The sequence below is a fragment of the Burkholderia sp. Cy-637 genome, assembly GCF_011753175.1.
Taxonomy (GTDB): Bacteria; Pseudomonadota; Gammaproteobacteria; order Burkholderiales; family Burkholderiaceae; genus Burkholderia; species Burkholderia gladioli.
Map to the genome: position 1 here is coordinate 1 of NZ_VWWC01000023.1, position 55,641 is coordinate 55,641.

Genomic DNA, 55,641 nt, shown 5'->3' on the forward strand with positions numbered 1-55,641 from the left:
TTTAAAGAGCGTTTCTGCGAAGTAACTTGGTTTCTTCAGCAGCGCTGCGTTTTCAGCAGCAGAGAAGCGAGATTATGATCAACATTTCGCAGCGCGTCAACTACTTTTTTCAGCGCCGCGATCAACACACTTCGTCGATCACTTCTCAGCTAAACGAATCAGCGGCCAACTGCTCAGGCGCTCGACTCATCCAACCTTGCTTCCTCTTTCGTGCCGCGTTTCCGTTAGCGCGAAAGAGGCGTGATTCTAAGCAGGCTTTAGCCAGCGCGCAAGGGGGAATCGAACATATTTTTTCGTCTCTCTCTCACCTCCCCCTCTCCTCGCTTCGCCAGCACGTACCGGAATTCTCGTAGCCGTCCGGACGACCCGCTGCTCCGCGCGGGAACCGACTAAAATGGCAGGTTCAAAGCACCCACCTCTAACTATCCAGATCTATGCGCCAGCGAACCGCCAAACGCCTCCCCCCCGATGCCGACAAACTGGTCGGCCTGTCGCTCGCGTTGTTCGCATCCGGCAGCCGTGTCGAGGACCGGTTCTGGGAAGCGAAGCTCGACGCGCTGCTCACGAAGGTGATCCGCAACGGCAATCAGACGACCCTCGACGCCGCGCTCGACCATCTGCAACAGAATCATCCCGATGCCTATGGCGCGCTCGCCGACATGGCGGAGACCCACAGCGAATCGCTGCTCGTCGAACACGAGGGGCAGACGCACGAAGCGCTGCTCGTCGCCGTGCCGATTCTCGCCTGGACGCGCTACATGATTCCGTCCGGGACGCTCAAGGCCGAGATCGCCGAGGTCCTGCGCACGCACCTGCAGGCACATGTGCTCGCGGAACAGACGCACGTCGCGCTCGCCCCCTTCCTCTACAGCATCGACCAATTGCCGCGCCATCACGTCGAGGCTTATCGCCTCACGCAGCAGCTCGCACAAGCCGCGCTCGGCGGCCAGGCGCCCCGCCTCAACTTCGGCGACCTGCCTGAAACCTCGCCGATCCTGGCCGACCCCCGCTTCCTGCTGGCCGTGGTCGCGACGCCGGCCGGCTCGCCGATGTTCCGCTGGCAGGAAGAAGAGCAAGGCGCGCGCATCGAACGCGGCCAGTGCCTCGAGCAATGGACCAGCCAGGGCGGCGGCAATCTGGCCAACGCGCTGCCGGGCTGCGAATTCGAATGCCTGCTGCCGGACGCCTATTACTCGGCATGCCGCGACGCCGACGAGCGCGTGCGCCCGCATACGGTTCGCACCGCCATCCGTTACCTGTTCGACACGATCGGCGCTGCCCCGCAGGAACTGCGGGCTGTCGTCGCAGGCTTCGGCGAGCGCCGCATCGACGAATACCGGATCGGCTTCACGCGACGCGGCAGCAACGACGTGATCTACGGCGTCGTGTGGCCGCTGTATGGACGCGAGAACGGCGACATCGCCGTGGAAGACACGATGGTCGATGCCGAGGCCCCGGTCGACGGCCCGATCGAGGAAATCGTCTCCCTGCTGAAGGATACGGGCGTGACCGACATCCGCCGTCACGCCGGCCGCTTCGAACCGGAATACTGCGACGATTGCGGCGTTCCGCTGTATGCCGACCCGCTCGGTGAAATCGTCCACGCCGAAATGCCGGAAGACGCCTCCCCCGCCCAGCCGCATTTCCATTGAGCCGGCACGCCGCCAGGCTGTTTCACAGCGACAAAGAGCCGCCCGCGAGGCGGCTCTTTTTTTTCACATACTTGCACCTCTTCCTATGACGTTCGGCTAGGCCGACGCGACGTAATCGTTTTGTCATCATGTTCGCGACGCTAATCGTCATCACGCTACAAACCAAACGAAGGAGGCAGCGATGAGATTCCTGGTGTTGAGTCCTGACGCGGAGCGCCGCGACGGCTTGAAGGCGTTGCTGCGGCAGATCGATCGGCACGGCGGCTACAACGATGCCAAGGATTGGCGGCAGGCCATGCGCGTCGTCAGGCAGCACAGCTTCGACATGATCATCGTCGACGCCCCGCACGGGCCTCGTCTCGGCGATCTGCGCGCGCTGTGCGAGGCCAGCGCGCCGACGCCCGTCGCGGTACTGGTCGACGATACGTCGGCCACGGCAGCCCAGGAACAGTTCGCGACCGGCGCGCAGGGCGTGGTTCCGCGCAGCATGGGCTCCCACCTCGTGATCCGGGCCTTCGAAATGGTGCTGCTGGGCGGTTACTACATACCGCCCGGTGCGCTCGATCTCATCGAGGCACGCCTGGCCGGCGATCGTTCAGTCCGTATCGCCAGGAAGATCCCCCTGCGCCGCCAACCGAGCACCGGCGTCCTCTCACCCAGGCAAGCGCAGATCATGCGTTTCGTGCACATGGGCAACACGAACAAAATGATTGCCCGCACGCTCGGCATCAGCGAAGGCACGGTCAAGATCCATCTCGCCAGCATTTTCCAGCAGCTCGGCGCGGCCAACCGTGCCGCCGCCGTGGCAATCTACAACGGCTGGCTGCCGCCGCATCTGGAGGTGCTCGCGACGGCCCGCCAGACCCAGTCGCGCCCCTTGTTCGGCTCACCAGGCTCGATTCCGCCATCCCCACGCGCAAGCCGCAGGAAATATCCGCTGGTTGCCTACGAGGGGCCGCAGATCCCGGTACCCATGGCGGCCGAGCCGGAGCCGACGACGCCGAAACGCAACACCTGAGTCGGCGCCGGGCGTCGAATCGGTTCCCATTTTTCAGCGTCAACGAGTAATATTCGAAGCATGGGCTTCCTCTACACGCCGCTTCCGCTCTGGGTCGCCGTCGGTGGCTGGATCGCCGCCGCGGCGGCGCTCGCGCTCGCGTCGTGGAAGCGTCCGTTCAGCCGCCTCAAGGATCCGACACTGCAGCACGTCTGGTGTGCGCTGATCGCCACGATCACCGTGCTCTGGGCTTCGAACGCCTGGCTCGACGACGGCCTCGTCATGCATCTGCTCGGCGCGACGCTGATCGCGACCCTGTTCGACTGGACGCTCGCCTTGATCGCGATGGGCGCCGTCACCGGCATCGCGGCCATCGTCTTCGATGCGAGCTGGCAGGGTGTCGGCCTGACCTATCTCGTCTACGGCGCCCTGCCGGTTGCCATTTCGACGCTGTTCCAGCGTGCCGCGGTTGCCTGGCTGCCCCACAACCTCCCGACCTTCATCGTCGGCCAGGGCTTCATCGCCCCAGCCGTCACCATCGGCGTCGTGGCCGCCGCAGCGGCAGGCGTGCAGATCGGCATCGCCGACGGCTCGGCCCTGGTGATTCCGGCCGGTTATGGCTTGAACACGCTGCTGCTCGCACTCGGCGAGGCCTGGTTCACCGGCATGGCCACCGCCCTGATCGCGATCTACCGGCCGGCCTGGGTGACCACCTTCGATGTGCGTCGCTACCGTCTCGGCGGCCCTCGCGCCTGAAAATATCCGCTGCGGCTCGGGCAATCGTGCCGGCTCGGTTCGCGAGCCGGCACTTTCGACCAGGCAAACAGCAGCATGTCAAAAAAATTGCGCTAAGATTGAACTCTTCGCCTTCGTCGGGCATCTTACGTGCCCGGCGACTCAATTCCGCACTCTCGAATCCTGATGGACAGCTTCCCCGCCCAGCGTCTATTCGGCGCGTTCGGCAAGCTGGCAGCCTGTGTCGCAGGCCTGTCGCTTGCGCTTTCCGCCCCCGCCTTCGCCGACCTGCTCGATCAGCGCACCGAACTGATCAACAAATACGTCACCGAAATGCATGCCGATCCGCTCGTCGCCGACTGCGCCGCGCACGGCAATTTCATTGCGAGCACATCGAGTGCATTCGATCACGTCGAATTCCCGCCCAGCGCATTCGACAGCGGCAATGCCACGATCACCCCCTGGAACGACTCGTTCGACGAGGGCAAGCAGCGCATCAAGGTCGACAGCATCGTGACGGTCGAAGGTCTCGGTATTTCGCAGAACGGTGGTGACCCGGCCAGCCTGAAATTCCGCTGCGGCTATGTCGGCAGCCAGATGCTCGCCTTCAGCTGGAACGACCCGGTCCCTCCCGCCAGGCCGCGCGCCGAGCGCAGCAGTTCGTCGAAGCGGCAATTGCACGGTGGTCATCGCGGCAAGGGCAAGGCCAAGGCGAGCGGCAAGAGCACTCGCAAATCGGCAACGGTGAAGAAATCGACGACGAGCAAGAAAGCCGTCAAGAAGAAGAGCACGGCGAAGAAATCCTGAGCTCCGGCGCCCTCGCGGCGCGTCACGATCGGCTTTTCATGCAAAAGGCCGGAATGCGTCGACATTCCGGCCTTTTGTTTTGCGCATTCAACGCCGAGGCATCGTCTCCTCAGGCAAAGCGCTGCAGATGGTTCAGGATCGGCAGCAGCATCGAGGCACCGAGCGCCGCGCTGCGCTCGCCGTTCCAGCCGACGCGCTCGTCCGGCAGGTTGGCGTTGTCCTTGAACGGCATTTCGAGCGTCAGCGACAGGCAGCCGAAGGCGTGGCCGATGTATTTCGAGGCCAGCTTGAGCGCATCCTCGCGATACTTGCTGGCCGCATAACCATGCTCGTCCTGGAAATCGGGGCTTGCCTGCTTGAACGCGGCGATGAACGCGTCCTGCTCCTCGCGCTGGCGATCGGTGAAGCCGGGCAGCATTTCCGAACCAGCCACGAACACGTAGGGCAGGTCCTCGTCGCCGTGGATGTCGAAGAACATGTCGCAGCCGATCGCGTGGATCGCATCGCGCACCACCAGCACTTCGGGGCTGCGCGCCGCGTCGGGTTCCATCCACTCGCGGTTCAGGTTGGCGCCGACCGCGTTGGTGCGCAGGTTGCCGTGCACGCTGCCGTCGGGATTCATGTTCGCGACGATATAGAAGGTCGCGTGATCGTAGAGCTTGCGCGCCACCGCGTCGCCCGCCCAGTCGCCCCAGCCCGCCAGACGCTTGACCAGCCCTTCCACGAACCATTCGGCCATCGATTCGCCGGGATGCTGGCGCGCGATGACCCATACCTTCTTCTTGCTGCCATCCTCGTCGGGCGTGCCGAGCACGAGCAGGGACATCGGCCGCCCCTCGACGGTGCGACCCAGCTCGACCACGTTGGCCTGCGGCATCTGCTGGATCGCGCCGAGGAATTCCGAATGACGCTCCTCGCCATAGGGCTCGAAGTAGGCGTAATAGATGCTGTCGAATTCCGGCGTGTGATCGATCGTCATCACCTTGCCGTCGAAATCGGTCGGCACGCGAAACCAGTTCACGCGGTCATAGCTCGCCGCTGCGCGATAACCGCGCCAGCCCGCCGGGTAGGCGCTCTCGTGCGCGTTCTCGAAACGCATCACGCAGCGCTCGCCGCGCGCGCCCGACAGGCGGAAATAGAACCATTGCGCGAACTCGGATTGATTGTCGCCGCGAATCCGCAGGCGGATCTCCTCGGGACGCTCGCAGGACACGACGTCGATCGCGCCGGCATCGAACTGGGTGGAAATCGAGAGAGTCATCTTGTCTCCAGGTAGCCGCGCCCTCTTGAGGCACGGGATCAGATCGGAACCTCGGGGACGGCGCGTGGATTACGCGCCGATCCGCCGACGGAACACATAGGTGGAATCGTTCGAGGCCTCGGCGTCGAAGGCATACCCTTCCTCGGCGAAGTCCTTCAAATTCTCGGCCGACGCGATGCGCCGGGTCACCGCGTAACGCGCCATCAGACCGCGCGCGCGCTTGGCGTGGAAGCTGATGATCTTGTAGCGGCCGCCCTTCCAGTCCTCGAACACCGGCGTGACGACCGGCGCGTCGAGCAGCTTCGGCTTCACCGACTTGAAGTACTCGGTCGAGGCGCAGTTCACGAGCACGCGTGCGTCGCCATCGCGCGAGGCCAGTTGCGTGTTCAAGGCCCGCGTGATGCGCTCGCCCCAGAAGGCATAGAGATCCTTGCCGCGCGGATTCTGGAAACGCGTGCCCATCTCGAGCCGATACGGCTGCAGCAGGTCCAGCGGGCGCAGCAGCCCGTAGAGGCCGGACAGCACGCGCACATGCTGCTGGGCATAGTCGAGGTCGGAGGCGGACAAGGTCCGCGCGTCGAACCCCTCGTAGACATCGCCATTGAAGGCGAGCACCGCCTGCTTGGCGTTGGCGGCCGTGAACTGGCGCGACCAATCCGCGTAACGCTGGAAGTTGAGACGGGCCAGCGGGTCCGAAATGTCCATCAGCGTGGAAATCTGCTGCGGCGACAGTTTCCGCAATCCCTCGATCAGCTCGGCCGCGTCTTCGATGAAGTCGGGCAGCGTGTGGGTCGGAATATGGGGCGGGGTCTCGTAATCGAGCGATTTCGCGGGAGAGAGAACGATTATCATAGAGGCTCGCCGGCACGCGGTGCGGTGCCGTCAGACGAAAACCACCGATTGTAACGAATGCCCAGCCCCAACGCTCCGCGAGACGGGCACCGCGTGGTGCTCGACTCGAACGTCTGGATCGACATCCTCGTGTTCGACGACCCCGCCGTGCGCCCGATCCGGGCCGCGCTCGAGAACGGCAGCCTGGTTGCCCTGATCGACGCGCGCTGCCTGAACGAACTCGAGCACGTGCTCGACTATCCGCAATTCGCCTCGCGCGCGCTCGACAAGGCCGCAGCGCTGGCCACCGTCGCCCGGCTCTCGCAAGCGGCCGACGGCTCGGCCCCGCTGCCCGAGGACGCGCCGCCGCTGCCGAAGTGCAAGGACCGCGACGACCAGAAATTCCTCGAACTCGCCCGGGCCGTCGATGCCGACTGGCTCGTGTCGAAAGACCGCGCGCTGCTGAAGCTCTCGCGCCGCACCGAACGCGACTTCCACTTCCGGATCGCGCAGCCGGCACCGTTCGTGAGCGCCTGCGGGCTCGAACCCGCCGAACCCACCGAGCCGACGCCGGCCTGAAGGCCGCAGCCCGCGCCGCGCTCGGCCCCGTCCACCCCATCGCATCCGCCCGACACACGATGAACGCACCGTCCGCCTCGCCCGTCACGCCCGCCATCGTTTCCCGCCTGCCGCAGGTCGGCACCACGATCTTCACGGTCATGAGCGCGCTCGCGGCCGAAAAGGGCGCGGTCAACCTGGGCCAGGGCTTCCCCGATTTCCATTGCGATCCGAGGATCATCGAGGCGGTCGCCGAGGCGATGCGCGACGGCCACAACCAATATCCGCCGATGACGGGCGCCGCGCCGCTGCGCGAGGCGATCGCCGACAAGATCGAACGGATCTACGGCCGCCGCTACGACGCGGCCAGCGAGATCACCGTCACGGCCGGCGCGACGCAGGCGCTGCTGACGGCGATCCTCTGCGCGGTCCACCCCGGCGACGAGGTGATCGTGGTCGAGCCGACCTACGACAGCTACCTGCCCTCGATCGAACTCGCCGGCGGCAAGCCGGTGTTCGTCACGCTGGAAGCGCCCGACTACGCGATCCCCTTCGACAAGCTGGCGGCCGCGATCACGCCGAAGACGCGGCTGATCCTGATCAACACGCCGCACAACCCGACCGGCACGGTCTGGCGCGAATCGGACATGCGCCAGCTCGAGGAGATCGTGCGCGGCACCGAGGTGCTGATCCTGTCGGACGAGGTCTACGAGCACATGGTCTACGACGGCGAGCGGCACGAGAGCGTGGCGCGCTACCCGGAACTCGCGGCGCGCAGTTTCATCGTCTCGAGCTTCGGCAAGACCTATCACGTGACGGGCTGGAAGGTCGGCTACGTCGCCGCGCCGGCAGCGCTGACGGCCGAATTCCGCAAGGTCCACCAGTTCAACGTGTTCACCGTCAACACGCCGATGCAGGCCGGGCTCGCCAGCTACCTGCGCGATCCCGAGCCCTACCTGACGCTGCCGGCGTTCTACCAGAAGAAGCGCGACCTGTTCCGCGCCGGGCTCGCCTCGACGCGCTTCAAGCTGCTGCCCTGCGCCGGCACCTACTTCCAGTGCGTCGATTATTCGGCGATCAGCGACCTGCCCGAGGCGGAATTCGCCAAGTGGCTGACCGCCGAGATCGGGGTTGCCGCGATCCCCGTGTCGGCCTTCTATCACGAGCCGCACGAATCGGGCGTGGTGCGCTTCTGCTTCGCCAAGCGCGAAGACACGCTCGCGACCGCGCTGGAGCGCCTCTCGCGGCTCTAAGCGGGCCGCGCGGCGCCGGCAGCTTCCCGAGTTCGCGCCGCGGCTGCCCTGGCCCCAGCCCGCGCAGCCGCCCTGGCCTAGCGCCTGGCGCCGTTCGCCTCGAGATAAGCCTTGCGATCGGCCGTCACGCGCTGCGCGGCGGGACGCTCGCCCACCAGCTTCGAATACGCCTTCCAGTCGATTCCCGCCTCGACCACCAGATCGCGGCCATACACGGCCTTGGTCGCGAGCCCCACGATCGGCAGGTGGATATAGGCGGCCACGTCGGCCATCCCGTAGGTCTCGCCGAGCACGTAGGGCGCGAAGCGCGTCATCTTGCGAAACGCGGCCAGCGCGCCGACCAGGCGCTTCTCGACGCGCCGCTGCGTCTCCTCGCTGGCCGTGCCGCCGAAAAATGCCAGCCCGTACAGGCTGCGCGCGACCCATTCGAGATACAGTTCGACGAAGACGGTGATCTCCCGCACCTTGGCCGCCTCGAACGGATCGGCCGGGAACAGGCCCTTCTCCGGATAACGCGCGGCAAGGTACTCGACGATCGCCTGCGATTCCGACAGCGAGCCGTGCTCGGTGCGCAGGAACGGCACCTTGCCGAACGGCGAGGCGTCGAGCGCCTCGTCACCGCTCAGCGGCAGCGTATGAATCTGCTCCTCGAAATCGATCTCGTGATCGAGCAGCACCAGCTTCACCTTGTTGTAGTAGTTCGATAAGGGCAAACCACAGAGCTGCAGCATCATCGTTCTCCTGTCCTGACGGGTTCGAGGCGCGAGCCCTGCTCGTGAAATCCGCGGCTCGTCGCGACATGCCGAATAGCACGTTCGTGCTAGTCTAAAGCACTTCGCAGCCCCGACCACCGGACGCGCGTTCATGCATTCGCCGCGCCGGCCAAAAGACCGACATCCTGGAGACATCCGCATGAGCGCCGAACTGCTCGCGTCCCGCCCCGCCGAAAGCGAATCGACCCTGGTCTTGACGCTATCGAATCCGGGCGCGCGCAACGCCCTGCATCCCGACATGTACGCGGCCGGCCTCGAGGCGATGAACACCGCCGAGCGCGATCCCTCGATCCGCAGCGTGGTGCTGACCGGCGCGGATCGCTTCTTCTGCGCCGGCGGCAACCTGAACCGGCTGCTCGAGAATCGCGCCAGGGATCCCGCGGTGCAGGCCGCCAGCATCGACCTGCTAGGCGAATGGATCACCGCGATCCGGACCGTCACCAAGCCGGTGATCGCGGCGGTCGAAGGCGCGGCCGCCGGGGCCGGTTTCTCGCTGGCGCTGGCCTGCGACCTGGTCGTCGCCGCCGAGGACGCGAAATTCGTGATGTCCTACGCGCGCGTCGGACTCACGCCGGACGGCGGCGGCTCCTGGTTCCTGGCCCGTGCACTGCCGCGCGCGCTGGCCACTGAAATCCTGATCGAGGGCAAACCAATCGTGGCCCAACGCCTGCATGATCTCGGCGTCGTCAATCGCCTCGCGCGTGCCGGCTCGGTGCTCGGCGAAACGCTGGCCTGGGCCGACGAGCTCGGCCGCATCTCGCCGAACGCCGTCACGCGCGTGAAGGCCTTGCTCGCCGACGCGCCCGAGCAGCCGCTCGCGGCGCACCTGGTGGCCGAGCGCGATCATTTCGTCGCCTCGCTCCATCATGCCGACGGGCTCGAAGGCATCACCGCCTTCCTAGAGAAACGGCCGCCCGTCTATTCCCGATGATCCCAGGATGACCACTATCTATACCCTGCCGACTCGCCGCCGCATCTACCTGATGCGACATGGCGACGTCACCTATTTCGATGCCCGGCAACAGGCGATCGACCCGGACGCGGTACCGCTCAACGAACTCGGCCGGGCCCAGGCCCGCGCGGCCGGCCGCGCCTTCGCCGCGCAATCGATCCGCTTCGACCGCGTGATCACCAGCGGCCTGAATCGCACCATCGAAACGGCCTCGCTCGTGCTCGCGGAAACCGGGCAGGCGATCGACGTCGAGATCGAACCGGCATGGCGCGAAATCCGCGGCGGCCATCTTGCCGACCTGCCGCCGGAGGATGTCGAGGCGGCCTTTATCGGCGCCTTCCACGGCATCGTCCCCGAACACGTGCCCTTCCTCGGCGGCGAAACCATCGGCGAGCTGATCGATCGCGTGCTGCCGCCGCTCGCGGCGCTGCGCGCCGATCCCGGCTGGGACACCGCGCTGCTGGTGCTGCACGGCGGCGTCAACTGCGCGCTGCTGTCCCATGCCACGCTGCCCGAGCAGCGGCTGTTCATCGGACGCTTCGCGCAATCGACCGCCTGCATCAACGTGCTCGACGTCGGCCAGCATGCGCACGACTGGGTGATCCGGCAACTCAACTACACGCCGCCCGATGCGCTGCATCGCGACGCTCGCAACACCGTCATGGAAGTGCTCTATCACCAGTTCGTTCAGGCCAACGCGGGAAGCTGAACCCGCGCGGCGCCCCGGAGGCAAGGATGAGGCAAGCGCAGCAAGGAGCGGCAAAGCCGGACGATTATTCGGCCTTCGAGGGCACAGCGCCGGTCAGCGCGGCCCAGCACATCGACACCGCGGCGCTCGACACCTGGCTCGCCGCCCATGTGAGTGGGTATGCGGGCCCGCTCTCGATCGAGCAGTTCCGCGGCGGGCAGTCGAACCCGACCTTCAAGCTCGTCACGCCGACGCGCCGCTATGTGCTGCGCGCCAAGCCGGCGCCGGTCGCCAAACTGCTGCCCTCGGCCCACGCGATCGAGCGCGAGTACCGCGTGATGGCCGCGCTCGCCGATACCGACGTGCCGGTGCCGCGCATGCTCGCACTCTGCGAGGACGAATCGGTGATCGGCCGCGCCTTCTACGTGATGAGCTGCGTCGAGGGGCGGGTGCTGTGGGATCCTGCGCTGCCCGGCATGACGCAAGCCGAGCGCGCCGCCCACTACGACGAGATGAATCGCGTGATCGCCGCGCTGCACCGGCTCGACCCGCAGGCGCTCGGGCTCGGCGACTATGGCAAGCCCGGCAATTACTTCGCGCGCCAGATCGGGCGCTGGAGCAAGCAGTACGCCGCCTCGGAAACCGAGCCGATCGAGGCCATGCACCGGCTGATCGAATGGCTGCCGCAGCATATCCCGGCCGCCGACGCGGCCCGACAACGCAGCGCCATCGTCCACGGCGACTTCCGGCTCGACAACCTGATCTTCGCGCCCGACGCGCCGCGCGTGCTGGCCGTGCTCGACTGGGAACTCTCCACGCTCGGCGATCCGCTCGCCGATTTTTCCTATCACTGCATGACCTGGCACACCGAGCCGGGACGATTCCGCGGCATCGGCGGGCTCGACCTGGCCGCGCTCGGCATCCCCGACGAACGTCACCACATCGCCAGCTATGTCGAGCGCACCGGCTTCACGATCGAGGGCGACTGGCATTTTTATCTCGCCTACAACATGTTCCGGATCGCCGCGATCCTGCAAGGCATCATGAAGCGCGTGGCCGATGGCACCGCCTCCAGCGCGCGTGCGCTCGACGCCGGCCGGCAGGCACGGCCGATGGCGGAACTCGCCTGGCGCTACGCCCAGCAAGTGCGCTGAACACGGCGGGCTCGGCAGCACATCGAGCCCGGCCGATTCTTCGTTCCGGTTCTTCGTTCCGATTCCGATCGACGCCCTACTCCAGCGAGGTGGCAATGGAATTCGATTACTCCCCCAAGGCCGAGGTCCTGCGCGAGCGGCTGCTCGCCTTCTTCGACACCCACATCTATCCGAACGAGCGCGTGTTCCATGAGGAGATCGCGCGCAACCGGCGCGACGGCAACGCCTGGCGCGCGGTCGGCCTGCTCGACACGCTGAAGGACGAGGCGCGCGCGGCCGGGCTATGGAACCTGTTCCTGCCCGAATCCGATCGCGGCGCCGGCCTGTCGAACCTCGACTACGCGCCGCTCTGCGAAATCATGGGGCGCGTGCCCTGGGCGCCCGAGGTCTTCAACTGCAACGCGCCCGACACCGGCAACATGGAAACGCTCGAGCGCTACGCCAGCGACGATCAGAAACGCGAGTGGCTCGAGCCCCTGCTCGACGGCACGATCCGCTCGGCCTTCCTGATGACCGAGCCGGAAGTGGCTTCGTCGGATGCCACCAATATCCGCACGCGCATCGAGCGCGACGGCGACAGCTACCTGATCAACGGCCACAAATGGTGGTCCTCGGGTGCCGGCGATCCGCGCTGCAAGCTCTATATCGTGATGGGCAAGACCGATCCCGAGGCGCCGCGCCATGCGCAGCAGTCGATGATCCTGGTGCCGTCCAATGCGCCCGGCATCACCGTGCATCGGCCGTTGAACGTGTTCGGCTACGACGACGCCCCGCACGGCCATATGGAGATCACGCTGGAGAACGTCCGGGTGCCGGCCGACAACCTGCTGCTCGGCGAGGGGCGAGGGTTCGAGATCGCGCAGGGCCGTCTCGGCCCGGGGCGCATCCATCACTGCATGCGCCTGATCGGGCTCGCCGAGCGCGCGCTGGAGCTGATGTGCCGGCGCACGCTGCAGCGCGTCGCCTTCGGCAAGCCGATCGCGCAGCAGACCGTGACCCAGGAGCGGATCGCCGAGGCGCGCTGCCTGATCGACCAGGCGCGCCTGCTGACGCTCAACGCGGCCTGGAAGATGGACAAGGTCGGCAACAAGGAGGCGCGCCGCGAGATCGCGATGATCAAGGTGGTCGCGCCGAACATGGCCTGCCAGGTGATCGACTGGGCGATCCAGGCGCATGGCGGCGGCGGCGTCAGCGACGATTTTCCGCTGGCCTACGCCTATGCCTCGGCACGCACGCTGCGTTTTGCCGACGGCCCCGACGAAGTCCACCGCAACGCGATCGCCAAGCTCGAACTCGCGCGCTACTCGGCAGCCTAGATGCGCAACGGCGGGACGGCGCCTGCGCGCCGCCCCGCCGTTCGGGCATGCCTTGGGCGGCAGCCGCGCCGCCTGCCGCCCGGAACTTCAGAACAGGTGCAAGGTGACGAACTCGGCCGCGCAGGCCAGCGCCGGCTCGCCCGACGAGTCGACCTGCACCGCGACCGACCAGGTGCATTGCAGGCCGCCCTGCTTGCCGTCGATCGCCGTCTTCACCGCGAACAGCCCGCGCACCTTCGCGCCGACCGGCACCGGCCGCAGGAAGCGCACGCGGTTCAGCCCGTAGTTCACACCCATCTTCTGCTCGAATTCGATCGCATCGGTCATCAGCGCCGGGATCAGGGACAGCGTCAGGAAGCCGTGCGCGATCGGGCCGCCGAACGGCGATTCGCGCGAGGCCCGCTCGGGATCGACGTGGATCCATTGATGATCGTTGGTCGCGTCGGCGAACTGGTTGACGCGCGACTGCTCGATCACGATCCACTCGCTCGCGAAACCATCCGCGCCGACCAGCGCGCGCAGCGCCTCGATGGACGCGATGCGCGGCCGCTCGGGCCGCTGCCCAGGCTGCTTCTCCGTCGAATCGCCGCTCATGCGCCCGCCTGCGGATTGCGCAGCCCGAAAATCACCTTGGAGCGCACCGTGATCACGGTTTCGCCGCTCTCGTCGGTGCCGACCCACTCCGTCGTCACGATGCCGCGATCGGGACGGCTCGCCGACAGCCGCTTGTCGAGGATCCGCTGCTGCATCGTGATGGTCGCGCCGGCGCGCACCGGCTTGATCCAGCGGATCTCCTCGATGCCGGGCGAGCCCATGCTGGTCGAGTCGTGCAGCACGTTGCGCACCAGCATGCCCATGAACACCGAGCAGGTGTGCCAGCCGCTCGCCACCAATCCGCCGAACGGCGAGGCCTTGCCGGCCGCCTCGTCGAGATGGAACGGTTGCGGATCAAAGCGCTGCGCGAATTCGATGATCTCGTCCGGCGTGAACGTGTGTTTGCCGACCTCGGTCAGCCCGCCGACTTCCAGATCCTCATAGCCGATCGTCATACCCATCTCCTGTCAGTTTGCGTGCTCTCAGGCCGCATCGTATTCGAAAAAATCCGGCAGCGAGGCAAATCGCGCCGTGTGGTGATCGACATCGCCGAGCGTCAGGTCGATGATCGACAGTCGCTTGAACAGATGGGCCGCCGCGACCTCGTTGGTCATGCCCATCCCGCCATGCAGCTGGATCGCCTGCTGCCCGACGAAACGCGCGGCTTGCCCCACCCGCACTTTCGCGGCGGATACCGCGCGGCGCCGTTGATCGGCGTCGTCGTCGGCATAGCGCAGCGCCGCCAGATAAGCCAGCGAGCGAGCCTGCTCGGTGTGGATCAGCATGTCGACCATGCGGTGCTGCAGCACCTGGAAACGCGCGATCGGCGTGCCGAACTGCTCGCGCGTGCGGGTGTAGTCGAGCGTCGCGCGATTGAGCGCGTCCAGCGCGCCGATCGCCTCGGCACAGAGCAGCACGATACCGTAATCGGCGATCCGCTCCAGCGTTTCGGCACCGCGGCTGCCGTCGACGAGCCGGCGCGCGGGCGCGTTCGAGAAACGCAGCGTCGCCGCGCGCTGGCCGTCGATGGTTCGGTAATCCTCGACATCGGCACCGGCGGCACCGCGCTCGACCAGGAACAACGCGATCGCGCCATCGGGCTGCCGGGCCGGCACGATCCAGGCCTGCGCCTGGGCGCCGTGGCGAACCAGCGCCTTGCTGCCGCTGAGCCGGAAGCCGTCTCCGGCCGACTCCGCACGCGAATCGATGGCGAGCAGTTCGTAGCGCGCGCCGGGTTCGTCGAAGGCAACCGCCAGGCGCGCCTCGCCGCCGGCCACGCGCGCCAGCAGCGCTCGATCGGCTTGATGCTCGCTGGCCGCGAGCCGCAGCGCCTCGGCGCCGACCGCCGTCGCCCAATACGGCTCGACCACCAGCGCGGCGCCCAACGCCTGCATGGCCACCAGCATGTCGAGCGCGCCGCCGCCCAGGCCGCCGCTCGCCTCCGGTACCGGCAAGGCGGTCAGCCCCAGCTCCGCGAACGCCCGCCATTGCTCGTCGGATACGCCCTCGCGCGAGGCGACGATCGCCTGGCGCGTCTCGAAACCGTAGCGCTGGCCGAGATAACGGCGCAACGCGTCGGCGAATTGCTGCTGTTCTTCGCTGAAAGTGAAGTCCATGCGTCGCTCCTCAGAGGCCCAGGATCATCTGCGCGATGATGTTCTTCTGGATTTCGTTCGACCCGCCGTAGATCGAGGTCTTGCGGAAATTGAAGTAATAGGCGGCAAGCGGTGCCGCGTCGTCGTCGCCGCTCACCGCGCGATCGCGCTCTCCGTCGAGGAAGGCCGGATCGAACGGCGCGGCGAGCGGCCCGATCGCATCGACCATCAGCTCGGTCAGCGCCTGCTGGATCTCGGAGCCCTTGATCTTCAGCATCGAGGCCTCGGGGCCCGGCCCGCGCCCGCTCGCTTCCTGGCTGACCACGCGCAGCGCGGTCACCTCCAGCGCCATCAGGTCGATTTCCAGCGAGGCCACGCGGGCGGCGAACACCGGATCCTCCAGCAGGGAGCGGCCGTTGCGGCGCTGCCCGGCCGCGATGCGCTTGAGGAAGCGCAGTTCACGCTTCGAGGTGCCGACGCGCGCGATGCTGGTGCGCTCGTGGCCGAGCAGGTACTTGGCATAGGTCCAGCCGCGGTTCTCCTCGCCGACGAGGTTCTCGACCGGCACCAGCACGTCCTCGAAGAACACCTCGTTGACTTCGTGCTCCTCGTCGAGCGTGATGATCGGCCTCACCGTGATGCCCGGCGTCTTCATGTCGATCAGCAGGAAGGAAATGCCCTCCTGCTTCTTCACGGCCGTATCGGTGCGCACCAGGCAGAACATCATGTCGGCATATTGGCCGAGCGTGGTCCAGGTCTTCTGGCCGTTGACGAGATAGTGATCGCCGCGCCGTTCGGCGCGCGTGCGCAGCGAGGCGAGGTCGGAACCCGAGCCGGGCTCGGAGTAACCCTGACACCACCAGTCGCTGCCATCGAGGATGCGCGGCAGATAGTGGCGCTTCTGGGCCTCGTTGCCATATTTCATCAGCACCGGCCCGACCATCGACACGCCGAAGGTCAGCGGCGACGGCGTGCCCGCGCGGGCACACTCCTCGTCCCAGATGAAGCGCCGCGTCGCGTCCCAGCCCGGGCCGCCGTATTCGACGGGCCAGGCGGGCGCCGACCAGCCGCGCGTCGCGAGCCGGCGATGCCAGTCGAGATAATCCTCGCGGGACAGACGTTTGTGATTGAGTACCTTGTCGCGCAGCGTGCGAGGCAGGTTGGCCTCGAGCCAGGTGCGAACTTCGACGCGGAACGCGTCGTCGGCGGGGGAATGGTCCAGATCCATGCGCATGTCTCCTGGCCGCGAGCCGGAGCGGCCGGCTGGAGACGACGCGCCGATCAGGAGACGATCATTGCAGCGGCTCTTTCAGTGCGGCCGGCACCGGTAGCGGCATCACGTCGATGCCTTCCTCGACGAGGGCGCGCGCATCCTCGGCCGAGGTCACGCCGCGAATATTGCGCGCGGGCGCCTCGTTGTAATGGATGCGTCGCGCTTCCTCGGCGAAGCGCTCGCCCACGTTCTCGGTCTTGTCCAGTACCTCGCGCAAGGCGCGCATCAGCTGCGCCTGCATCCGCCGCGGATCGGTTGCCGGCGCCTGTTCCTTCGTCGCGCCTGACAGGTTCAGGCGCGGCGCCGACGGCATCCTGCTGATTTCGGTCGCCCCGCAAACCGGACATTCGACCAGCTTGCGGGACAGCTGCGATTCGAAATCATCGGAAGACGCAAACCAGCCTTCAAAGCGATGGCCGTGCGTGCACTGTAAATCGAGGACCTTCATGCTGAATCGGGGCGTCTCGGGAGTGTACGCCCAATCGGAAGATTTAAGAACGACCGTGCTAAATCACGATCGAAATTCTCCGGGACGAGCCCGGACTGGCTGGATTGTAACGTGCGGGGGAATTTGGCGCCGAAGGTGGGTTCGGCGATGCGCGGCGGCAAGCACGGCCTCGCATCGCCGGGAATCAGCCGCTGCGTTTTATCAGGCGTGCTCGGCCGCGCCGAGCGGCCAGCTTCCCGACAAGGCTTTCTCCAGCCACATGGTGCCGATGATGGTCTTCACGTCGCTGATCTGGCCGGTGCGGATCCATTCGAGCAGTTCGGGCACGGTGGCCGTGAAGGTCTCGAGGAATTCGCCCTCGTCGAGCTGGCGCTCGCCGGCCGTCAGGCCCTTCGCGAGATAGATGTCGATGAATTCGGTCGAGTAGGAAATGATCGGGTGAATGCGCGTCAGGTAGAAATACTCGCGCGCCGTATAACCGGTTTCCTCGCGCAGTTCGCGCACCGCGCAAGCCAGCGAGCCTTCCTGCGGATCGAGCTTGCCGGCCGGATACTCGGCCATCACCTTGCCGATCGGATAGCGGAACTGGCTTTCCATCAGCACGCGGCCATCGTCGAACAACGGGATCACCATCACGGCGCCCGGATGGCGGATGTATTCGCGCGTCGCGTGCTTGCCGTCGGGCAGGCGCACCGTATCGCGCTTCACTTTCAGGAAATGGCCGTCGAGAATGGATTCGCTTTCGACGCAGACTTCGGTCAGTTTGTCGTCGTGATTCGGTAATTCGGCCATCGTCGGCTCCAAGGTTGGACGCGACGGCCGAGCGCCGTCAGCGTCGTTTGACGAGATACTGGAACGTGAAGCCGGGGAACGCGAACACCACGAACAGGCTGAAGGTGATCGCATAGAACTGCCAGCCCTGTTCGAAGCGGTTGCCGGCGCGGGACTCGAGCCAGAAGCCGAGCACGCCGACCACGAAGTACAGCACGATCATCTCGGCGATCCGCCACCACCCGCTCTTGCGGGCAGCGGCGCCGACCGGGATGAAGGCGAAGGCCCGCTGATTCACGAACGGCAGGTTGGCGCCCAGCAGCGCCAACAACACGATGAACCAACCGGCTGCCGACATTTCAGAGCGGCAGCGTATGGCTGATGGCCTGCAGGCAGACCTCCATCAGCTGGCCCGGCATGATGCCGAGCACGAGCACGGCCAGGCCGTTGAGCAGCAGCACCGCGCGGTTCGCCGTGTCGCTCATGATCGGGTTCGTATCCTGCGGCGCATCGAAGTACATCAGCTTCACGATACGCAGATAGTAGAACGCGCCGAACAACGAACTGATGACACCGAGGATCGCGAGCCAGGTCAGGCCGGCGTTGATGGTGGCCTCGAGCACCGCGAGCTTGGCGTAGAAGCCCACCGTCGGCGGAATGCCGGCCAGCGAGAACATCATCAGCATCATCACGAAGGCGAACACCGGGCTGCGCTTGTTGAGGCCCTTGAAATCCTCGAGCGTTTCCGCCTCGAAATCGCGGCGCGCCAGCAGCATCACGATGCCGAAGGCGCCGAGCGTGGTGAGCAGGTAGACGATCGAGTAGAACATCGCCGAGCTGTAGGCGGTGGCCGTGAAGGCCGGGCTGCCCTTCACCACGCCCGAGAGCAGGCCGAGCAGCACGAAGCCCATGTTCGAGATCGCCGAGTAGGCCAGCATCCGCTTGACGTTGCGCTGGACGATACCGGTGATGTTGCCGACGATCAGCGACAGCGCCGCCAGGATCACCAGCATCTGCTGCCAGTCCGCCGCCAACGGCAGCAGGCCCATCACCAGGAAGCGCAGGCCCCAGGCGAAGGCCGCCACCTTCGGGCCGCCGCCGGTCATGAGCGACATCGCCGTGGGCGCGCCCTGGTAGACGTCGGGCACCCACATGTGGAACGGCACCGCGCCGAGCTTGAAGGCCACGCCGGCGATGATGAAGATCACGCCGAACAGCAGCACGATATTGTTGATGCGCCCCGAGGCGACGGCATTGAGCACGTCCTGCAGCTCGAGCGAGCCGGTGGCGCCATAGACCATCGAGATGCCGTACAGCACGAAGCCGGAAGCCAGCGCGCCGAGCACGTAGTACTTCATTGCCGCTTCACTCGACTGGGCACCGTCGCGGCGCAGCGCGATCAGCGCGTAGAGCGACAGCGACATCAGTTCGAGGCCGAGGTAGAGCGTCAGGAAGTTGTTGCCCGAGATCATCACCAACTGGCCGAGCAGCGAGAACATCCCGAGCAGGAACACGTCGCCGCGGAACAGGCCCCGGTCCGACAGGTAGCGCCGCGAGTAGATCATCGAGGCCGCGAAGCCGATCGACACGACCGCCTTCATCACGCTCGAGAAGGCGTCGACCACCACCATCCTCGAGAAGAAGTAGTACTGGTGCGGGTCGAGCGCCTGGAACGCGAACCACACACCGGCGACAACGGACGAGACGACCGCGATCAGGTACGTGAGACGGCGGCCGGACTCGCCGGAGAGGGTGTCGTTGATCCACGCCAGAATGATGGCGAGCATCACGAGCGCGTCGGGCAACAAGGCATTCATAGGTGCGTTTTGCATGGTCTTGGTTTCCTCCGCCCACACTTACTGCTGGGCCAGCGGCAGCTTGGATTGCGCAACGTGAGAGAGGAGATTTTCTACGGAAACGTGCATCACGTCGGTGAAGGGCTTGGGATACAGGCCCATCAGCAGCGTGAACGCGGCCAGCACGGCGAGCATCGAGAATTCGCGCGCGCCGATGTCCTTCAGCGTCGTTACCTTCTCGTTGACCACCTTGCCGAAATAGACGCGCTTGTACATCCACAGCGTGTAGCCCGCGCCGAGAATCAGCGTGAGGCCCGCGCCGAACGCGATCCAGAAATTGAACTTCACCGAGGCGAGGATCACCATGAACTCGCCGACGAAGCCCGAGGTGCCGGGCAGGCCGCAGTTCGCCATCGCGAACAGCAAGGCGAAGGTGGCGAACTTCGGCATCACGTTCACCACCCCGCCGTACTCGGCGATATTGCGCGTATGCAGGCGATCGTACAACACGCCGATGCAAAGGAACATCGCGCCGGACACGAAACCGTGCGAGATCATCTGCACGATCGCGCCCTCGATGCCGAGCTGGCTGAAGATGAAGAAGCCGAGCGTGACGAAGCCCATGTGGGCAATCGACGAATAGGCGACCAGCTTCTTCATGTCGGTCTGCACCATCGCGACCAGGCCGATGTAGATCACGGCAATCAGGGACAGCACGATCACGACCGGGGCCAGATAGTGCGCCGCATCGGGCGTGACGGGCAGGGAGAAGCGCAGGAAGCCGTAGGCGCCGAGCTTGAGCATGATCGCCGCCAGCACCACCGAGCCGCCGGTCGGCGCCTCGACGTGCGCGTCGGGCAGCCAGGTGTGGACCGGCCACATCGGCACCTTCACCGCGAAGGCGAGGAAGAACGCCCCGAACAGCAGCAACTGCGGCGTCATCGCCAGCTTGGCGCCCTGCCAGGCGGCGAGGTCGAAGGTATGCGTCTCGCGGTACAGGTAGATCAGCGCGATCAGCATCAGCAGCGAGCCGGCCAGCGTGTAGAGGAAGAACTTGAAGGCCGCGTAGACGCGGTTCGGGCCGCCCCAGACGCCGATGATGATGTACATCGGGATCAGCGTGGCCTCGAAGAACACGTAGAACAGCAGGCCGTCGGCCGCCGAGAACACCCCGATCATGATGCCCGAGAGCATCAGGAACGACGCCAGGTACTGCGAGACGTTATCGGTGATGACTTCCCAGCCGGCCACCACCACGATGACCGTGATCAGCGCCGTGAGCACGACGAACCACATCGAGATGCCGTCGACGCCGAGGTGATACGAAACATTGAAGCGGTCGATCCAGATCGCGTTCTCTTCGAACTGAAGAGCCGCGGTGCTCGGATCGAAACCGGTGATGAGCGGAATCGTGACTGCAAACCCGAGCAGCGAACCGATCAGCGCGACCCAGCGGGCCACGCCGGGCTTCCGGTCGGTGCCCACGGCCAGGATGAGCAGGCCAAACACGATCGGAAGCCAAATGGCGGTACTGAGAATCGGAAATGCGGGCATGAGTGGGTTCCTCTCCTTTTCTTATTTGCCGCCGAGCGTAACAAACAGGGTAAGGAGACCCAACATGCCAATGATCATCGCGAACGCGTAGTGATAGATGTAGCCGGACTGCAGGAAGCGGATCACGCCGGCGAACCAGCTGACGAATCGCGCGCTCCCGTTGACGATTCCATCGATCACCACGACGTCGCCCTCTTTCCACAGGCCCCGGCCGACCGCGACCGAGCCCCTGGCGAACACGACCTCGTTGATCTTGTCCATGTAGTATTTGTTGTCAAGCAGCGTATAGATCGGACCGGCCGCGCGGCGGATAGCCGCCGAAAGGTCCGGGCGCTTCAGATACAGGAACCAGGCAACGACCACGCCTGCGAGCGCGAGCCAGGCCGGCAGGCCCGACACCGAATGCAGGCCCATCGCGGCCCAGCCGTGGAATTCATCGGCCATCTCGGCGAGCGCCGGATGGTTCTGGCCGATGAAGATCACCTTGTCGAACGCCACGCCGTGCTGGAAGAAGTCGCCGAACAGCATCGGGCCGATCGCCACGCCGCCGATCAGCACGGACGGAATCGCGAGCAGCACCAGCGGCACCCAGACGACCCACGAGGTCTCGTGCGGTTCATGTGCGTGATCGTCGTGGCCGTGCGCGTCATGCCCATGCCCTTGCGCGGCGGCCTTGCCCATCGGCGAATCGGGATGCTTCGGCTTGCGGAAGCGCTCCTCGCCGTGGAACACCAGGAAATACATGCGGAACGAGTACAGCGCCGTCACGAACACGCTCGCGACCACCGCGAAGTACGCGAAACCCGAACCCGGCAGATGCGAGAGCTTGACCGCATCGATGATCGAGTCCTTCGAGTAGAAGCCCGAGAAGAACGGCGTGCCGATCAGCGCCAGCGAGCCGATCAGCGAGGTGATCCAGGTGATCGGCATGTACTTGCGCAGGCCGCCCATGTTGCGGATGTCCTGGTCGTGGTGCATGCCGATGATGACCGAGCCCGCCGCGAGGAACAGCAGCGCCTTGAAGAAGGCGTGCGTCATCAGGTGGAACACGGCGACCGGGTAGGCCGACACGCCCAGCGCGACCGTCATGTAGCCGAGCTGCGAGAGCGTCGAGTACGCGACCACGCGCTTGATGTCGTTCTGGATCACGCCGAGGAAGCCCATGAACAGCGCGGTGATGGCGCCGATCACGGTGATGAAGGAGAGCGCGGCGTCCGACAGCTCGAACAGCGGCGACATACGCGTGACCATGAACACGCCGGCCGTCACCATGGTGGCCGCGTGGATCAGCGCCGAGATCGGCGTCGGGCCTTCCATCGAATCGGGCAGCCAGACGTGCAGCGGGAACTGCGCCGACTTGCCCATCGCGCCGATGAACAGGCAGATGCAGGCCACCGTCAGCAGGCCCCAGTCGGTGCCCGGGAAGTGCATCGCGGCCAGCGCGTTGCTCTTGGCGAACACCTCGCCGTAGTTCATCGAGCCGCCGTAGGCCAGCAGCAGGCCGATGCCGAGCAGGAAGCCGAAATCGCCGACGCGGTTGACGATGAACGCCTTCATGTTGGCGTAGATCGCGCTTTCCCGCGTGTAGTAGAAACCGATCAGCAGGTAGGACACGAGGCCGACCGCCTCCCAGCCGAAGAACAGCTGGAGGAAGTTGTTGCTCATCACGAGCATCAGCATCGAGAACGTGAACAGCGAGATGTAGGAGAAGAAGCGCTGGTAGCCGTCCTCCTCTTCCATGTAGCCGATCGTGTAGATGTGCACCATCAGCGAGACGAAGGTGACCACCACCATCATCATCGCGGTCAGCGAATCGACGAGGAAGCCGATCTCGAGCTTGAGCGGCCCGACCTGCATCCATTCGTAGATGGTGGCATTGAAGCTCGCGCCGTCCATCACCTGCAGGAACACCAGGCAGGACAGGACGAAGGAGATCAGGACGCCGAGGATGGTCACGCGGTGCGCGCCCTTGCGGCCGACGGTATTGCCGAACAGGCCGGCGATGATCGAGCCGGCGAGCGGCGCCAGCGGGATCGCCAGCAGCGTGGTTTCGTTGAGTGTGGTCGACATAGCAGACTCGCCTGAAATTAGCCCTTGAGCTGGTCGAGATCCTCGACATTGATGGTGTCGAGTTTGCGGAACAGCGTCACCAGAATCGCGAGGCCGATTGCCGCTTCCGCCGCTGCAACCGTGAGCACGAAGAACACGAAGATCTGTCCGTGCACGTCCCCGAGATAATGCGAGAACGCGACGAAGTTCGTATTGACCGCGAGCAGCATCAGCTCGATCGCCATCAGGATCACGATGATGTTGCGGCGGTTCAGGAAGATGCCGACGATGCTGATCGCGAACAGGATCGCGCCGAGCACCAGGTAGTGGGCAAGAGTCAGGTTCAACATGGTTGGGTTCTCCTCCGCTCAGCTCTTGGTGGCCGCGGCGGGATCGGCCGCGGCGGGTGCCGCTTCCGGCGCGGGCGGCTTCTCGGCCGCCATCTTCACGAGACGCACGCGATCCTGGCGGCGCACGCTGACCTGGTCGGACACGCGCTGGCGCTTGCGCTCCTTGCCGCGGCCCGAGGTCAGCGAAACCGCCGCGATGATCGCGACCAGCAGCACCAGGCCGGCGATTTCGAAGGCGAAGATGTAGTCGGTGTAGATCACCTTGCCGATCAGTTGCGTGTTCGTCATGTTGGCGAGCGCGCCGGAGGCGATCTCGCGCACCGGCGAGGACGTCGCGCCGTAGCCGCGCCAGAGGATCAGCGCGGTCTCGACCACGATGATCGCGCCCACCACGGTGGCCATCGGCACGAAGCGGCGGAAGTCGCGGCGCAGCACGTCGGTGTTGATGTCGAGCATCATCACCACGAACAGGAACAGCACCATCACCGCGCCGACGTAGACGAGCACCAGCAGGATGGCGAGGAACTCGGCCTCGAGCAGCATCCAGATCGCGGCCGCGTTGAAGAACGCGAGGACGAGGAAGAGCGCGGAAGCCACGGGGTTGCGCGCGGTGATCACCTTCAGCCCCGAGATCACCAGCAGCAGCGAGAAGATGTAGAAGAGTACGGTCGTGAAGTCCATGGTTACCGGTTCATCGTTTAGGCCTTGGTCAGGCACGGTTCTCGGGCACTGCGACGTGCCGCGCACCGTTGCCGCGGCGGCTCGGGCCGGCCCCTGGGGCCGGCCGGTCCTGCATTAGCGATACGGCGCGTCGGCGGCCTTGGCGGCCGCGATGTCCTTCTCGTAGCGGTCGCCCACCGCGAGCAGCATTTCCTTGGTGAAATACAGGTCGCCGCGCTTTTCGCCGTGGTACTCGAGGATCTGCGTCTCGACGATCGAATCGACCGGGCAGCTTTCCTCGCAGAAGCCGCAGAAGATGCACTTGGTCAGGTCGATGTCGTAGCGCGTGGTGCGGCGCGTGTTGTCGGCGCGCACCTGCGATTCGATGGTGATCGCCATCGCCGGGCACACGGCCTCGCAGAGCTTGCAGGCGATGCAGCGCTCCTCGCCGTTTTCGTAGCGGCGCAGCGCGTGCAGCCCGCGAAAACGCGGCGAGATCGGCGTCTTCTCTTCCGGGAACTGCACCGTGATCTTCCGCTTGAACGTGTAGCGGCCCGTCATCGCGAGCCCCTTCACCAGTTCGGTCAGGAAGAAGGTCTTAAAGAATTGTTGGATTGCCGTCATGATGGGATCCGCCCTCTCAATTCCAGATATTCAGCGGCGACATCATCCAGAAGCCGACCACGACCACCCAGATCACGCAGATCGGCAGGAAGATCTTCCAGCCCAGGCGCATGATCTGGTCGTAACGGAAACGCGGGAACGTGGCGCGCACCCAGATGAAGACCGACAGCAGCATGAAGATCTTCAGCACCAGCCAGACCACGCCCGGAATGAAGTGCAGGAAGCTGAACGGCGCGTCCCAGCCGCCGAGGAACAGCGTCGCCGCCAGCGCCGAGATCACGATCATGTTGATGTACTCGGCGAGGAAGAACAGCGCGAAGCCCATCCCCGAGTAATCGATCATGTGACCGGCCACGATTTCCGATTCGCCTTCCACCACGTCGAACGGGTGGCGGTTCGTTTCCGCGATGCCCGAGATGAAGTAGATGACGAACACCGGCAGCAGCGGCAGCCAGTTCCAGGACATGAAGTTGATGCCGTGATGCGCGAAGTAGCCGTGCTGCTGCGAGACCACGATGTCCGAGAAATTCAGGCTGCCGGCCGTCATCAGCACCAGCACCAGGGCGAAGCCCATCGAGATTTCGTAGGACACCATCTGCGCGGCCGCGCGCATCGCGCCGAGGAACGCGTACTTCGAGTTGGAGGCCCAGCCGGCCAGGATCACCGCGTAGACGCCGATCGAGGAAATCGCCATCGCGTAGAGCAGGCCGGCGTTGATGTTGGCGAGCACCGCGCCGGCCTGGAACGGAATCACCGCCCAGATCGCGAAGGCCGGCACCACCGTCATGACCGGCGCGATCAGGTAGAGCCAGCGGCTGGCCGCGCTCGGCTGGATCACTTCCTTGAGCAGCAGCTTGAGCACGTCGGCGATCGGCTGCAGCAGGCCGCCGGGGCCGACCCGGTTCGGGCCGAGACGCACGTGCATCCAGCCGATCAGCTTGCGTTCCCAGAGAATCAGGTAGGCGACGCTGAGCAGGATCACCACGCAGACCACCAGGATCCGCACCAGCGCCCAGACGGTCGGCCATGCCGCGCCGAGCAGCTCGGTACCACCCGAATTGATCGTATCGAACAAGCTCATTTACGCCTTCTCCACCACGAGTTCACCGGACAGGCCGCCGAGTGCCGCACCGGCGGGCGTGGCAGCCGACACGCGGACCACCGTTTCGGCCAGGTTCGCGTCACGCACCGCCGGCAACTGCACCGAGCGGCCGCCCTGGCTGATGCGCACCGCATCGCCGTTGCTCAGGCCGAGGCGGTCGAACAGCGCGGCCGGCAGGCCCGCCGAATGCGCAGCCTTGGCCGCCACCGTCAGGTGCAGCACGCCGGCACGGCGCGAGAGCGGATCGGCGTGATAGATCGGCACGTCGGCCAGGCGCTCGAAACCGCCGCTGGCCGATGCCGCCTGGGTCGCGCGGGCCGGCTGCGCGACCGCAGCATTCGACAGGCGCGAAGCTCGGTCGCCGTCGCCGAGCGCGGCGAGCCGCACTTCGTCCGAGGTTTCGTATTCGAAGTTCGGCAGGCCCAGCAGGCTGCCCAGCACGCGCAGCACCTTCCAGCCCGGGCGCGTATCGCCGAGCGGGCGCACCACGCCGTTGAACGACTGGGCACGGCCTTCCGCGTTGACGTAGGTGCCGGCCGTCTCGGTGAAGGGCGCGATCGGCAGCAGCACGTCGGCGTACTCGGCATCGATCTTGAACGGCGACATCACCACCACCATCTCGGCCTGCTCGAGCGCGGCGCGCGCGGCGATCGGATCGGCCGTGTCGAACTCGGGTTCGACGTTGAGCAGCAGGTAGCCCTTGCGCGGCTGCGCGAACGCTTCGCGCGCGTTCAGGCCGCCCTCGCCCGGCAGCGCGCCGACCAGGTGCGCGCCGACCGTGTTGGCGGCTTCGGTCAGGAAACCGAGCGTGGCACCGCTGTGTTCGGCGATCCACTGCGCGACGGCATGAATCTGCGCGAACTGAGGATGCTGGACCACGCCGTTGCCGAGCAGCACCACGCGGCGTTCGCCGGTGGCAAGCGCCTTGGCCAGGCGCTGCGCCTCGGCCGAGGCCTCGACGCCTGCCAGCGATGCCGGCAGCTCAACGCCGCTCGCCTGGGCGACCGCGGCGGCGATGCCGGCCAGCGTGTCGAGCCAGGCCGACGGCGCGGCGACGATGCGCTTCGCGCTCGGGATCAGGGCGTCGTCGCCCGTGGCATGCAGCAGGTGGATTTGAGCGCCGGCCTTGGCGGCCTGGCGCAGGCGCGCGGCGAACAGCGGGTGATCGCGGCGCAGCGTCGAGCCGACCACGAAGGCGGTATCGACATTGGTCAATTCGGCGATCGGCATGCCCAGCCACGGCGCACCCGACATCGGCGCCGAGAAATCGGTCTGGCGCAGGCGGAAGTCGACGTTCGGCACCTTCAGCTCGTGGGCCAGTTGCTTGACCAGGAACAGTTCCTCGACCGTGCTGTGCGGGCTCGCAAGCGCGGCCAGCGCATTGGCGCCGTGATCGGCCGCGATGCCCTTGAGGCCCTTCGCGACGTATTCGAGCGCGGTCTGCCAATCGGTCTCGATCCACTCGCCGCCCTGCTTCAGCATCGGCTTGGTCAGGCGATCCTCGCTATTGAGGCCTTCGTAGGAGAAACGATCCTTGTCGGAGATCCAGCACTCGTTGACGGCTTCGTTCTCGAGCGGCAGCACGCGCATCACGCGGTTGTTCTTGACCTGCACCACCAGGTTCGCGCCCACCGAATCGTGCGGGCTGACCGACTTGCGGCGCGACAGCTCCCAGGTGCGGGCGCTGAAGCGGAACGGCTTGCTCGTCAGCGCACCGACCGGGCACAGATCGATCATGTTGCCGGACAGCTCGGAATCGACAGTCTTGCCGACGAAGGTGGTGATTTCCGAGTGCTCGCCGCGGCCCAGCATGCCGAACTCCATCACCCCGGCCACTTCCTCGCCGAAGCGCACGCAGCGCGTGCAGTGGATGCAGCGCGACATCTCTTCCATCGAGATCAGCGGGCCGACGTTCTTGTGGAACACCACGCGCTTCTCCTCGCGATAGCGCGAGGCCGACTTGCCGTAACCGACCGCCAGATCCTGCAGCTGGCACTCACCGCCCTGGTCGCAGATCGGGCAATCGAGCGGGTGGTTGATCAGCAGGAATTCCATCACGGCCTGCTGCGCCTTGACCGCCTTTTCCGAGTGCGTGCGCACGATCATCCCGGCCGACACCGGGGTCGCGCAGGCCGGCACGGCCTTCGGCATCTTCTCGACGTCAACAAGACACATGCGGCAGTTCGCCGCAACCGACAGTTTTTTGTGGTAGCAGAAGTGGGGAATATACTTGTCTGCCTTGTGTGCAGCCTGGATCACCATGCTGCCTTCGGGCACCTCGACCGTCTTCCCGTCTATCTCAAGTTCAACCATGATGATGTATGGTCCTTAGCCTTTAGCGCTCGCTCGCGCTCTCGCCCGTCGGGGCGCTGATGTTCCGCAATCGGGTTTCGCTTCAGGCCGCCGCGGCGACGCTGCCGTGCGAATGCTCGCCGACCATGCAATGCTTGTGCTCGACGTGATACGCGAACTCGTCCCAGTAGTGCTTCAGCATGCCGCGCACCGGCATGGCCGCCGCGTCGCCGAGCGCGCAGATGGTGCGGCCCATGATGTTCTCGGCCACCGAGTTCAGCAGGTCCAGGTCCTCGACGCGGCCCTCGCCGTTCTCGATGCGCTTCACCACGCGATAGAGCCAGCCCGTGCCTTCGCGGCATGGCGTGCACTGGCCGCACGACTCCTCATGGTAGAAGTACGACAGGCGCATCAGCGAGCGCACCATGCAGCGCGTCTCGTCCATCACGATCACCGCGCCCGAACCGAGCATCGATCCCGCCTTCGCGATCGAGTCGTAGTCCATGTCGGTCTGCATCATCATCTCGCCGGGGATCACCGGCGCCGACGAACCGCCCGGGATCACCGCCTTCAGCTTGCGACCGCCGCGCATCCCGCCGGCCAGCTCGAGCAGCGCCGCGAACGGCGTGCCCAGCGGCACCTCGTAGTTGCCGGGACGCTCGACGTCGCCCGACACCGAATAGATCTTGGTGCCGCCGTTGTTCGGCTTGCCGATCTCGAGGTAGGCCTGGGGGCCGACCGTCAGCAGGAACGGCACCGCCGCGAAGGTTTCCGCGTTGTTGATGGTGGTCGGCTTGCCGTACACGCCGAAGCTCGCCGGGAACGGCGGCTTGAAGCGCGGCTGCCCCTTCTTGCCCTCGAGCGATTCGAGCAGCGCGGTTTCCTCGCCGCACACATAGGCACCGTAACCATGGTGCGCATGCAGCTGGAACGAGAATTCCGAACCGAGGATGTTGTTGCCGAGATAACCGGCCGCGCGCGCCTCTTCCAGGGCTTCCTCGAAGCGTCGATAGACCTCGAAGATTTCACCGTGGATGTAGTTGTAGCCGGCGGTGATGCCCATCGCATAGGCGCCGATCGCCATGCCCTCGATCACCGAGTGCGGGTTCCAGCGCAGGATGTCGCGATCCTTGAAGGTGCCCGGCTCGCCCTCGTCCGAGTTGCAGACCAGGTACTTCTGGCCCGGGAACTGGCGCGGCATGAAGCTCCACTTCAGGCCGGTCGGGAAACCCGCGCCGCCGCGGCCGCGCAGGCCCGAGGCCTTGACGTCGGCAATCACCTGCTCGGGGGGGATCTTTTCTTCGATGATGCGGCGCAGTTGCTTGTAGCCACCGCGCGCGACGTAGTCTTCGAGACGCCAGTTCTCGCCGTTCAGGTTGGCGAGGATCAGCGGTTTGATGTGACGATCGTGGAGGGACGTCATTTCGAAAGCTCCTCAAGAAGCTGGTCGATCTTCTCTCGGCTCATGAAGCTGCACATCTTGTGATTGTTGAGCAGCAGCACCGGCGCGTCGCCGCACGCGCCGAAACATTCGCCTTCCTTCAGCGAGAACCTGCCGTCGGGCGTGGTCTCGCCGAAATCGATACCGAGCTTCTGCTTCAGATAGTCGGCCGTGGCCTCGGCGCCGCCATGCGGCCCGAGCTGGCACGGGAGATTCGTGCAGAGCGTGAGCTTGTGCTTCCCGACCGGCTTCAGTTCGTACATCGTGTAGAACGTCGCGACCTCCTGCACGGCGACGGCCGGCATGCCAAGATAATCCGCGACGAACTGCATCAGTTCGGGCGACAGCCAGCCGTGCTCGTCCTGAGCGACGGCCAGGGCCGACATCACGGCGGACTGTTTCTGATCGGCGGGATATTTCGCAATCACGCGATCGATTTCTTTCAGGCCTTCAGCTGAGATCATTTTCAGACACGACTCTTTCAATTCCTACCGAACGAACAACCTGCCGCGGGGATGCGGGACGGCAGACCTGGCGCTCACTATTGACTGCCCGCGAATACGCACCAGCACGGTGCGCAACGCGAAGCCTTACTGCTCGCCGCCCGCTCGACGCGGACGGCGTGACGATCAACGGTCGATTTCGCCGAACACGATGTCCTGCGTACCGATGATCGTGACCGCGTCGGCAATCATGTGGCCGCGCGCCATTTCGTTGAGCGCGGAGAGATGCGCGTAACCGGGCGCGCGAATCTTGAGCCGGTACGGCTTGTTCGCGCCGTCGGACACGAGGTAGATGCCGAATTCACCCTTCGGATGTTCCACCGCTGCGTAGGCTTCGCCTTCCGGCACATGAAAACCTTCGGTGAACAACTTGAAATGGTGAATCAGGTCCTCCATGTTCGACTTCATGTCGACACGTTTGGGCGGCGCAACCTTGTGATTGTCGGTCATCACCGGCCCCGGATTCTTCCGCAGCCACTCAATACACTGTTTCGCGATGCGGCAGGACTGGCGCATTTCCTCGACCCGAACCAGGTAACGGTCGTAGCAATCGCCGTTCACGCCGACCGGGATGTCGAAGTCGAGCCTGTCGTAGACCTCGTAGGGCTGCTTCTTGCGCAGGTCCCACTCGATGCCGGAGCCGCGCAGCATCGCGCCCGTCAGGCCGAGCTGCAACGCACGTTCCGGGCTCACCACGCCGATCCCGACCAGGCGTTGTTTCCAGATCCGGTTGTCGGTCAGCAGGGTTTCGTATTCGTCCACGCATTTCGGGAAACGCGTGAAGAAATCGTCGATGAAATCGAGCACCGAGCCCTGGCGGGCCTCGTTCATCTTCTCGAGGGCCTTGGCATTGCGGATCTTCGACGCCTTGTATTGCGGCATGACGTCAGGCAGATCCCGGTAGACGCCGCCCGGACGATAGTAGGCCGCGTGCATGCGCGCGCCCGACACCGCCTCGTAGACGTCCATCAGGTCCTCGCGCTCGCGGAACGCGTAGAGGAACACCGCCATCGCGCCGACGTCGAGGCCGTGCGAGCCGATCCACATCAGGTGGTTCAGCACGCGGGTGATTTCGTCGAACAGGACGCGGATGTACTTGGCGCGCTCCGGTACCTCGATACCGAGCAGTTTCTCGATCGCGAGCACGTAGCCGTGCTCGTTGACCATCATCGACACGTAGTCGAGGCGGTCCATGTAGGGCACCGACTGGATGAAGGTCTTGTTCTCGGCGAGCTTCTCGGTGGCCCGGTGCAGCAGGCCGATGTGCGGATCGGCGCGCTGGATCACCTCGCCGTCGAGCTCGAGCACGAGGCGCAGCACACCGTGCGCGGCCGGGTGCTGGGGACCGAAGTTGAGCGTGTAGTTCTTGATGTCAGCCATGCCGCCCTCTCAATGTTTCAGGCCGCCGTAGCGATCCTCGCGGATCACGCGCGGCGTGATTTCTCGGGGCTCGATCGTCACCGGCTGGTAGACGACGCGCTTTTCCTCCGGGTCGTAACGCATTTCGACGTAGCCCGAGAGCGGGAAGTCCTTGCGGAACGGATGGCCGATGAAGCCGTAGTCGGTGAGGATGCGGCGCAAGTCCGGATGGCCCTCGAAGACGATGCCGAACAGGTCGAAGGCCTCGCGCTCGTACCAGTCCGCCGAACTCCAGACCTCGACCATCGAGGCCAGGATCGGCAGGTCGTCGTCGGGTGCGAACACACGCAGGCGCAGGCGCCAGTTGTTGGTGATCGACAGCAGTTGCAGCACCGCCGCGAAGCGGGGGCCGTCGTAGGCGCCGTCGCCATAGGTTTGATAGTCGACGCCGCAGAGGTCGATCAGCTGTTCGAAGCCGAGCTTGCGGTCGTCGCGCAACTGGGTGGCCACCTCGACATAGTCGCGCGCACGTACGACCAGGGTCAGCTCGCCGATCGCTTCGGTCAGGCTGACCACGCGCTCGCCGAGCGCGGCCTCGAGGTTGGCTTTCAGGGTCTCGATTTTGCTTGCCATATTGTGGGTGCTCGGGACTTTATTGACGGGCGATGGTGCTGGTCCGGCGGATCTTCGCTTGCAGCTGGATCACGCCATAGACGAGCGCCTCGGCAGTCGGCGGACACCCTGGCACGTAGACGTCGACGGGCACGATACGATCGCAGCCGCGCACGACGGAATAGGAATAGTGATAGTAGCCGCCGCCATTGGCGCACGACCCCATCGAGATCACCCAGCGCGGCTCGGCCATCTGCTCGTAGACGCGGCGCAGCGCCGGTGCCATCTTGTTGCAGAGCGTGCCGGCGACGATCATCACGTCGGACTGGCGCGGACTCGGACGGAACACCACGCCGAACCGGTCGAGATCGTAGCGGGCCGCGCCCGCGTGCATCATCTCGACCGCGCAGCATGCGAGACCGAACGTCATCGGCCACAGCGAGCCGGTGCGCGTCCAGTTGATCAGTTTGTCAGCCGTGGTGGTGACAAACCCTTCCTTCAAGACCCCTTCGATACTCATTGCTTTCCACTCCTGACAGGCGGCGGAGAGTGGCCGCCTCACGCAAACCGGTGACAAATCCGCCCGTTACTCCCAGTCCAGGCCGCCCTTTCTCCAGATGTAGGCGAAGCCGAACAGGAATTCGAGCAGGAAGATCATCATGGCCATGAAGCCGGGCCAGCCGATGTCGCGGAAGGCGACACCCCATGGAAACAGGAAAGCGGTTTCGAGATCGAAGATGATGAACAGGATGGCGACGAGGTAGTAGCGCACGTCGAACTTCATGCGCGCGTCCTCGAAGGCCTCGAAACCGCACTCGTACGGTGAGTTCTTTTCGCTGTTGGGCTTGTTGGGACCGAGGACCTTGCCAATGCCGACCAATGCCACTCCCAAACCAACGCCCACGATGAGGAACAGCAAGACGGGGTAATAGGCAGCGAGGTTCAAGGCAATCCTCTATCGGTTAGTTCTGATCGTTCCGGAGCATATCACCTTCCGGACAAAGGGTCATTTCGGACTGCACGCTATCCGGGGACAACGCAAATCGGAGCCTGAAATGAAAAATGCCAGCCGCTTGGAAGCTGGCTGGCATTGCGGAATCTTGGTGCCGACGGCGAGACTCGAACTCGCACAGCTTTCGCCACTACCCCCTCAAGATAGCGTGTCTACCAATTTCACCACGTCGGCACTACGGCAACTCGGGAAGAACTGCTGATTCCCGCGAATCGCTTCAAGAATTAAATTCTAACCCGTTTTCTTCTAGCTGATCAACTAGTATCGAGCGCTTTCTTGAATTTTTATTTCGGGACGTCCTGGCCCGAACTCGACGCGGCCGAGGCGGCGGCGGGCACGGATGCCGAAGGCGCCGATGCGGCAGCAGCCTGCGAGCCCGCTGCGGCCGATGCCGGCGCCGTGGCCGCACCGAGCAGGCCGATCGACGGTGCCGACTTGTAGGAACCGAGATAGGTCAGCGCCAGCGTGGCGATGAAAAATATTGTTGCGAGAACCGCGGTGGTACGCGACAGGAAGTTCGCCGAGCCGGTGGCGCCGAACAGGCTGCCCGATGCGCCGCTGCCGAAGGCCGCGCCCATGTCGGCACCCTTGCCGTGCTGGAGCAGCACCAGGCCGATCACGCCGAGCGCAGACAGGATCTGCACCACGATAATCAAAACTTTCAGAAAGGACATCTCATTCACCCGAATTGTGGGACGCTGCGCGCCTCTCGCGCGGCCCCGGATTCACAAACCGACGGCGCCGGCCGCGCGCTTACTTCGCCGCGCGGCAGATCGCCAGGAAATCATTGCTCTTGAGCGACGCGCCGCCGATCAGGCCGCCGTCGATGTCCGGCTGGCCGAACAGTTCGGCCGCATTGTCCGGCTTCACGCTGCCGCCGTACAGCACCGACACCTGCTCGACACCCTTGGCGGCCAGCCGCGAACGCAGGAAGGCGTGCACCTGCTGTGCCTGCTCCGAACTCGCGCTCTTGCCCGTGCCGATCGCCCAGACCGGCTCGTAGGCCACCACGATGCGCGCCGCCTCCTCGGCCGACAGCAGCGCGAGCACCGCGTCGAGCTGCGCGCCGACCACCTGCTCGGTCGCATTCGACTCGCGCTCGGCCAGGGTCTCGCCGACGCAGACGATCGGCGTCAGGCCGGCCGCCAGCGCGCGCTGCGCCTTCACGGCGACCAGGTCGCTCGATTCGCCGTGGTAGGTGCGACGCTCCGAATGGCCGACCAGCGCGTACTTCGCGCCGAACTCGACGATCATCGCCGCCGCGACCTCGCCCGTGTAGGCGCCCTGCTCATGGGCCGACACGTCCTGCGACCCCGCCGTCACGCGGCTGCCCTGCAGCAGCTCGCCCACCTGGGCCAGATACGGGAACGGCACGCACACCCCGATCTCGACACCGGCCTGCACGTCCTTCGCGCCCTCGAGCACTTCGTTGAGCAGCGCGCGATTGCCGTCGAGACGGCCGTGCATCTTCCAGTTACCGACTACCCGCTTCACTCGTTGTGTGGACATCGTCTCTCGTATCTCGAACTGAATCCGAACTGATGAATCTCATCAAGGCCGCATCGCCTGGCGTCCGCCATCTCGAGAACGAGGACGGCCCCCACGGGCGCAGCAAACCGGCGATTTTACTTCGGCGCGCAAGAACCGGTCAAACCGCGAATGTCAAGCGCTCGCGCCCCATTCGAGCACGATCTTGCCGACATGCTCGCTGCTCTCCATCAGCGCATGGGCCTGGGCGGCCTCGGCCGCCGGCAGCACGCAGTGGATCACCGGGCGCACCGTGCCGGCCTCGATCAGCGGCCAGACGGTTTCCTTAAGTTGCGCGGCGATCCGGGCCTTGAACTCGACCGGACGCGGGCGCAGCGTCGAGCCCGTGATGGTGAGCCGCCGGCGCAGGATCTCGCCGAGGCTGACCTCCGCCTTGGCGCCGCCGAGCAGCGCGATCACCACCAGCCGGCCGCCGTCGGCCAGCGCGCTCAGCTCGCGCGGCACATAGGGGCCGGCCACCATGTCGAGGATCACGTCCACGCCGCGGTCGTTGGTCAGCGACTTCACGACATCGACGAAATCCTCGTTCCGGTAATTGATCGCCCGTTCCGCGCCGAGCGCCTCGCAGGCGCGGCATTTCTCGTCGGTGCCGGCGGTCGCGAACACGCGAAAACCGAGCGCGTGCGCGATCTGGATCGCCGTCACGCCGATCCCGCTGGAGCCGCCCTGCACCAGCAGCGTTTCCTGCTCGCCGCCCTCGCCACGACCGAGCCCGCCGCGATCGAATACATTGCTCCAGACCGTGAAGAAGGTCTCGGGCAGCGAGGCCGCCTCGACCTCGCTCAGGCCCGCCGGGACCGGCAGGCACTGCGCGAGGGGCGCCGTCGCATACTCGGCATAGCCGCCGCCCGCGAGCAAGGCGCATACGCGATCGCCGAGCTTCAAGCCGAACGGATTCGCGACGCCATCGCCGAATTCGCCGCCGACGATCTCGCCCGCCACCTCCAGCCCGGGCAGGTCCGACGCGCCCGCAGGCGGCGCATAGGCCCCCTTGCGCTGGAACACGTCCGGTCGATTGATGCCGAACGCGGCCACCTTGATGAGCACTTCGCCGCGCTTCGGATCGGGCCGGGGCCGCTCGACGAGCTTGAGCACGTCGGGCGCGCCGAACTCGGTGATTTCGATCGCTTTCATTTGCGTCGCTCCAAGATAGGGACGGGCCTGCGCCGATTCACGACGCAGGCCCGTCCATCCTGCAGGAAAAACGGCCGGCGCGCTGACGCGGCCGGCCGCTTTCTTTCCGCTTACTGCTGCGGCGCGTCGCCCGATTGGGCGGCTTCGTTCAGCAGGGCCTTGGCCGACAGGCGCACACGGCCCTTCTCGTCGACCTGGATCACCTTGACCTTCACGACCTGGCCTTCCTTCAGGTAGTCGTTGATGTCCTTGACACGCTCGTTGACGATTTCCGAGATGTGCAGCAGGCCATCCTTGCCCGGCAGCAGGTTCACGATCGCGCCGAAGTCGAGCAGCTTGAGCACCGCGCCTTCGTAGACCTGGCCGACTTCGATCTCGGCGGTGATCTGCTCGATGCGCTTCTTGGCCTCGGCCATGCCTTCGCTGCTGGTGCTGGCGATGGTCACCACGCCGTCGTCGGAGATGTCGATGGTGGTGCCGGTTTCTTCCGTCAGCGCGCGGATCACCGAACCGCCCTTGCCGATCACGTCGCGGATCTTCTCCGGATTGATCTTGATGGTGATCATGCGCGGCGCGAACTCGGACAGCTGGGTGTTCGCACCCGAGACGGCGCCCTTCATCTTGCCGAGGATATGCAGACGGCCTTCCTTGGCCTGCTCCAGCGCGACCTGCATGATTTCCTTGGTGATGCCCTGGATCTTGATGTCCATCTGCAGGGCCGTCACGCCGGCTTCGGTACCCGCGACCTTGAAGTCCATGTCGCCGAGGTGGTCCTCGTCGCCGAGGATGTCGGTCAGCACCGCGAACTTGTTGCCTTCGAGGATCAGGCCCATCGCGATACCGGCGACGTGCGCCTTCATCGGCACGCCGGCGTCCATCAGCGCGAGGCAGCCGCCGCACACCGAGGCCATCGACGAGGAACCGTTCGACTCGGTGATTTCCGAGACGACGCGGATCGAGTAGCCGAATTCCTCGGCGCTCGGCAGGCACGCGACCAGCGCGCGCTTGGCCAGGCGGCCGTGGCCGACTTCGCGACGCTTGGGCGAGCCGACGCGGCCGGTTTCGCCGGTCGCGAACGGGGGCATGTTGTAGTGGAGCATGAAGCGCTCGCGGTACTCGCCTTCGAGCGCGTCGATGATCTGCTCGTCGCCCTTGGTGCCGAGCGTGGCCACCACCAGCGCCTGCGTCTCGCCGCGCGTGAACAGCGCCGAGCCGTGGGTGCGCGGCAGCACGCCGCTGCGGATCTCGATCGGGCGGACCGTGCGCGTGTCACGGCCGTCGATGCGCGGCTCGCCGTTCAGGATCTGCGAGCGGACGATCTTCGCCTCGATGTCGAACAGCACGTTGCCGACCGTGGCCTTGTCGGCCGGGGTCGTGCCGGCGGCAGCCGCATCGGCTTCCAGCTTGGCCGAGGTGGCGGCGTAGACTTCCTTCAGCTTGGTCGAGCGAGCCTGCTTGTCGCGGATCTGGTAGGCGGCCAGCAGCGGCTCCTGGGCAGCGGCCGTGATGCTGGCGATCAGCGCCTCGTCCTTCGGCGCCGGCTGCCAGTCCCACTCGGGCTTGCCGCCTTCGCGCACCAGCTCGTGAATCGCGTCGATCGCGACCTGCATCTGCTCGTGGCCGAACACCACGGCGCCGAGCATCACGTCTTCCGGCAGTTGCTGCGCTTCCGACTCGACCATCAGCACCGCGCGCTCCGTACCGGCGACCACCAGGTCGAGGCTCGATGCCTTGATCTGCTCGCGCGTCGGGTTCAGCACGTACTGGCTGTCGATGTAGGCCACGCGCGCGGCGCCGACCGGGCCGTTGAACGGCAGGCCGGAGACGGCCAGCGCTGCCGAGGCGCCGATCAGGGCGGGGATGTCGGCCGGCACTTCCGGGTTGATCGACAGCACGTGGATCACGACCTGGACTTCGTTGTAGAAGCCTTCCGGGAACAGCGGGCGCAGCGGACGGTCGATCAGGCGCGAGGTCAGCGTCTCGTGCTCGGACGGACGGCCTTCGCGGCGGAAGAAGCCGCCGGGGATCTTGCCGGCCGAGTAGGTCTTCTCGAGGTAGTCGACGGTCAGCGGGAAGAAGTCCTGGCCCGGCTTCGCGGTCTTGGCGCCCACCACGGTGGCCAGCACCACGGTGTCCTCGACGTCGACGATCACGGCGCCGCTCGCCTGGCGGGCGATCTCACCCGTCTCGAGACGGACCTTGTGCTGGCCCCACTGGAATTCCTTCACGACTTTATTGAACAGAGACATGGTCGCTCCTTGTTTTGTTCATGGATGGCATGCGCCGCGCGAGAAACACCGCGCGACGACGGTGCGACCTGGCGTGACGGGAAGGAGGTGTGTTTTTTATGCCATTCCAGGGCGTGGCTGGCGCAGGCGAGCCGCCGCGCTGGAATGACACAAAGCTCCACCCGGCGCACAGGCCGTTGGGCGGCGGTCCGCGACTTCGGACCTGGCGCCCGCGGTACGGGCAACGGCGAGACCTTGCGTACCGCTGAAAAACAAAATGCCTGTATCAGCGCACTGACACAGGCATTGGCGGGAGGCGAACGTCGCCCGCTTACTTACGCAGACCCAGCTTCTCGATCAGCGCGCGATAGCGGTCGGCATCCTTGCCCTTCAGGTAGTCGAGCAGCTTGCGGCGGCGGCTCACCATGCGCAGCAGGCCGCGGCGGCTGTGGTGATCCTTCGCGTGGGTCTTGAAGTGACCCGTCAGTTCGACGATACGCGCGGTCAGCAGCGCGACCTGGACTTCGGGCGAACCCGTATCGTTGGCGCCACGCGCGAACTGAGCAACAACATCCGACTTCTTGATATCTGCAACCGACATGTGATTTCCTTTCTAGCTAACAGGCGGACACGGAAGAATGGCCGTGCCGTGAAGGCTGTCGTGATTGACAACCGGCCGGCATTGTAGCACAAGTCCCGCGCCCGGCCAGCCCCTCCCCCGCGCCTGCCCCGGCAGGGCCTCAGGGGCGCGTCATCCGGCAGGTCGACGGCGGCTCGGTGCTCGCGGCCGGCAAGGCCAGCACGGTCCGGAAACCGTAACCCGACCCTTCGTTGTCGACGCGCACGCCCGGCGTGCCGAGCCGATCCATTTCCATCACGTAAAGGGGCTGGATCGCCTGGTGATCGGACGCGCGCATCCGGATCGGGTGGAAGCCGTCGTCGTAGCTCGCGCCTTCCAGCGCCCTGGCCACCGCGGCCGGGTCCGCCGAGCGCGCCCGCGTGATCGCCGCCGCCAGCATCTCCACCATCTCGCTCATGCGCCGCACCGGGTAATCGTCCTGGGCGGCGGGGAAACGGGTCCGGAATTCCCGGTAGAAGGCATCGGAGGCCGCGCCGCCCGCGTTCGGGTGCCAGTCGGCCACGGCGATCACGTGCTTGACGCCGGCCTCGCCGAGCGCGGCCGGCGCGCCGAGGCTGTTGCCGTAGAAGGTGTAGAACCTGGCGTCGAGCCCCTGCTCGCGCGCGGCCTTCACCAGCAGGCTCAGGTCGTTGCCCCAGTTGCCGGTGATCACCGCGTCGGCGCCGCTGGCGCGGATCTTGGCGATATAGGGCGTGAAATCCTTGACGCGGCCGATCGGGTGGAATTCGTCGCCGACGATCGCCACGTCGGGCCGGCGCGTCTTCAGTTCCTCGCGCGCCAGCGTGCTCACGTCGTGGCCGAAGCTGTAGTCCTGGTTCAGCAGGTAGACGCGCTTCACGCCGCGGTCCTGCGCCAGCACCTGGGTGAGCGCGGCCATCCGCATCCCGGCATGGGCATCGAAGCGGAAATGCCAGAAGCTGCACTGCGCGCCGGTCAGCGCCGGATCGTCGGCGGAGTAATTGAGGAACAGCATGCGCGCATCGGGGCGGCGCGCGTTCTGGCGATCGATCGCGGTGACCAGCGCCGCCGCAACCGCCGAACCGTTGCCCTGCGCGATGAAGCCGATATGCCGGTCGGCCGCCACGCGCAGTTGCTGCAACGCATCCTCGACGCCGCCCTTGCTGTCGAGCACCACCAACTCCAGCGGATGCGCGCCGTCGGCGAGCATCACGCCGCCGCGCGCGTTGACGCGCTCGATGCCGAAGCGCAGGTTGCGCTCGACGGCGGCGCCGGCGTTGGCGAACGGCCCGGACATGCCCTCCACCAGCGCGATGCGCACCGGCTCGGCCGCCTGCGCGGCAGCACCGGCCGGCGCGGCGGCAGCCATCAGCGAAAGCGCCGCGCAGGCGGCGGCCAAGCGTTTCCATCCGGACATCGGCATGCTTCCTGTCATCGATCGGGAAGCGGATCATACCGGAGCCGGCGCCTGCCGTTCGTCGCCCGCCCGGGCCGCGCCGCACCGGCGATGCGCGATCCGAAGCGGCCTCGAGAAATGCGCGCAGCCGCGCGAGCACACGGCTGCGCGTCGTGATACAACAGCGGCATCGCATCCGACGGAGACCAGCATGTTTCGACGACTTCCCGTACTGCTAGCCATCGCGGCCACGCTGCTGGCCGGTTGCGCGCAACCGTGGCAGCGCTTCCAGGCGGGCGAGGACCAGTCGGCGCTGGTCGCCCGGTTCGGGCCGCCGAAGGAAATCTACGACCTGCCCGACGGCGGCAAGCGCCTGATGTGGCCGACCCAGCCGATGGGCGAAACCACCACCGCCGCCGATATCGACGCGGCCGGCAAGGTCCGCAACGTGCGCCAGGTCCTGCAGCCGCTCGAGTTCTATCGCGCCGAGATCGGCAAGTGGAAGAAGTCCGACGTGCTGGTCAATTTCGGCCGCCCCGAGGAAACCGCCTACTTCCCGCTGATGAAGCGCGAGGTCTGGACCTATCGTTATCTCGAGGACAACGTCTGGTACATGCTCTACAGCTTCTACTTCGACGACCAGGGCATCCTGCGCCTCACGCAGAAGACGCCGGACCCGCTGCACGACCCCGATCGCCGCGTCGCATTCTGATAATCGAATTACTGTCAATTCCGACAGGATTTACCCAGGCCATTCCAGCTGATAAGCGGAATGGCCTTTTTGTCATCCAGGCATCACGAATTGATTTTCCAGCCGAAAGAATTGCGAAAATAAGCTTCGAATCATTTCGTCACCGAACCGGTCTGTATCGTCACAATTCAATAGGGGCGTCACTTTTCAGGTGATCGAATGCACCGGAATCCGGCAATTCGATTTCCGAAATGGTGCAAAACCAATTCACCCATCTCGAATTTGAAACAGAATGTTTCAAGGCCTCCACGTATCGAGGCAAACCCCTAATATCCCCAACAAGCTTTCAATCTAGAAAGCATTGCCGATACGGCTGCTCCGGCGCCGTTCGCGATCTCGTTCATTTATGAAGGATTCCTCATGAATCGCGCCAAAACCCTGCTCGCCGCCAACGTCGCCTGGGCGCGGGAAACCGCCGAACGCGCGCCCGGCTTCTTCGAGGCGCTGTCGCAAGGCCAGAATCCGCGCGTGTTGTGGCTGGGCTGCTCGGACAGCCGCGTGCCGGCCGAGGCCATCACGCACAGCGCGCCGGGCGAGCTGTTCGTCCACCGCAATATCGCGAACCTGTTCCACCCGAACGACGACAACAGCGTCAGCGTGCTGGAATACGCGGTGCGCGTTCTCAAGGTCGATCACGTAATCGTTTGCGGGCATTACGGCTGCGGCGGCGTGCGCGCCTCGCTGCTGCCGCCGCCGGCCGACCTGCCGCATGTGGCAAGGCGTATCGCGCCGCTCTGCGCGCTGGCCAGCCGGCATCGCGCCACGTTGGACGAACTGCCCGCCGATACCGCCGCGAATCGCCTGGCCGAGCTGAACGTGCTGGAGCAGGTGCGCCTGCTGCGCGAGCACCCGGTGGTACGCGACAGCCAGCCGGCGCCGCTGGTGCATGGCTGGATCTTCTCGCTGTCGGACGGGCTGCTCAACGTGCTGTCTTCCGGCTACGAGGCGGGCGCGACGCAGCCTGCCGAAACGGCACCGGCCGCCGCCGCGCATGCGCGCCACCGCGAGCCCCAGCCCGCCTGACGCACTCGAAACACGGCGCGGCCGGCCGCCCAGCCCGGCGCCGGTCGCGCCTCCCGCAGCACGCTCCCCAACGCCCCGCCTCGAACCCCATCATGAATTTACGCAACGCCTTCTCCACGTTTCCGCGCGACTTCGTCGCCGGCACCGTCGTGTTCCTGGTCGCGCTGCCGCTCTGCCTGGGCATCGCCAACGCCTCCGGCGTCGAGCCCTTCGCGGGCCTGATCTCGGGCATCGTCGGCGGCCTGGTGGTCGCCTTCCTGAGCGGCTCGCCGTTGTCGGTGAGCGGCCCCGCCGCCGGCCTGGTGGTGATCGTCGTCGACGGCATCGCCCAACTCGGCAGCTTCCCCGCCTTCCTGCTCGCGGTGGTCTTGTCGGGCCTGCTGCAGCTGGGTTTCGGCATGCTGCGCGCGGGCCAGTTGGCCGCCTACGTGCCCTCGCCCGTGATCAAGGGCATGCTGGCCGCGATCGGCCTGCTGCTGATCGTCAAGCAGGTGCCCTTCGCGCTCGGCCTGCACGGCGGCACCGCCGCGTTCAGCGCCCATGCGATCGGCGCGGCGCTGATCGCGATCGTCTCGCTGGCCCTGCTGGTGGCCTGGGACTCGAAGGCGCTGCGCCGCTTCGCGCTGGTGCGCAACGTCCCGGCGCCGCTGATCGTGGTGGTGCTCGGCATCGGCGCCACGCTGGTGCTGGGCGCCCTGCTGCCCGCGCTGGCGCCGCCGGCCGAGCATCGCGTGGCGCTGCCCGCGCTCGACTCGCTGGCCTCGCTCGGCGGCGCGCTCAAGAGCGTCGAGCTCGGCCCGCACTACGCCCAGCTCTGGAACCCCGATGTCTGGCGCGTCGCGATCACGCTGGCGATCGTCGCCAGCCTCGAGACCCTGCTCTCGCTCGAGGCGGTCGAGCAGATCGACCCGAAGCGCCGCCCGCCGATGCCGAACCGCGAACTGAAGGCCCAGGGCGTCGGCAACCTGGTGGCGGGCGCCTTCGGCGGCCTGCCGATCACCTCGGTGATCGTGCGCAGCTCGGTCAACGTCAACGCCGGCGCGCAAAGCCGCCTCTCGGCGGTGGTGCATGGCGCGCTGCTGCTGGTCAGCGTGTTCCTGCTGACCGAGCTGATCAATCTGATCCCGCTCGCCACGCTCGCCGCGATCCTGATCCACACCGGCTTCAAGCTCGCCAAGCCGGCGCTGTTCAAGGCCGTCGCGCAACAGGGGCCGGCCGCCTTCCTGCCCTTCGTCGCGACCGTTGCCGGCGTGCTGGCCATCGACCTGCTGGCCGGGATCGCGCTGGGCATCGTGTGCAGCGTGCTGGCGGTGGCCTTCGCCAACCTGCGCAGCCCGGCCACGCTGGCCCGCCACGACGACCACTACCTGCTGACCTTCCGCAAGGACGTGTCCTTCCTCGGCAAGGTGCAGGTCAAGCACTACCTGCGGCAGATCCCGGATCGTTCGATCGTGATCATCGACGCGACGCGCGCCGACTACATCGACCACGACGTGCGCGAGCTGATCGACGCCTTCATGGCCGATGCGCAGGCACGCGAGATCCTGGTCGACTACCGGCAGCCCACGCGCGCCGCGGCCAGGCGCTGGTCGATCTCGATGCTGCGCAGCCCCAGCGCGCAATAAGCGCGGCCCGCAACGGCAAAACGCCCCGCCGGCCTTCGGGCCGCGCGGGGCGTTTCATTGCCGGTCAACGGCCGGGCAAGCCGGCCGATCGGGCTCAGGAGCGTTGCGGGTTGAGCTTGTCGACGTCCGAGTGCAGCTTGTTGAGCGCCGACAGGTAAGCCTTGGCCGAGGCCGCGACGATGTCCGGGTCGGTGCCGACGCCGTTGACGATGCGCCCGCTCTTGGACAGGCGCACGGTCACCTCGCCCTGCGCCTGGGTGCCGGTGGTGATCGCGTTGACCGAGTACAGCAGCAGCTCCGAGCCGCTGCCGACTTCCGTCTCGATCGCGTTCAGCGTCGCGTCGACGGGGCCGTTGCCGCGCGCCTCGCCGGTCACCTCGCCGCCGTCGATCGAGAACACCACCTTGGCCTGCGGCTGCTCGCCCGTTTCCGAGCGCTGCGACAGCGACACGAACTTGTAGTGCTCGCGCTCGACCACCGCCGCCTCTTCCGACACGATCGCGATGATGTCCTCGTCGAAGATCTCGGCCTTGCGGTCGGCCAGGTCCTTGAAGCGCATGAAGGCCGCATTCAGCTCGGTTTCGCTGTCGAGCGAGACGCCCAGCTCCTGCAGGCGCTGCTTGAAGGCGTTGCGGCCCGAGAGCTTGCCCAGCACGATCTTGTTGGCGGTCCAGCCCACGTCTTCCGCGCGCATGATCTCGTAGGTGTCGCGCGCCTTCAGCACGCCGTCCTGGTGAATGCCCGAGGCATGGGCGAAGGCGTTGGCGCCCACCACTGCCTTGTTCGGCTGCACCACGAAGCCGGTGATCTGCGAGACCAGCTTCGAGGCCGGCACGATCTGCGTGGTGTCCAGGCCGACGTCGAGACCGAAATAGTCCTTGCGCGTCTTCACCGCCATCACGATCTCCTCGAGCGAGGTATTGCCGGCGCGCTCGCCCAGACCGTTGATGGTGCACTCGACCTGGCGCGCGCCGCCGATCTGCACGCCGGCCAGCGAGTTGGCCACGGCCATGCCGAGATCGTTGTGGCAGTGCACCGAGAAGATCGCCTTGTCCGAGTTCGGGATCCGCTCGCGCAGCGTCTTGACCAGGTTGCCGTACAGCTCCGGCACGCCGTAGCCGACCGTGTCGGCGATGTTGATGGTGGTCGCGCCCTCGGCGATCACGGCTTCCAGCACGCGGCAGAGGAAGTCCATGTCGGAGCGGCTGCCGTCTTCCGGCGAGAACTCGACGTTGTCGGTGAACTTGCGCGCGAAACGCACCGCCAGCCGCGCCTGCTCGAACACCTGGTCCGGCGTCATGCGCAGCTTCTTCTCCATGTGCAGCGGGGAGGTGGCGATGAAGGTGTGGATCCGGAAGCTGTTGGCGGGCTTCAGCGCATCGGCGGCGCGCTGGATGTCCTTGTCGTTGGCGCGGGCCAGCGAGCAGATCGTGCTGTCCTTGATCAGCCCGGCGATGGTGTGGATCGCGTCGAAATCGCCGTTCGAGCTGGCAGCGAAACCGGCTTCGATCACGTCGACCTTCATCCGTTCGAGCTGCTTGGCGATACGGATCTTTTCTTCCTTCGTCATCGACGCGCCGGGCGATTGTTCGCCGTCACGCAAGGTCGTGTCGAAAATGATCAGCTTGTCTGTCATGGGGAGGCTCCAGGGGGATCTTGTGGGTACGGCAGAAACGATGGAGTTCGCGCCACCGCTGGCGACGCTCAACAACAGACGAGGCTTGACGGAGGGCGAAGACGGTCAGCGCGGCAGGCGCGCTAGCGCTAGTGCGCATAGGGGCGCACCGGCTTGAAGGAGGGAGAGGCGGAGAAATGCGGTCATGCCGAGGAATATAGCGGCATTCCGTAACACGTGCAATCGGACTGCACCCGGAACCCGCCCTGCCCCGCCGAGCCGGCTCCGGACGAAAAAACGGCGACCGGATCAGGGTCGCCGTCTTGCACCGAAATGGGGCTGGTTCGCGGATGAGGCGAGGCTCGCCCTCAGTGCTCGCGCTGGGACGAGCGGGCCGGATTGGCGCGGCCGCGGATCGCCATGTAGCCCCAGAACACGTAGCCCGACAGGCCGTACAGCACGAACAGGCCGAACAGCATCAGCGGCGGATCGGAGGACACCAGCACGAAGGCCACCACCACCAGCAGGATCGCCGCGAACGGCACGCGATGCCGCACGTCGAGCGCCTTGCCGCTGTAGAACGGCGCGTTCGACACCATGGTCACGCCGGCATAGATGGTCAGCACGAAGGCCACCCAGGGCAGCCAGCCGAGCTTGAGCGGCACGCGGTTGTCGGTGGCCAGCCATACGAAGCCGGCGATCAGCGCTGCCGCGGCCGGGCTCGGCAGGCCCTGGAAGAAGCGCTTGTCGACCACGCCGATATTGGTGTTGAAGCGCGCCAGGCGCAGCGCGGCGCCCGAGCAGTAGACGAAGGCGGCCAGCCACCCCCAGCGGCCCAGGTCCTTCAGCACCCATTCGTACATCACCAGGGCCGGCGCCACGCCGAACGAGACCATGTCGGACAGGCTGTCGAACTGCTCGCCGAAGGCGCTCTGGGTGTGCGTCATGCGCGCCACGCGGCCGTCCATGCCGTCGAGCACCATCGCCACGAAGATCGCGATCGCGGCGATCTCGAAGCGCACGTTCATCGCCTGCACCACCGCGAAGAAGCCGCAGAACAGCGCGGCGGTGGTGAAGGCATTGGGCAGCAGGTAGATGCCGCGGGTGCGCAGGAACTGCTGGCGCGCGGCGCGGCGCGGCTCGACCGACGAATTGTCGGCGCCGAGCACCTTGTTGTGCCGGAACGAGCGCGGCAGGGACTTGCCGTTGCGCGACCGGCGCGGTTTGAATGCAGCCATCGAGCCTCCTGCCGCTTACTGCGGCAATTCAGCAAGAATCGTCGACGATGCGGACACCTTTTCGCCGATCGAGACGCGGGCGCGGCTGCCGATCGGCAGGTACACGTCCACGCGCGAACCGAAGCGGATAAAGCCGTAGCGCTGGCCGCGCGTGAGCGGCTCGCCGTTGCGCACGTAGCAGAGAATGCGCCGCGCCACCAGCCCGGCGATCTGCACCGAGGTAACGATATGGTTGCTGCCGGTGTGGATCACCACCGCATTGCGCTCGTTCTCGGTCGAGGCCTTGTCGATCGCCGCGTTCAGGAACGCGCCCGGGAAGTATTCGACCTTGGTGATCGCGCCGTCGACCGGCGAGCGCTGCGAGTGAACGTTGAACACGTTCATGAACACGCTGATCTTGAGCGCCTCGCGATTCGCGTAGGGATCGTGCGCGGTTTCCACCGCGACGATGCGCCCATCGGCCGGGCACAGCACCGCGTTGGCCTCGGTCGGGATCGGCCGGGCCGGATCGCGGAAGAACTGCACCACGAAGACGAGCAACAGCCAGAACGGCCAGGCCAGGCCGAAACCCGCGACTGCATGGATCAACAGCGCGATGACGGCAGCGATCGCGATGAACGGCCAGCCTTCGCGCGCGATGATCGGATGAGGGTAGTTCATGGTGTGATTCGGTGAATTGCAAAGGACGTAGCATAACAAAAGCCGCCCTCGGCACTGCGGCCTTCGGGCGGCTTTTCGTTGCCGACCCCGGAAAACCGGGGCCGTCGCTCAGCGAACGCTTAGTTCTTCGACTGGTCGACCAGCTTGTTCTTGGCGATCCAGGGCATCATCGCGCGCAGCTTCGAGCCGACCTGCTCGATCTGGTGCTCGGCCGTCAGGCGACGACGCGATTGCAGCGTCGGGGCGCCGGCCTTGTTCTCCAGGATGAAGCTCTTGGCGTATTCGCCGGTCTGGATATCGGTCAGGACCGCCTTCATGGCCTTCTTGGTCTCTTCCGTGACGATGCGCGGGCCCGTCACGTATTCGCCGTATTCGGCGTTGTTCGAGATCGAGTAATTCATGTTGGCGATGCCGCCTTCATAGATCAGGTCGACGATCAGCTTGAGCTCGTGCAGGCACTCGAAGTAGGCCATTTCCGGCGCGTAGCCGGCTTCGACCAGGGTTTCGAAACCGGCCTTGATCAGGTCGACGGTACCGCCGCACAGCACGGCCTGCTCGCCGAACAGGTCGGTTTCGGTCTCTTCGCGGAAGTTCGTCTCGATGATGCCGGCACGGCCGCCGCCGTTGGCTGCCGCGTACGACAGGGCCACGTCACGCGCCGCGCCCGACTTGTCCTGGGCGACCGCGATCAGGTGCGGCACGCCGCCACCTTGCGAGTAGGTGCCGCGCACCGTGTGGCCCGGGGCCTTCGGGGCGATCATGATGACGTCCAGATCGGCGCGCGGGATCACCTGGCCGTAGTGGACGTTGAAGCCGTGGGCGAAGGCCAGCGCCGCGCCCTGCTTGATGTTGGCGTGCACTTCCTTGGCGTAGACCTCGGCGATCTGCTCGTCGGGCAGCAGCATCATGACCACGTCGGCGCCCTTCACCGCCTCGGCGACTTCCTTGACCGTCAGGCCTGCGTTCTCGGCCTTGCTCCACGACGCGCCACCCTTGCGCAGGCCGACCGTCACGTTCACGCCGCTTTCCTTCAGGTTCAGCGCGTGGGCGTGGCCTTGCGAGCCGTAGCCGATGATGGTGACTTGCTTGCCCTTGATGAGGGAGAGGTCAGCGTCCTTGTCGTAGAAAACTTTCATGATGATTCCTTTCGCTAAATGCAGTGAGTTCGTTCAATGAGTAAGGCTACCGGGGCATGACGGCGCCGCCGGCTTCGTTCGATACGGCCGCATCAGACCTTCAGGATGCGCTCGCCGCGACCGATGCCCGAGCTGCCGGTGCGCACGGTTTCGAGAATCGCCCCCGCGTCCAGCCCCTGGATGAATGCGTCGAGCTTGTCGCTCGCGCCCGTCAATTCGATTGTGTAGGTCTTTTCGGTAACGTCGATGATGCGGCCGCGGAAAATGTCCGCCATCCGCTTCATTTCTTCGCGTTCCTTGCCGACCGCTCGCACCTTGATCAGCATCAGCTCTCGTTCGATGTGGGCACCGTCGGTCAGGTCCACCACTTTCACCACCTCGATCAGGCGGTTCAGATGCTTCGTGATCTGTTCGATCACGTCGTCCGAGCCAATGGAGACGATGGTCAGCCGCGACAGCGAATTGTCTTCGGTCGGTGCCACCGTCAAGGTTTCAATGTTGTAGCCGCGTGCCGAGAACAGGCCGACCACGCGCGAGAGCGCGCCCGGTTCGTTTTCCAGCAGCACGGAGATGATGTGTCTCATGTTCGCTTCTTCCCGATGATGTCTCGACTAATCCAGTTCGAATGCCTGCCGCGCGCCGCCCGGCGCGGCCCGCTCCTCGTGGAAGCGGGCGCCGAGCGCGCGGCGCGCGGGCACGCCGTTACAGATCTTCCGATCCGAGCAGCATCTCCGTGATGCCCTTGCCGGCCTGGACCATCGGCCAGACGTTTTCGGTCGGATCGGTCTGGAAGTCGAGAAACACGGTGCGATCCTTGAGACGCAGCGCTTCCTTGAGCGCCGGCTCCACATCGGACGACTTTTCGATGCGCATCCCGACGTGGCCGAACGCCTCCGCCAGCTTCACGAAATCGGGCAGCGCGTCCATGTAGGAATGGGAATAGCGCTTGCTGTATTCGATCTGCTGCCACTGGCGGACCATGCCGAGGTAGCGGTTGTTGAGCGAGATGATCTTGACGGGCGTGTCGTACTGCTTGCAGGTCGACAGCTCCTGGATGCACATCTGGATCGAGCCCTCGCCCGTGATGCAGACCACGTCGTCGTCGGGATGGGCCATCTTGACGCCCATCGCCGCCGGCAGGCCGAAGCCCATGGTGCCGAGGCCGCCCGAGTTGATCCAGCGGCGCGGCTTGTCGAAGCGGTAGAACTGCGCGGCCCACATCTGGTGCTGGCCGACGTCCGAGCAGACGAAGGCATTGCCGCCGGTGAGCTTCCAGAGCGTCTCGACCACGTGCTGCGGCTTGATGATCTCGCTCTCGCGGTCGTACTTCAGGCAGTCCTTGGCGCGCCAGCTCTCGATGTCCTTCCACCATTGCGCGAGCGCCTCGGTGTCGGGGCCGTGCTCGGCCGTCTGCAGCTGCTCGATCAGTTCCTTGAGCACTTCCTTGACGTCGCCGACGATCGGGATGTCGACCTTGACGCGCTTGCTGATCGAGGACGGATCGATGTCGATGTGGATGATCTTGCGCGGACGCGAGGCGAAGTGGGCCGGGTCGCCGATCACGCGGTCGTCGAAACGCGCGCCGATCGCGATCAGCACGTCGCAGTGCTGCATCGCCATGTTCGCTTCGTAGGTGCCGTGCATGCCGAGCATGCCGAGGAACTTGGGATCCGAGGCACGGTAGCCGCCCAGGCCCATCAGCGTGTTGGTGACCGGGTAGCCGAGCAGGTCGGCGAACTGGTTCAGCTCGCGCGAGGCATCGGCCAGGATGATGCCGCCGCCCGTGTAGATGTACGGGCGCTTGGCCGTCAGCAGCAGCGACACGGCCTTGCGGATCTGGCCCGAATGGCCCTTGGTGACCGGGTTGTAGGAGCGCAGCGCGACGCTCTTGACCGGCACGTATTCGCAGGGCGTCTTGGAGACGTCCTTCGGGATGTCGATCAGCACGGGACCGGGACGGCCGGTGCGGGCGATGAAGAACGCCTTCTTGACCGTTTCCGCGAGGTCGCGGACGTCCTTCACGAGAAAGTTGTGCTTGACGCAGGGGCGCGTGATGCCGACCGTGTCGCATTCCTGGAATGCGTCCTGGCCGATCGCGGCCGTCGGCACCTGGCCGCTGATCACCACCAGCGGGATCGAATCCATGTAGGCGGTGGCGATGCCGGTCACGGCATTGGTCACGCCCGGGCCGGAGGTCACCAGGCACACGCCGACGTTGCCGGTCGCGCGCGCATAGGCATCCGCCGCATGCACGGCCGCCTGTTCATGGCGCACCAGCACGTGCTGGATCTTTTCCTGCTTGTAGAGTTCGTCGTAGATGTAGAGGACCGAGCCGCCGGGATAGCCCCAGATGAATTCGACGTTCTCGTCGGCCAGTGCCTTCATCAGCACGGTACCGCCGATCGAGTCGCTCGAGGGGGCAGAAATAGGTTCCGACGTGGAGAATTCCGCGCTGGGCATGTTCATATCGACCTTTCGAATTTTCGGCAAAAAATTGATCGGGTGCTCTCTGCCGAACTTGTGGCTCGGGTTCAAGCGGCGCGTCCAGTTGACGAGCTGGCTTCTTGGGCCAGCCTCAATTGAGACCATCACTTATGTTGCGAACCGGTGACGATATCTTGGCGAAGTCAAGTGGTCAAGAAAAAAATCCCTGCTGCCGGGAGGCTGATCATAAAACCACAGGCTGGCGCCATCCCGCGCACCCTCGTGGCGGCACCCGGGATGCCGATCGGCACGAAAATTTGTTAGCATCCGCCCCGTTTACAGAATTTTTCGTCCTTCCAGGCCCTTCGAGCGCAGACCTTTTCACGGAATGGCATCAGACAAGGAACTCGCCGACTTTCTGGCGGGCGTCGAAAGGCGCGCGTTCAAGCAGGCCGCCTACGCGGTTCGCGACGACGACGCCTCGCTCGACATCGTGCAGGACGCGATGATCCGGCTCGCCGAGAAATACGGCGACCGCCCGGCCGCCGAACTGCCCCTGCTTTTTCAGCGGATCCTGCAAAACGCGATCCACGACTACTTCCGCCGCCAGAAGGTCCGCAACACCTGGGTGAGCCTGTTTTCCTCGCTCGGCGGCGCCGATGACGACGACTTCGATCCGCTCGAAACGCTCGACACGGCCGACAACGGCAGCGGCATCGAGAGCAGCGAATCGCGCCTGGAGCGGGAGCAGGTGCTGTCGCTGATCGACGACGAAATCCGCAAGCTTCCGGCGCGTCAACGGGAAGCCTTCCTGATGCGTTACTGGGAAGATATGGATGTCGCCGAAACAGCCGCTGCCATGGGCTGCTCCGAAGGCAGCGTCAAGACGCATTGCTCACGGGCCACGCACGCATTGGCACAAGCGCTCAAGGCCAAAGGAATCACGCTATGAGCTCCGCTCCCGAACTCAAAGAACTGGAATTCGCCCTGAAGATCCGCCGCGCGCTGGACGAACGCGCGGCCGAGCTGCCCCCGTCGGCCGGCGATCGGCTGGCCGCCGCGCGCCGGGCCGCGCTCGCGCGCAAGAAACCCGATGCCGCCATCGTGCTGGTGCCCGCCCTCGCGGGCGGCGGCACCGGCAGCTTCGGCCTGGTGCGCGGTCCGGCCCCGCGGCCGGTGTCGCTCACGCGCCGGATCCTGCGCGCGGTGCCGCTGGTGGTGCTGCTGGCCGGCATCGTCGGCATCGCCTACTGGGAAAACCTCGAGCACACGGCCGAGCTCGCGGACATCGACGCCGCGATGCTGAACGACAACCTGCCGCTCAACGCGTACCTCGACCACGGGTTCAACGCATACCTGTCACACACGCGCTGAGCGCGACCAGAGAGAGAAGGACGCACGGGGCGATGCAGAAACGGGGACTGGCGATATTTTTCGGGAGCGCGATCGCGCTCGTGGTTGCCTACGCGGCCACCTACCCCCGTTTTTTCGAGACCCCGGCGCCGGTCGCCGCCGCGCCGGTGGCGGCCTCCGGCACCACGCCGCCCGCCCAGCCCGCCGTCAGCCTGTCCCTGCCCAATGCATTTCCGACGCTGGCGCCCGCCAGCCCGCTGTCCTGGGCGCGCCTGAGCGCGCAGCAGCACGAGGCGCTGGCGCCCTTCGAACGCCAATGGGATGGCTTCAGCGATGCGCGCAAGCGCAAATGGCTGCGGATCGCCGCACGATTCCCGAAGATGTCGCCCGAAGAGCAGAAACGCCTGCATGAGCGGATGACCCAGTGGGCCAACATGACGGCCGAGGAACGGCGCGTCGCGCGCGAGAACTACCAGGCCTCGCAGGATCTGCCCGCGCAGGCCCGCGAACGCGCCTGGAAGGACTACCAGAAGCTGTCGCCCGAGCAGAAGGCCAAGCTGGCCGCCGCCGAGCGCCGTCGCCGGCCGACCGTGGTCAGCGCGCCGCCCTCGGGCAAGAGCGACCGCGACATCAACCGCCTGGTCAACGCGCACGACCACCCGGCCAACGCGCCCGCCAAGCCGCTCACGCCGCTGGCGACCCCACCCGCCGAAGCGGGCGCCAGCGCCGGGGTGCCGACCAGGGCCGCCTCCGGCACGGTCCAGCCGCCCGCGCCGCTGCCGGTCTCGCCGGCCGACGCGCCGTCGATCTTCAAGGGCTCGTGAGCCACGCGCCGGCCGCCTCCCCCATCGAACCGGCCGGCCCCCGCCCGGGCGTGGGCCGCCGCCTGGCCGCCCTGCTCTACGAAGGCGTGCTGCTGTTCGGCATCGTGTTCTTCGCCGCGCTGGCCTTCGCGCTGGTGTTCCAGCAGCGCAACGGCCTGGTCCATCATCGCCTGCTCGCCGCCTGGATCGCCCTGGTGGTCGGCGCCTACTTCGTGTGGTTCTGGACCCACGGCGGCCAGACGCTGCCGATGAAGACCTGGCGCCTCAGGCTGGTGGCCGCCGACGGCGCCCCGCTCTCGGCACCCCGCGCGATCCTGCGCTACCTGCTCGGCTGGCTGTGGTTCCTGCCGCCGCTCGCCCTGCATCCGCTGCTGCAGTTGCCGGTGCCGGCCACCCTTGCCGTGACGGCCGCCTGGGTGGTGCTGTGGGCGCTCGCCGCGCGGCTCGATCCGGCCCGCCAGTTCCCGCACGACCGCCTCGCCGGCACGCGCGTGGTGGCGCAGCCGCGCTGAATCGCCGGCCTCCCGCCACGCCGGTTCGCCGGGCCGAAATACCGTCGCGGCCGGCCGCAATCCTCCGATCATTGATCGCTCTCCAGCCGGTCGCGCGGCGCTGCGGCGCCACTGTCGCATCGGCGCATCAGGCTCGCCGAAGCTCGGGCGATCACGCCTCCTCCATGCCCGGCGGGCCTGTCGGCGCCATCGTTTCCCGCGCCGAAAGAACGTAATAAGAACGTCCCGTGACTGTCATGGCACAGTCATCCTCGCATGGCGCAATGCCGGTTATCCCAACCGGCGCGAGTCACGCATGGGCCTCAAAACGTCCGCGACTACCTTCTTCCAAGACCCGGCCGGCGCCCGTGCGGCAGCCTCGGCGTTCCTTTCCGGCCCGGCCGGCGGTGACGCGAGCCTGCCGCCACCGGCCAGCGCCAGCGTCGGCCATCACGACGAATCCGACGGACCCGCGCATCGCTACCGCACCATCTGGTTGTCCGACATCCATCTCGGCACCAGCGGCTGCCAGGCGCCCTACCTGCTCGACTTCCTGCGCCACAACGATTCCGAGTACCTGTACCTGGTCGGCGACATCATCGACGGCTGGCAGTTGCGCAAGGGCTGGTACTGGCCGCAGGCGCACAACGACGTGGTGCAGAAGATCCTGCGCAAGGCGCGCAAGGGCACCCAGGTGATCTACATCCCCGGCAACCACGACGAGGCGGCGCGCCAGTTCTGCGACCTCGCCTTCGGCGACATCCAGGTGCGCGGCGAGGCCTTCCACACCACGCTGGGCGGCAAGCGCCTGTGGATCGTCCACGGCGACCTGTTCGACGGCGTGATCCAGCATGCCAAGTGGCTCGCCTACCTGGGCGACACCGCCTACACGCTGATCCTGGTGCTGAACCGCTGGTTCAACCGGATCCGCAGCCGGCTCGGCTTCCAGTACTGGTCGCTGTCGCAGTACCTGAAGCACCAGGTCAAGAACGCCGTGAACTTCATTTCCTCGTTCGAGAACGTGATGACCGACGAGGCGAGGCGCCGCGGCTGCGACGGCGTGGTGTGCGGCCATATCCACAAGGCCGAGATCCGCGACATCGACGGCGTGCTGTACTGCAACGACGGCGACTGGGTGGAGAGCCTGTCGGCGCTGGTCGAGACCATGGAGGGCGAGCTGAAGATCGTCTACTGGACGGTGATGCAATCGCCGCCCGTCACCACCTCGCGCAAGGCGAAGGCCACCGCGTGAGCCCCCTGCTGTCCCGCGTCCCGCACCCTACAGGAATGCCTGCATGAAGATCATGATCGTCACCGATGCGTGGGAGCCGCAAGTCAACGGCGTCGTGCGTACCCTGAAGAGCACCTCGCGCGAGCTGAGCGCGCTCGGCCATCGCGTCGAGCTGCTCACGCCGCTGGAATTCCGCACCATCCCCTGCCCGACGTATCCCGAGATCCGCCTGTCGCTGTTCCCGTACCGCAAGCTGCGCGCGCGCATCGACGAGTTCGCGCCCGACGCGCTGCACATCGCCACCGAAGGCCCGCTCGGCATGGCCGCGCGCCGCTACGCGCGCGCCCACAAGCTGCCCTTCACCACCGCCTATCACACGCGCTTCCCCGAATACGTGCAGGCGCGCTTCGGCATCCCGCTGTCGGGCACCTACCGCTTCCTGCGCTGGTTCCACGGCGCCTCGCTGGCGGTGATGGCGCCCACCCCGGTGGTCAAGCAGGACCTGGAATCCTTCGGCTTCGACAACGTGGTGCTGTGGACCCGCGGCGTCGACCTCGACATCTTCGAGCCGATGGAATCGAAGGTGCTGAACACGGCGCGCCCGATCTTCCTCTACGTGGGGCGCGTGGCGATCGAGAAGAACGTCGAGGCCTTCCTGAAGCTCGACCTGCCCGGCTCGAAGTGGGTGGCGGGCGAAGGCCCCGCGCTGGCCGAGCTGAAATCACGCTATCCTGAGGCGAATTATCTTGGCGTGCTGTCGCAGGCGGAGCTCGCCAAGGTCTACGCGGCGGCCGACGTGTTCGTGTTCCCGAGCAAGACCGACACCTTCGGCCTGGTGCTGCTCGAGGCGCTCGCCTGCGGCACGCCGGTGGCGGCCTACCCGGTGACGGGCCCGGTCGACGTGCTCGGCGGCGGCCACGCCGGCGCGATGAACGAGGACCTGCGCGAGGCCTGCCTGGAAGCGCTGAAGATCGATCGCGCCACCGCGCGCGAATGGGCCGAGCGCTTCTCGTGGCGCGCCGCCTCCGAGCAGTTCGCCTCGCACCTGAAGCCGCTGCCGAACACCGCCAGCTCCCAACCTCAAGGCGCCGCCGTTTGAAACCTGCCATGCGCGCGAAAGCGCCCGCTCCGTCCCCGTCGCCGCTGCGCCGTCCCGCGCTGAACGCCGCCGCGTTCGCGCGCGATCCGCATGCCGATAACGATTCCCACGATGCGCACGACGGGCACGAGCATCACGAGCCGCTCGGCACCGACGACCCGCTCGCGCCGCTGCCGCCGAACCCCTACAAGGGCAATCGCGGGCTCACGCGCGCCTGGTACGCGCTCAAGCATTCGGTCAACGGCTTTCGCGTGG

General features: G+C 65.9%; 56 protein-coding genes and 1 tRNA gene (1 of these 57 only partly in view). 20 read left to right on the forward strand and 37 right to left on the reverse strand.

Translation table 11 applies throughout. The features are described from left to right. Positions 1-434 precede the first annotated feature (434 nt). From F3J10_RS09370 to F3J10_RS09385, 4 genes are all read left to right on the forward strand, one after another. Positions 435-1,652, forward strand: a complete 1,218-nt coding sequence (locus F3J10_RS09370) for a DUF2863 family protein (RefSeq protein WP_167230052.1) — start codon at positions 435-437, stop codon at positions 1,650-1,652. A gap of 181 nt (positions 1,653-1,833) precedes the next feature. After that, a complete protein-coding gene (locus tag F3J10_RS09375) occupies positions 1,834-2,670 on the forward strand; it encodes a response regulator transcription factor (RefSeq protein WP_025102299.1) in 837 nt (278 codons plus the stop codon). Between the two features lie 60 nt (positions 2,671-2,730). Continuing rightward, on the forward strand, positions 2,731-3,405 hold the full coding sequence (locus tag F3J10_RS09380) for an energy-coupling factor ABC transporter permease (RefSeq protein ID WP_025102298.1): 675 nt from the start codon (positions 2,731-2,733) through the stop codon (positions 3,403-3,405). 165 nt (positions 3,406-3,570) lie between these two features. Next, entirely contained in the window at positions 3,571-4,191 is a 621-nt protein-coding gene (locus F3J10_RS09385; protein WP_167230055.1) for a hypothetical protein, read from the forward strand. Positions 4,192-4,300: 109 nt separating this feature from the next. On the opposite strand, the gene F3J10_RS09390 is transcribed toward F3J10_RS09385, so the two are convergent. Both F3J10_RS09390 and yaaA read right to left on the reverse strand, forming a co-directional pair. After that, positions 4,301-5,452 carry a M14-type cytosolic carboxypeptidase gene (locus tag F3J10_RS09390; RefSeq protein WP_013698837.1) on the reverse strand — a complete coding sequence of 384 codons (1,152 nt, stop codon included), beginning with the start codon at positions 5,450-5,452 and terminating at the stop codon, positions 4,301-4,303. A gap of 69 nt (positions 5,453-5,521) precedes the next feature. Further along, positions 5,522-6,304: a peroxide stress protein YaaA gene (yaaA, locus tag F3J10_RS09395; protein WP_167241943.1), complete on the reverse strand. Its 783-nt coding sequence runs from the start codon at positions 6,302-6,304 to the stop codon at positions 5,522-5,524. A 57-nt stretch (positions 6,305-6,361) separates the two neighbouring features. On the opposite strand from yaaA, the gene F3J10_RS09400 reads away from it, so the two are divergent. Together F3J10_RS09400 and F3J10_RS09405 are read left to right on the forward strand one after the other, a co-directional pair. Next, positions 6,362-6,862, forward strand: coding sequence for a putative toxin-antitoxin system toxin component, PIN family (locus F3J10_RS09400; protein WP_025102129.1), 501 nt, complete (start codon positions 6,362-6,364; stop codon positions 6,860-6,862). Positions 6,863-6,921: 59 nt separating this feature from the next. Then, complete coding sequence (locus tag F3J10_RS09405; RefSeq protein ID WP_025102128.1) at positions 6,922-8,094, forward strand: pyridoxal phosphate-dependent aminotransferase; 1,173 nt, start codon at positions 6,922-6,924, stop codon at positions 8,092-8,094. 77 nt (positions 8,095-8,171) lie between these two features. Here the strand turns inward: F3J10_RS09405 and F3J10_RS09410 are convergent, their stop codons facing one another. Continuing rightward, positions 8,172-8,825: a glutathione S-transferase gene (locus tag F3J10_RS09410; RefSeq protein ID WP_166913142.1), complete on the reverse strand. Its 654-nt coding sequence runs from the start codon at positions 8,823-8,825 to the stop codon at positions 8,172-8,174. Positions 8,826-9,006: 181 nt separating this feature from the next. Between F3J10_RS09410 and F3J10_RS09415 the strand changes: the two genes are divergently transcribed. The 4 genes from F3J10_RS09415 (at position 9,007) to F3J10_RS09430 (ending at position 12,977) form a co-directional block, all read left to right on the forward strand. Beyond that, positions 9,007-9,798 (forward strand): enoyl-CoA hydratase, encoded by a 792-nt coding sequence (locus F3J10_RS09415; RefSeq protein WP_025102126.1) that lies wholly within the window; start codon positions 9,007-9,009, stop codon positions 9,796-9,798. A gap of 7 nt (positions 9,799-9,805) precedes the next feature. Then, a complete protein-coding gene (locus F3J10_RS09420; protein WP_167241944.1) occupies positions 9,806-10,528 on the forward strand; it encodes a histidine phosphatase family protein in 723 nt (240 codons plus the stop codon). 26 nt (positions 10,529-10,554) lie between these two features. Further along, a complete protein-coding gene (locus F3J10_RS09425) occupies positions 10,555-11,661 on the forward strand; it encodes a phosphotransferase (protein WP_025102124.1) in 1,107 nt (368 codons plus the stop codon). A 95-nt stretch (positions 11,662-11,756) separates the two neighbouring features. Continuing rightward, the gene (locus F3J10_RS09430) at positions 11,757-12,977 is read left to right on the forward strand and encodes an acyl-CoA dehydrogenase family protein (protein ID WP_166913144.1); all 1,221 of its coding nucleotides are present in this window, start codon (positions 11,757-11,759) and stop codon (positions 12,975-12,977) included. An 87-nt stretch (positions 12,978-13,064) separates the two neighbouring features. Here F3J10_RS09430 and F3J10_RS09435 read toward each other — a convergent pair whose 3' ends face one another. The 28 genes from F3J10_RS09435 to F3J10_RS09570 all read right to left on the reverse strand — a co-directional run bounded on the left by F3J10_RS09435 (position 13,065) and on the right by F3J10_RS09570 (position 39,937). Further along, on the reverse strand, positions 13,065-13,571 hold the full coding sequence (locus tag F3J10_RS09435; protein ID WP_025102122.1) for a MaoC family dehydratase: 507 nt from the start codon (positions 13,569-13,571) through the stop codon (positions 13,065-13,067). Next, complete coding sequence (locus F3J10_RS09440; RefSeq protein ID WP_017918096.1) at positions 13,568-14,026, reverse strand: MaoC family dehydratase; 459 nt, start codon at positions 14,024-14,026, stop codon at positions 13,568-13,570. The genes F3J10_RS09435 and F3J10_RS09440 overlap by 4 nt, the downstream gene beginning before the upstream one ends. Positions 14,027-14,053: 27 nt before the next feature. Continuing rightward, complete coding sequence (locus tag F3J10_RS09445) at positions 14,054-15,187, reverse strand: acyl-CoA dehydrogenase (protein ID WP_167241945.1); 1,134 nt, start codon at positions 15,185-15,187, stop codon at positions 14,054-14,056. Between the two features lie 10 nt (positions 15,188-15,197). Then, positions 15,198-16,394 (reverse strand): acyl-CoA dehydrogenase family protein, encoded by a 1,197-nt coding sequence (locus F3J10_RS09450; protein WP_025096457.1) that lies wholly within the window; start codon positions 16,392-16,394, stop codon positions 15,198-15,200. Between the two features lie 64 nt (positions 16,395-16,458). Then, positions 16,459-16,887 (reverse strand): DUF1178 family protein, encoded by a 429-nt coding sequence (locus F3J10_RS09455; protein WP_167241946.1) that lies wholly within the window; start codon positions 16,885-16,887, stop codon positions 16,459-16,461. Positions 16,888-17,088: 201 nt separating this feature from the next. Then, entirely contained in the window at positions 17,089-17,679 is a 591-nt protein-coding gene (locus F3J10_RS09460; RefSeq protein ID WP_025096458.1) for an NUDIX hydrolase, read from the reverse strand. Positions 17,680-17,716: 37 nt separating this feature from the next. Then, complete coding sequence (locus F3J10_RS09465) at positions 17,717-18,016, reverse strand: DUF2818 family protein (RefSeq protein ID WP_013698852.1); 300 nt, start codon at positions 18,014-18,016, stop codon at positions 17,717-17,719. Position 18,017: 1 nt separating this feature from the next. Then, complete coding sequence (nuoN, locus tag F3J10_RS09470) at positions 18,018-19,475, reverse strand: NADH-quinone oxidoreductase subunit NuoN (RefSeq protein ID WP_025096460.1); 1,458 nt, start codon at positions 19,473-19,475, stop codon at positions 18,018-18,020. Between the two features lie 39 nt (positions 19,476-19,514). Continuing rightward, positions 19,515-21,008, reverse strand: coding sequence for an NADH-quinone oxidoreductase subunit M (locus F3J10_RS09475; protein ID WP_166913146.1), 1,494 nt, complete (start codon positions 21,006-21,008; stop codon positions 19,515-19,517). A 21-nt stretch (positions 21,009-21,029) separates the two neighbouring features. Next, a complete protein-coding gene (gene nuoL, locus F3J10_RS09480) occupies positions 21,030-23,078 on the reverse strand; it encodes an NADH-quinone oxidoreductase subunit L (RefSeq protein WP_166913147.1) in 2,049 nt (682 codons plus the stop codon). Between the two features lie 17 nt (positions 23,079-23,095). Then, on the reverse strand, positions 23,096-23,407 hold the full coding sequence (gene nuoK / locus F3J10_RS09485) for an NADH-quinone oxidoreductase subunit NuoK (RefSeq protein ID WP_013698856.1): 312 nt from the start codon (positions 23,405-23,407) through the stop codon (positions 23,096-23,098). 18 nt (positions 23,408-23,425) lie between these two features. After that, positions 23,426-24,088, reverse strand: coding sequence for an NADH-quinone oxidoreductase subunit J (locus tag F3J10_RS09490; RefSeq protein ID WP_013698857.1), 663 nt, complete (start codon positions 24,086-24,088; stop codon positions 23,426-23,428). A 114-nt stretch (positions 24,089-24,202) separates the two neighbouring features. Further along, the gene (gene nuoI / locus F3J10_RS09495; RefSeq protein ID WP_013698858.1) at positions 24,203-24,691 is read right to left on the reverse strand and encodes an NADH-quinone oxidoreductase subunit NuoI; all 489 of its coding nucleotides are present in this window, start codon (positions 24,689-24,691) and stop codon (positions 24,203-24,205) included. A 16-nt stretch (positions 24,692-24,707) separates the two neighbouring features. After that, positions 24,708-25,772: an NADH-quinone oxidoreductase subunit NuoH gene (gene nuoH, locus F3J10_RS09500; protein ID WP_025096464.1), complete on the reverse strand. Its 1,065-nt coding sequence runs from the start codon at positions 25,770-25,772 to the stop codon at positions 24,708-24,710. Then, on the reverse strand, positions 25,773-28,106 hold the full coding sequence (nuoG, locus tag F3J10_RS09505) for an NADH-quinone oxidoreductase subunit NuoG (RefSeq protein WP_167241947.1): 2,334 nt from the start codon (positions 28,104-28,106) through the stop codon (positions 25,773-25,775). It abuts the gene before it with no gap. 82 nt (positions 28,107-28,188) lie between these two features. Beyond that, positions 28,189-29,508 (reverse strand): NADH-quinone oxidoreductase subunit NuoF, encoded by a 1,320-nt coding sequence (nuoF, locus tag F3J10_RS09510; protein WP_013698861.1) that lies wholly within the window; start codon positions 29,506-29,508, stop codon positions 28,189-28,191. After that, entirely contained in the window at positions 29,505-29,990 is a 486-nt protein-coding gene (nuoE, locus tag F3J10_RS09515) for an NADH-quinone oxidoreductase subunit NuoE (protein WP_013698862.1), read from the reverse strand. Before nuoE ends, nuoF begins: the two co-directional genes overlap by 4 nt. Before the next feature lie 165 nt (positions 29,991-30,155). After that, positions 30,156-31,409, reverse strand: coding sequence for an NADH-quinone oxidoreductase subunit D (locus F3J10_RS09520; protein WP_013698863.1), 1,254 nt, complete (start codon positions 31,407-31,409; stop codon positions 30,156-30,158). A gap of 9 nt (positions 31,410-31,418) precedes the next feature. Beyond that, positions 31,419-32,021, reverse strand: coding sequence for an NADH-quinone oxidoreductase subunit C (locus tag F3J10_RS09525; protein WP_025096466.1), 603 nt, complete (start codon positions 32,019-32,021; stop codon positions 31,419-31,421). 19 nt (positions 32,022-32,040) lie between these two features. Beyond that, entirely contained in the window at positions 32,041-32,520 is a 480-nt protein-coding gene (locus F3J10_RS09530) for an NADH-quinone oxidoreductase subunit B (protein ID WP_013698865.1), read from the reverse strand. Between the two features lie 66 nt (positions 32,521-32,586). Next, complete coding sequence (locus tag F3J10_RS09535) at positions 32,587-32,946, reverse strand: NADH-quinone oxidoreductase subunit A (protein WP_013698866.1); 360 nt, start codon at positions 32,944-32,946, stop codon at positions 32,587-32,589. A 155-nt stretch (positions 32,947-33,101) separates the two neighbouring features. Then, positions 33,102-33,186 (reverse strand) — tRNA-Leu (locus tag F3J10_RS09540). 110 nt (positions 33,187-33,296) lie between these two features. Then, positions 33,297-33,686, reverse strand: coding sequence for a preprotein translocase subunit SecG (gene secG, locus F3J10_RS09545; RefSeq protein ID WP_017918089.1), 390 nt, complete (start codon positions 33,684-33,686; stop codon positions 33,297-33,299). 79 nt (positions 33,687-33,765) lie between these two features. Beyond that, positions 33,766-34,521: a triose-phosphate isomerase gene (gene tpiA / locus F3J10_RS09550; RefSeq protein ID WP_025096467.1), complete on the reverse strand. Its 756-nt coding sequence runs from the start codon at positions 34,519-34,521 to the stop codon at positions 33,766-33,768. Between the two features lie 153 nt (positions 34,522-34,674). Beyond that, on the reverse strand, positions 34,675-35,694 hold the full coding sequence (locus tag F3J10_RS09555) for an NAD(P)H-quinone oxidoreductase (protein ID WP_025096468.1): 1,020 nt from the start codon (positions 35,692-35,694) through the stop codon (positions 34,675-34,677). Between the two features lie 110 nt (positions 35,695-35,804). Then, entirely contained in the window at positions 35,805-37,943 is a 2,139-nt protein-coding gene (gene pnp / locus F3J10_RS09560) for a polyribonucleotide nucleotidyltransferase (protein WP_013698870.1), read from the reverse strand. A 310-nt stretch (positions 37,944-38,253) separates the two neighbouring features. Further along, on the reverse strand, positions 38,254-38,523 hold the full coding sequence (gene rpsO, locus F3J10_RS09565) for a 30S ribosomal protein S15 (RefSeq protein WP_013698871.1): 270 nt from the start codon (positions 38,521-38,523) through the stop codon (positions 38,254-38,256). 139 nt (positions 38,524-38,662) lie between these two features. Continuing rightward, positions 38,663-39,937: a branched-chain amino acid ABC transporter substrate-binding protein gene (locus F3J10_RS09570; protein ID WP_167241948.1), complete on the reverse strand. Its 1,275-nt coding sequence runs from the start codon at positions 39,935-39,937 to the stop codon at positions 38,663-38,665. Positions 39,938-40,127: 190 nt separating this feature from the next. Between F3J10_RS09570 and F3J10_RS09575 the strand changes: the two genes are divergently transcribed. The 3 genes from F3J10_RS09575 (at position 40,128) to F3J10_RS09585 (ending at position 43,315) form a co-directional block, all read left to right on the forward strand. Next, positions 40,128-40,628, forward strand: a complete 501-nt coding sequence (locus tag F3J10_RS09575) for a hypothetical protein (RefSeq protein ID WP_167241949.1) — start codon at positions 40,128-40,130, stop codon at positions 40,626-40,628. Positions 40,629-41,027: 399 nt separating this feature from the next. Further along, positions 41,028-41,690 (forward strand): carbonic anhydrase, encoded by a 663-nt coding sequence (locus F3J10_RS09580; protein WP_025096471.1) that lies wholly within the window; start codon positions 41,028-41,030, stop codon positions 41,688-41,690. Positions 41,691-41,779: 89 nt separating this feature from the next. Next, positions 41,780-43,315 carry a SulP family inorganic anion transporter gene (locus F3J10_RS09585; protein ID WP_230686065.1) on the forward strand — a complete coding sequence of 512 codons (1,536 nt, stop codon included), beginning with the start codon at positions 41,780-41,782 and terminating at the stop codon, positions 43,313-43,315. 94 nt (positions 43,316-43,409) lie between these two features. On the opposite strand, the gene F3J10_RS09590 is transcribed toward F3J10_RS09585, so the two are convergent. The 6 genes from F3J10_RS09590 to F3J10_RS09615 all read right to left on the reverse strand — a co-directional run bounded on the left by F3J10_RS09590 (position 43,410) and on the right by F3J10_RS09615 (position 50,430). After that, the gene (locus F3J10_RS09590) at positions 43,410-44,951 is read right to left on the reverse strand and encodes a 2-isopropylmalate synthase (protein ID WP_013698876.1); all 1,542 of its coding nucleotides are present in this window, start codon (positions 44,949-44,951) and stop codon (positions 43,410-43,412) included. A 347-nt stretch (positions 44,952-45,298) separates the two neighbouring features. Next, positions 45,299-46,168 carry a CDP-diacylglycerol--serine O-phosphatidyltransferase gene (gene pssA / locus F3J10_RS09595; RefSeq protein ID WP_013698877.1) on the reverse strand — a complete coding sequence of 290 codons (870 nt, stop codon included), beginning with the start codon at positions 46,166-46,168 and terminating at the stop codon, positions 45,299-45,301. 15 nt (positions 46,169-46,183) lie between these two features. Further along, the gene (locus tag F3J10_RS09600; RefSeq protein ID WP_013698878.1) at positions 46,184-46,828 is read right to left on the reverse strand and encodes a phosphatidylserine decarboxylase; all 645 of its coding nucleotides are present in this window, start codon (positions 46,826-46,828) and stop codon (positions 46,184-46,186) included. A gap of 119 nt (positions 46,829-46,947) precedes the next feature. Continuing rightward, complete coding sequence (gene ilvC / locus F3J10_RS09605) at positions 46,948-47,964, reverse strand: ketol-acid reductoisomerase (protein WP_013698879.1); 1,017 nt, start codon at positions 47,962-47,964, stop codon at positions 46,948-46,950. Between the two features lie 92 nt (positions 47,965-48,056). Beyond that, entirely contained in the window at positions 48,057-48,548 is a 492-nt protein-coding gene (ilvN, locus tag F3J10_RS09610) for an acetolactate synthase small subunit (protein ID WP_013698880.1), read from the reverse strand. 118 nt (positions 48,549-48,666) lie between these two features. Further along, positions 48,667-50,430: an acetolactate synthase 3 catalytic subunit gene (locus F3J10_RS09615; RefSeq protein WP_025096473.1), complete on the reverse strand. Its 1,764-nt coding sequence runs from the start codon at positions 50,428-50,430 to the stop codon at positions 48,667-48,669. A gap of 346 nt (positions 50,431-50,776) precedes the next feature. Between F3J10_RS09615 and F3J10_RS09620 the strand changes: the two genes are divergently transcribed. The 7 genes from F3J10_RS09620 to F3J10_RS09650 form a co-directional block, all read left to right on the forward strand. Then, positions 50,777-51,340 (forward strand): RNA polymerase sigma factor, encoded by a 564-nt coding sequence (locus F3J10_RS09620; RefSeq protein WP_013698882.1) that lies wholly within the window; start codon positions 50,777-50,779, stop codon positions 51,338-51,340. Continuing rightward, entirely contained in the window at positions 51,337-51,762 is a 426-nt protein-coding gene (locus F3J10_RS09625; protein ID WP_167241950.1) for a DUF3619 family protein, read from the forward strand. The genes F3J10_RS09620 and F3J10_RS09625 overlap by 4 nt, the downstream gene beginning before the upstream one ends. A gap of 32 nt (positions 51,763-51,794) precedes the next feature. After that, positions 51,795-52,565 carry a DUF3106 domain-containing protein gene (locus tag F3J10_RS09630; protein WP_167241951.1) on the forward strand — a complete coding sequence of 257 codons (771 nt, stop codon included), beginning with the start codon at positions 51,795-51,797 and terminating at the stop codon, positions 52,563-52,565. After that, the gene (locus F3J10_RS09635; protein ID WP_025096476.1) at positions 52,562-53,077 is read left to right on the forward strand and encodes an RDD family protein; all 516 of its coding nucleotides are present in this window, start codon (positions 52,562-52,564) and stop codon (positions 53,075-53,077) included. The genes F3J10_RS09630 and F3J10_RS09635 overlap by 4 nt, the downstream gene beginning before the upstream one ends. Before the next feature lie 295 nt (positions 53,078-53,372). Beyond that, the gene (locus tag F3J10_RS09640) at positions 53,373-54,308 is read left to right on the forward strand and encodes a UDP-2,3-diacylglucosamine diphosphatase (protein ID WP_025096477.1); all 936 of its coding nucleotides are present in this window, start codon (positions 53,373-53,375) and stop codon (positions 54,306-54,308) included. A 43-nt stretch (positions 54,309-54,351) separates the two neighbouring features. Continuing rightward, positions 54,352-55,386, forward strand: coding sequence for a glycosyltransferase family 1 protein (locus tag F3J10_RS09645; protein WP_166916162.1), 1,035 nt, complete (start codon positions 54,352-54,354; stop codon positions 55,384-55,386). A gap of 8 nt (positions 55,387-55,394) precedes the next feature. Then, a protein-coding gene (locus tag F3J10_RS09650; RefSeq protein WP_166916160.1) for a diacylglycerol kinase crosses the window boundary here: on the forward strand, positions 55,395-55,641 show its beginning. It continues 311 nt past the right edge of the window; 247 of the gene's 558 nt are visible here — the first part of the coding sequence; the start codon lies at positions 55,395-55,397; its stop codon lies off the right edge, out of view.

Bases quoted from the DNA above. Each gene is read 5' to 3' on its own strand.
- F3J10_RS09380 (WP_025102298.1), top strand. From the start codon at position 2,731: ATGGGCTTCCTCTACACGCCGCTTCCGCTCTGGGTCGCCGTCGGTGGC.
- F3J10_RS09465 (WP_013698852.1), bottom strand. From the start codon at position 18,016: ATGTCGGCAGCCGGTTGGTTCATCGTGTTGTTGGCGCTGCTGGGCGCC.
- nuoG (WP_167241947.1), bottom strand. From the start codon at position 28,106: ATGGTTGAACTTGAGATAGACGGGAAGACGGTCGAGGTGCCCGAAGGC.
- F3J10_RS09410 (WP_166913142.1), bottom strand. From the start codon at position 8,825: ATGCTGCAGCTCTGTGGTTTGCCCTTATCGAACTACTACAACAAGGTG.
- F3J10_RS09405 (WP_025102128.1), top strand. From the start codon at position 6,922: ATGAACGCACCGTCCGCCTCGCCCGTCACGCCCGCCATCGTTTCCCGC.
- F3J10_RS09630 (WP_167241951.1), top strand. From the start codon at position 51,795: ATGCAGAAACGGGGACTGGCGATATTTTTCGGGAGCGCGATCGCGCTC.
- nuoF (WP_013698861.1), bottom strand. From the start codon at position 29,508: ATGACGTCCCTCCACGATCGTCACATCAAACCGCTGATCCTCGCCAAC.
- secG (WP_017918089.1), bottom strand. From the start codon at position 33,686: ATGTCCTTTCTGAAAGTTTTGATTATCGTGGTGCAGATCCTGTCTGCG.
- nuoK (WP_013698856.1), bottom strand. From the start codon at position 23,407: ATGTTGAACCTGACTCTTGCCCACTACCTGGTGCTCGGCGCGATCCTG.
- F3J10_RS09445 (WP_167241945.1), bottom strand. From the start codon at position 15,187: ATGGACTTCACTTTCAGCGAAGAACAGCAGCAATTCGCCGACGCGTTG.
- F3J10_RS09425 (WP_025102124.1), top strand. From the start codon at position 10,555: ATGAGGCAAGCGCAGCAAGGAGCGGCAAAGCCGGACGATTATTCGGCC.
- F3J10_RS09490 (WP_013698857.1), bottom strand. From the start codon at position 24,088: ATGGACTTCACGACCGTACTCTTCTACATCTTCTCGCTGCTGCTGGTG.
- F3J10_RS09580 (WP_025096471.1), top strand. From the start codon at position 41,028: ATGAATCGCGCCAAAACCCTGCTCGCCGCCAACGTCGCCTGGGCGCGG.
- F3J10_RS09570 (WP_167241948.1), bottom strand. From the start codon at position 39,937: ATGTCCGGATGGAAACGCTTGGCCGCCGCCTGCGCGGCGCTTTCGCTG.
- F3J10_RS09475 (WP_166913146.1), bottom strand. From the start codon at position 21,008: ATGCCCGCATTTCCGATTCTCAGTACCGCCATTTGGCTTCCGATCGTG.
- F3J10_RS09385 (WP_167230055.1), top strand. From the start codon at position 3,571: ATGGACAGCTTCCCCGCCCAGCGTCTATTCGGCGCGTTCGGCAAGCTG.
- tpiA (WP_025096467.1), bottom strand. From the start codon at position 34,521: ATGTCCACACAACGAGTGAAGCGGGTAGTCGGTAACTGGAAGATGCAC.
- rpsO (WP_013698871.1), bottom strand. From the start codon at position 38,523: ATGTCGGTTGCAGATATCAAGAAGTCGGATGTTGTTGCTCAGTTCGCG.
- nuoH (WP_025096464.1), bottom strand. From the start codon at position 25,772: ATGAGCTTGTTCGATACGATCAATTCGGGTGGTACCGAGCTGCTCGGC.
- F3J10_RS09455 (WP_167241946.1), bottom strand. From the start codon at position 16,887: ATGAAGGTCCTCGATTTACAGTGCACGCACGGCCATCGCTTTGAAGGC.
- F3J10_RS09520 (WP_013698863.1), bottom strand. From the start codon at position 31,409: ATGGCTGACATCAAGAACTACACGCTCAACTTCGGTCCCCAGCACCCG.
- F3J10_RS09575 (WP_167241949.1), top strand. From the start codon at position 40,128: ATGTTTCGACGACTTCCCGTACTGCTAGCCATCGCGGCCACGCTGCTG.
- F3J10_RS09590 (WP_013698876.1), bottom strand. From the start codon at position 44,951: ATGACAGACAAGCTGATCATTTTCGACACGACCTTGCGTGACGGCGAA.
- F3J10_RS09420 (WP_167241944.1), top strand. From the start codon at position 9,806: ATGACCACTATCTATACCCTGCCGACTCGCCGCCGCATCTACCTGATG.
- yaaA (WP_167241943.1), bottom strand. From the start codon at position 6,304: ATGATAATCGTTCTCTCTCCCGCGAAATCGCTCGATTACGAGACCCCG.
- F3J10_RS09625 (WP_167241950.1), top strand. From the start codon at position 51,337: ATGAGCTCCGCTCCCGAACTCAAAGAACTGGAATTCGCCCTGAAGATC.
- F3J10_RS09450 (WP_025096457.1), bottom strand. From the start codon at position 16,394: ATGGATCTGGACCATTCCCCCGCCGACGACGCGTTCCGCGTCGAAGTT.
- F3J10_RS09640 (WP_025096477.1), top strand. From the start codon at position 53,373: ATGGGCCTCAAAACGTCCGCGACTACCTTCTTCCAAGACCCGGCCGGC.
- nuoL (WP_166913147.1), bottom strand. From the start codon at position 23,078: ATGTCGACCACACTCAACGAAACCACGCTGCTGGCGATCCCGCTGGCG.
- F3J10_RS09415 (WP_025102126.1), top strand. From the start codon at position 9,007: ATGAGCGCCGAACTGCTCGCGTCCCGCCCCGCCGAAAGCGAATCGACC.
- F3J10_RS09370 (WP_167230052.1), top strand. From the start codon at position 435: ATGCGCCAGCGAACCGCCAAACGCCTCCCCCCCGATGCCGACAAACTG.
- F3J10_RS09430 (WP_166913144.1), top strand. From the start codon at position 11,757: ATGGAATTCGATTACTCCCCCAAGGCCGAGGTCCTGCGCGAGCGGCTG.
- F3J10_RS09555 (WP_025096468.1), bottom strand. From the start codon at position 35,694: ATGAAAGCGATCGAAATCACCGAGTTCGGCGCGCCCGACGTGCTCAAG.
- F3J10_RS09460 (WP_025096458.1), bottom strand. From the start codon at position 17,679: ATGGCCGAATTACCGAATCACGACGACAAACTGACCGAAGTCTGCGTC.
- F3J10_RS09375 (WP_025102299.1), top strand. From the start codon at position 1,834: ATGAGATTCCTGGTGTTGAGTCCTGACGCGGAGCGCCGCGACGGCTTG.
- pnp (WP_013698870.1), bottom strand. From the start codon at position 37,943: ATGTCTCTGTTCAATAAAGTCGTGAAGGAATTCCAGTGGGGCCAGCAC.
- F3J10_RS09390 (WP_013698837.1), bottom strand. From the start codon at position 5,452: ATGACTCTCTCGATTTCCACCCAGTTCGATGCCGGCGCGATCGACGTC.
- F3J10_RS09615 (WP_025096473.1), bottom strand. From the start codon at position 50,430: ATGAACATGCCCAGCGCGGAATTCTCCACGTCGGAACCTATTTCTGCC.
- nuoN (WP_025096460.1), bottom strand. From the start codon at position 19,475: ATGAATGCCTTGTTGCCCGACGCGCTCGTGATGCTCGCCATCATTCTG.
- F3J10_RS09600 (WP_013698878.1), bottom strand. From the start codon at position 46,828: ATGAACTACCCTCATCCGATCATCGCGCGCGAAGGCTGGCCGTTCATC.
- F3J10_RS09525 (WP_025096466.1), bottom strand. From the start codon at position 32,021: ATGGCAAGCAAAATCGAGACCCTGAAAGCCAACCTCGAGGCCGCGCTC.
- F3J10_RS09620 (WP_013698882.1), top strand. From the start codon at position 50,777: ATGGCATCAGACAAGGAACTCGCCGACTTTCTGGCGGGCGTCGAAAGG.
- pssA (WP_013698877.1), bottom strand. From the start codon at position 46,168: ATGGCTGCATTCAAACCGCGCCGGTCGCGCAACGGCAAGTCCCTGCCG.
- nuoI (WP_013698858.1), bottom strand. From the start codon at position 24,691: ATGACGGCAATCCAACAATTCTTTAAGACCTTCTTCCTGACCGAACTG.
- F3J10_RS09530 (WP_013698865.1), bottom strand. From the start codon at position 32,520: ATGAGTATCGAAGGGGTCTTGAAGGAAGGGTTTGTCACCACCACGGCT.
- F3J10_RS09400 (WP_025102129.1), top strand. From the start codon at position 6,362: ATGCCCAGCCCCAACGCTCCGCGAGACGGGCACCGCGTGGTGCTCGAC.
- F3J10_RS09645 (WP_166916162.1), top strand. From the start codon at position 54,352: ATGAAGATCATGATCGTCACCGATGCGTGGGAGCCGCAAGTCAACGGC.
- F3J10_RS09440 (WP_017918096.1), bottom strand. From the start codon at position 14,026: ATGACGATCGGCTATGAGGATCTGGAAGTCGGCGGGCTGACCGAGGTC.
- nuoE (WP_013698862.1), bottom strand. From the start codon at position 29,990: ATGATCTCAGCTGAAGGCCTGAAAGAAATCGATCGCGTGATTGCGAAA.
- ilvC (WP_013698879.1), bottom strand. From the start codon at position 47,964: ATGAAAGTTTTCTACGACAAGGACGCTGACCTCTCCCTCATCAAGGGC.
- ilvN (WP_013698880.1), bottom strand. From the start codon at position 48,548: ATGAGACACATCATCTCCGTGCTGCTGGAAAACGAACCGGGCGCGCTC.
- F3J10_RS09435 (WP_025102122.1), bottom strand. From the start codon at position 13,571: ATGAGCGGCGATTCGACGGAGAAGCAGCCTGGGCAGCGGCCCGAGCGG.